Origin of the sequence: Streptomyces longisporoflavus, assembly GCF_014649775.1 — a bacterium.
Classification (GTDB): domain Bacteria; phylum Actinomycetota; class Actinomycetes; order Streptomycetales; family Streptomycetaceae; genus Streptomyces; species Streptomyces longisporoflavus.
In genome coordinates, this window is record NZ_BMTR01000006.1 from 230,687 (window position 1) to 288,357 (window position 57,671).

The following is a 57,671-nucleotide window of genomic DNA, read 5'->3' on the forward strand; positions in this document are numbered from 1 at the left end:
ACGGTTACGCGCCTCCGAGCTGGCCCCGGCCGGAGGACTCGCAGCAGGCGCACCTGAGGATCCTGGTGGCCCGCGGCGACATGGACGAGGCGGAGCGCGAGGCCGTCGGCCTCGGCGCCCGGCCCGTGGACACCAAGGACAACTCGGGCCCCCGTGACACCCGGACCTACAGCGATCCGGCCGGCCATTCGTTCATCCTGGCCGTTACCGCCGACTGACCGAGGCCCCTGCCCGCCCCGCGGGTCCCGCTCAGTCGGCGGGCTCGTCCGGCACCGGCTGGTCCGGGTGCACGCCGCCCGTGTGCGGCGCGCCGCGCCGGCCGGTGCCCGCCTCGTCCGTGTCCGGCACGTCGTCGTCGGCGTCCGGGGCGTTGCCGGTGGTGGCCGACTCGTCCTGCGGCTCCCAGTGGTCCTCTCCGTCCGACGCCTGCTGATCGGGCAGGTCCCTCGGCACGGGCTTGTCTTCCTCGTCCCGCGTTCCGGGCAGCTCCTCGCTCACGGTGTTCCTCCAGTGCTTCGTCACTTCGTTCCGCGCGGTCCCACGGCGGCTTCCGGTGCGGTGCCCCGGCTACCCGTCGTCGCGGCGGCGACACCTCGTACGGGTTCACGGTGGACCGCGGACGCCGGGCGGGCCACACGGGCGGGGCCGGATGCGGTAGCCCCGGGCACCGTGCGCCGCCCCGCACACGGGCGTCACGGGCGCCAGTACAGCGCCGGGTCCGGGTGGTCGGTGAAGCCGAGGTCGCGGTAGAGCGGCTCGCCCTCGGGGGAGGCGTACAGATCCACGCGGGCCACCTCGCGTTCCCGGAACCAGCCGAGCAGGCCCCGCATGAGCGAACGGCTGTAGCCGCGCCGCCGGTGAGCCGGGTCGGTGACCACGCCGATCACGAGCCCGACCCGGCCGTTGCGCAGATGCGGGCCCGGAAGCCGCTGCTCGACCGAGCCGACGGCGCACGCGGCGAGGCCCCGCTCCCCGTCCACGACGAGAATCCGCATGCCGCCCGTGGCCGTCTGCTCCTTCAGGACCACGGACAGGGCATGGCGCCATCCGTCGTCCCCCGACGACGGGTCGAAGTACTCGCCGCCGAGATTCCCGAACAGCAGCGCCCGCAGGCGTACGAGCTCCGGAATGTCGTCCTGCGTCGCCTGCCGTACGCGGGCACGGTCTGCGTGGTTGCCGTGGTTGCCGTGGTCGAGGCGGTCTCCGTGGTCTTCGGTGCGTCGAGTCATGCCGGTCAGCCTGCTGTAATGGCCTTGTGCACCTCAACCCTTACGGCGAGGAGGTCGTGGACCTTAGCGGCATGGCCGCGGGCGACGACGCGCTGCTCGGTGTCAACGCGGGCTTCTTCGTCATGGAGGGCAAGGACGGTGTGCCGGGCGCGGCGGCGACCGGCGGCCGGATCGCGGCGGTGCTGCGCGGCGACGGCCTGCACCCCGAGTTCAGGAAGCTCACCACGCGGCTCCGGGTCCGCGCGGGCGCGGCGTCCGCGGTCGTGGACGGCGTCAACCGCGTGCCCGGCCTGGTGCGCAATTGCGGCGGTGTCGGCGGCGACGCCCCCACCCAGCGTCCGCAGCACGACGTGACCTGCACCGACCCGGACGAGATCGTGAAGTTCACCGACGAGCTCGGCGCGGACACCCCGGCGGGCGACGGCGTGGAGGCGGTCATCGACGCGGCCGGACGCGTCCGGGAGCTGCGTCCGCGCGGCGGCGTCGTGCCCGCAGGCGGCAGTGTCCTCGCGGGCATCGGCACCGGCGCCTCCTGGCTGCGTACGCATGCGAAGCCGGGCGGCGGAGTGAAGGTGCGGGAGCGGATCCTGGACGAGCGGGGCCGCGAGCTGGAGCTCGGGCCCGGGGACGACATCGTCAACGGCGGCCCCGAGCTGGTGCGCGACGGCAAGGTCGCGGTGAACTACGCGGGCGACGGCATCGAGCGCGCCGGCGACCGTTCCTTCGCCTACACCTGGGGCATCAAGCGCAATCCGCTCGGCCTCAATGAAGGGGCGGAGCTGATGAAGTCGCTCGGCGCGGTGCGTGCCATGGCCCTGGACGGCGGCGGCTCCGTGACGATGGCGGTGAACGGCAAGGTGATCAACTCGCCGTCGGACGGTTCCGAGCGCCCGGTGGGCGACGCGCTCCTGCTGTCGCGCTGACGCACCGACGCCGGTACTCGCACGATCCGCCACGGAGCGTCATGGACGCTACGGTCTGTGACGTACGGAATCGGGGCCGCTTCGTGACGGGAGGCGATCACGAGATATCTTGATGTCGAGCAATGTTGCAGACGTGGAGCGGAGCACCCGGTGACTGACTCGACCATCATCTACACCCAGACCGACGAGGCCCCTGCCCTCGCGACCTATTCGTTCTTGCCGGTGGTCAGGGCCTACGCCTCGACGGCCGGGGTCGGCGTGGAGAGCCGTGACATCTCCCTGGCGGGGCGCATCATCGCTCTCTTCCCCGAGTTCCTCGAGGAGAGCCAGCGCATCGACGACGCCCTCGCCGAGCTCGGCGAGCTGGCCAAGACGCCCGGCGCGAACATCATCAAGCTGCCGAACATCTCGGCCTCGATCCCGCAGCTGAAGGCGGCCGTCGCCGAGCTCCAGTCGCAGGGCTACGCGCTGCCGAACTACCCGGACGACCCGAAGACCGACGCGGAGAAGGACATCCGCGCCCGTTACGACAAGGTCAAGGGCAGCGCCGTCAACCCGGTCCTGCGCGAGGGCAACTCCGACCGCCGCGCCCCCGCCTCGGTGAAGAACTACGCCAAGGCGCACCCGCACCGCATGGGCGCCTGGACGGCCGACTCGAAGACGAACGTCGCCACCATGGGCGTCGACGACTTCCGCTCCACGGAGAAGTCCGCCGTCCTCGCCGAGGCCGACACGCTGCGCATCGAGTTCACCGGCGAGGACGGCAGCACCACCGTGCTGCGCGAGTCCGTACCGGTCCTCGCGGGCGAGGTCGTCGACGCCTCCGTGCTGCGCGTGGCCAAGCTGCGCGAGTTCCTCACCGCGCAGATCGCCAAGGCCAAGGCCGACGGCGTGCTGTTCTCCGTGCACCTCAAGGCCACGATGATGAAGGTCTCCGACCCGATCATCTTCGGTCACGTCGTGCGCGCCTTCTTCCCGAAGACCTTCGCCGCGTACGGCGAGACCCTGGCCGGCGCGGGCCTGACCCCGAACGACGGCCTCGGCGGGATCCTCAACGGCCTCGGCGCGCTGCCCGAGGGCGAGCAGATCAAGGCGTCCTTCGAGGCCGAGCTGGCCGAGGGCCCCGAGCTCGCGATGGTCGACTCGGACAAGGGCATCACGAACCTGCACGTGCCGTCGGACGTCATCGTCGACGCCTCGATGCCCGCGATGATCCGCACCTCCGGCCACATGTGGGGCCCGGACGGCGGCGAGCACGACACCCTCGCGGTGCTTCCCGACTCCAGCTACTCCGGCGTGTACCAGGTCGTCATCGACGACTGCCGCGCCAACGGCGCCTTCGACCCGGCGACGATGGGCTCCGTGCCCAACGTCGGCCTCATGGCGCAGAAGGCCGAGGAGTACGGCAGCCACGACAAGACCTTCGAGCTCGCCGCGCCCGGCACGGTGCGCGTGCTGAACCAGGCCGGCGACGTCGTCCTGGAGCAGGCCGTCTCCACCGGCGACATCTTCCGGATGTGCCAGACCAAGGACGCCCCGATCCGCGACTGGGTCAAGCTGGCCGTCAACCGCGCCCGCGCGACCGGCTCGCCCGCCGTGTTCTGGCTCGACGAGACCCGCGCGCACGACGCGCAGCTCATCGAGAAGGTCAAGGCGTACCTGCCCGAGCACGACACCGAGGGCCTGCAGATCGAGATCATGTCGCCGGTGGACGCGACCGCGTTCTCCCTGGAGCGCATCCGTCGCGGCGAGGACACCATCTCGGTCACCGGCAACGTGCTGCGTGACTACCTGACGGACCTGTTCCCGATCCTGGAGCTCGGCACCAGCGCCAAGATGCTCTCCATCGTTCCGCTCATGAACGGCGGCGGCCTCTTCGAGACGGGCGCGGGCGGCTCCGCCCCCAAGCACGTCCAGCAGCTGGTCCGCGAGGACTACCTGCGCTGGGACAGCCTGGGCGAGTTCCTGGCCCTGGCCTCCAGCTTCGAGCACCTCGCGCAGACCACGGACAACGCGAGCGCCCAGGTCCTCGCGGACACCCTCGACCGCGCCACGGCGACCTTCCTGGAGAACGACAAGTCGCCGACGCGTCGCCTCGGCGGCATCGACAACCGCGGCAGCCACTTCTACCTGGCCATGTACTGGGCCCAGGAGCTGGCCAAGCAGACCGCAGACGCCGAGCTCGCCAAGGAGTTCGCGCCGCTGGCCAAGACGCTGGTCGAGCAGGAGCAGACCATCGTCGACGAGCTGAACGCCGTCCAGGGCTCGCCCGCCGACATCGGCGGCTACTACCAGCCCGACCCGGCCAAGGCCGCCGCGGTGATGCGCCCGTCGCGGACGCTGAACAAGGCACTCGCCCTCCTCGGCTGAGCCCGAACGCGCCCGACACAGGCCCGCCCCGGCAGCGACACCGCTGCCGGGGCGGACCCGTATCCACCCCCGGGAACGGCGTCGGGCAGGATCACCTTCCATGGCACCGCCCCCGATCACATTCCCCTGGCCCACCACCCTGACCACGGACCGCCTCGTCCTGCGCCCGATCGAACCCGGTGACGTCCCCGCGATGACGCGCCTCTGGACGGACACGGAGGTCCGCCGCCATCTCGGCGGCCCGGTCGACGAAGAGACACTTCGCCTGCGCGAGCAGCACTGCGTCGGCGCCCGCGGCGCTTTCTGCGTGACGCTGCGTGCGGACGGGCCGGTCGTCGGCGGCGTCCAGCTGGAACCCGACCCGCGCCGGGCGGGACGCGCCGAGGTGTCGTATCAACTGCTGCCCGAGCACTGGGGGTTCGGGTACGGGCGTGAGGCGGTGGCCGCCGTGGTCGGCTGGGCGTGCGAGGCGACGGCCCTCGAAGGCTCGCAGGTGGTCGCGGTCACGCAGGAGGCCAACGGCCGGTCGCGTCGGCTGCTCGAGTCGATCGGGATGGAGCGGGCGGAGACGTTCGTCGAATGGGGCGCGGCGCAGGTCCTGTACGTCGCCGGTCCGCGGCGGCCGGATCGCCGGTGACGCGTGCGGCAATGCCCATTCCCTATTTCTGGAACGCGTTCTACTGTGTGCGCCGTCAAGCCCGAGCCGGGAGAGCCAGCGAACGCAGGAGGGGCCGTGCACCTCGAATACACGCCTGAGCAGCGGCAGTTGCGCACCGAGCTGCGCGCGTACTTCGCCGAGCTGGTGCCCGACAACCCCTACGCGCGATACGACGACCCCGCAGCGCAGAAGCAGTTCTACCGGGAGACCATCCGCAGGCTCGGCGCCGACGGCTGGCTCGGGGTCGGCTGGCCCGAGGAGTACGGCGGGCGCGGGCTCTCGCCGATGGAGCAGTTCATCTTCTTCGACGAGGCAGCCCAGGCAGGCGTCCCGCTGCCGCTGATGGCCCTGAACACCGTCGGACCGACCCTGATGCGGTACGGCACCGACGAACAGAAGGCGTACTTCCTGCCCAAGATCCTCTCGGGTGAGCTGGACTTCGCCATCGGCTACAGCGAGCCGGACGCGGGCACCGACCTCGCGGCCCTGAAGACGAGGGCGGTCAGGGAGGGCGACGAGGACACGGGCCACTACACGGTCAACGGGCAGAAGATCTGGACGACCAACGGCGACACCGCCGACTGGGTCTGGCTCGCCGTGCGCACCGACCCCGACGCCCCCGCCCACAAGGGCATCACCATGCTCCTCGTGCCGACCTCGGACCCCGGATACTCCTGCACCATCATCAACACCCTCGCCTCGCACGACACCACGGCCAGCTACTACGAGAACATCCGCGTCCCGGTCTCGCGCCGCGTGGGCGAGGAGAACAAGGGCTGGCGGCTCATCACCAACCAGCTCAACCACGAACGCGTCACCCTCGCCGCGCACGGCACCATGGCCATCCGCGCCTTCCACGACGTGCAGCGCTGGGCCGCCGACACCAAGCTCGCCGACGGGCGCCGCGTCATCGACCTCGGCTGGGTGCGCGGGCGGCTGGCCCGGACGCACGCCAAGCTGGACGCGATGAAACTCCTCAACTGGCAGATGGTGAACGCCGTCCAGGAAGGCACCCTCACCCCCCAGGACGCCTCTGCCGTGAAGGTCTACGGCTCCGAGGCGCGCAGGGAGGCGTACGCCTGGCTCATGGAGGTGGTCGGCTCGGCGGGCGCCCTCAAGGAAGGCTCCGCGGGCGCCGTGCTCCACGGCGAACTGGAACGCGGCTACCGCAGCGCCGTCATCTTCACCTTCGGCGGCGGCAACAACGAGATCCAGCGCGAGATCATCTCCTGGATCGGCCTGGGGATGCCGCGAGTACGCCGCTGACCCGGGGCCCTTTCCTCCGCTGCTCCCTGACCGGTCCTCACCGGTCGTCGTGCAGGGCGATGCTGACCGTGACGCTCTTGCCGACATTCTCGTGCCGCACCTCGAAGCGCTGGGCCACGGCCAGCACGATCTCCAGTCCGTGCTGGCCCACCCGGCCCGTGTCGGCGGCACGGGCCTGCGGCAGGACCGCCCCGGAGTCCCATACCGCCACCTCGACCGTTCCGTCGACGATACGCAGGTCCACCAGGACGGGGCCGGGAGCGTACTTGAGGGCGTTGGTCACCAGCTCGCTCACGACCAACTGCGTCAGATCCGTGGCGCGCCGCGAGACCCGCAGGCCGTGATCGGCCTGTATCCGGGCCAGGAAGCCGGCGGCCAGATGCCGTGCCCTGCCGATGCATTCGCTGGTCCCGTCCAGCTCGAAGGCGAACTCCGCGAACTCCGCAGTCCCAGCGATCTCACCGGTCTCTGCGGTCCCAGCGGTCCCAGCGGTCTCCGTGGCCGGTTCGTCCGGCGCTCTGCCGTCGTCACGCACGGCCCGGCCCGCAGATCATTCGCCCCATCTACCCGTTCCCGATCGTGCCGGCGATTCATGCCCGCGATGTTGGCCCGGTGCCCCTTGCGTACGTCCTCCCCGAACTGCCGGGCATCGTGTGTACGTTACCGCCGCGAGGACACACAGGGCCCGAAATGTGCAAGCATCGTCAGCATGTCTGAGGAACGAATGGCAAGCAGCGAACGAGCCCGGCAGGTCGAACAGTTCTCCATCGTGTCCACGCCGCTCGACGACGTCACCGTTCTCACGCTCGCCGGCGAGATCGACCTGGACACCAGCGTCCACGTACGCCAGGCGCTCGAAGCAGTCGGCGCGCCCGGTGCCCGCGTCGTCATCGATCTGCGCCGGGTCACCTTCATAGACTCCAGCGGCATCAACGTCTTCATCGCAGGTCACCGGGCTCTCACCGAGGTGGGCGGCAGGCTGCGGCTCGCCGGCCCCGCGGAGCCCGTGGCCCGAACACTGGAGATCGTCGGCATCGACACCCTCGTCGACATCTTTCCCACGCTCGGCGAGGCCCTCGACAGCTGACCCCTCCCGCGCCCCCTCCTCGGCCCGGCCGTTCATGATCCGTGCAAGTCGGCGGCGAGCAACGCGATGTCGTCGTCCTTGCCCCTGCCGAACGTGTCCAGGAGATGGTCGCTGAGGTCCTGCAGCCCGGCAGGACCGGTCGTGACCGCTTCCATGAAGGCGTCGAGCGTGGTGTTCAGCGACGTGTTGCGCACCTCCACCAGGCCGTCGGTGACGAGCAGCAGCCGGGTGCCCGGCGGTGTGGCCAGGGTCGTCGGGGCCGGGTGGGGCGCACGCAGCCCGAGTATCGGTCCGTGCGGAGTGTGGAAGCGCGCGCTGCCGTCCGGGCCGACGAGGAGCGGGGGGATGTGACCGGCGTTGGCGATCTGCACACGCCGGCCCCCCGTCTCGACGAGGACCAGGCAGAGGGTGGCCGTCACGGTCGGGTGAGAGTGGGCCAGGAGGGCTTCGAGGCGGTCGAGGACCTGCTGCGGCGGGTGTCCTTCGATGGCGTAGGCGCGCAGCGCGTGGCGCAGCCCGCCCATCACGATGGCCGCGCCGAGCGAGTGGCCCAGTACATCGCCTATCGCCAGCAACAGGCCGTCGTCGGTGGGGATCGCCTCGTAGAAATCGCCGCCGATCTCCGCGTTCTCGGAGGCGGGCAGATAGCGGAAGGCCAGGTCGACGCCGTCGACCGCGGGAAGATCGTTCGGCAGCAGGGAGCGTTGCAGGGCGAGGGCGAGCGTGTGTTCCTCGTTGTAGGTCCGCAGCGCTTCGAGCGCCAGCGCGCAGGCGTGGGCCAGCTGTTGGAGAAGGTGTTCGTCGTCCGTCCCGGTGAGCGCGTCGGCGGGGACGGCGAGGCAGACAGGGGGGCGCCCGCGCTTGGTCCGCGCCACCGCCATGGCGATGTGCCCGCCGAGGTGCCCGGTGCCGAGCAAAGCCTGCCACTGCCCCCGCGCGATCCGGGTGACCGTCGCACCGGTGCCGTCGCCCAGGCTCTGCTGGAGCAGCCGGTCGAGAACATCCGGCCGTGCCGCGTACGTCCGGACCGGGGCGGTCGGCCCGTCGCTCGTGCTGTGCACCGCCTGCCCTTCGGGCGACAGGAAGACCGCGCCGGCCGGGGATGACAGCAGCCGCGCGGCGCCCGAGGTGGCCGCGGAGGCGAAGGAGTGGAAGCCGACGGCGCTGTAGACGGACATGGTCGCCTGGTTGAGGGTGAGGAGCTGCCCCGCGAGTTGCTCCGCCCGGCGCCGCGCTCTCGCGTAGCGCAGCGTGGCGGTGACCGTGGCGAGCAGCTCGCCGGGGTCGAGGGGCTGGTTGAGGTAGGTGTCCGCGCCCCGCCGAAGCCCTTCGGCGTGATCCTCCGCGCTGACGGCCGACGCGGAGATGTGGATGACGGGCAGGGCGGTGGTGCGGGCGTTGCTCTTGATCTGCTCGCTCAGCTCGAAGCCGCTCATGTCCGGCAGGCGCACGTCCACGATGGCGATCTCCGGCAGGGGGGCGTCTGCCGCGGCGAGGTGCTTGAGGCCCTCGCCCGCGTCCTTCGCGCCGATCACGACGTGGCCCGCGCGCTCCAGCCAACTGGTGAGGAGGTAGAGGTTGGTCTCGCTGTCCTCGACGACCAGGATGGTGGCGGGATCGGTGTCCCGGGAGCTGTCGGTCACTGGGTGCCTCCGCCGGTCTCGTCGCCGTGGTCGCCTTGTCCGTGCACCGGGAGGAGCACCTCCACGCGTGTGCCGACCCCCGGAGTGCTGGTGAGCTTGATTGTGCCCCCCAGGAGTTCGGTGAGGGTGCGGGCGTAGGGGAGGCCGAGGCCGGTTCCCGCGTGCCCGCTCTGATGGGGGCCCCGGACCTGGTAGAACTCCTCGAAGACACGGCCGATTTCCGCTGCCGGGATCCCGACTCCCGTGTCGGTGATCGTGACGTGCAGCGACGGCGAAGGCCCGTCCTCGGTCACCGCGACGTCCAGCCGCACTTCACCCTCATCGGTGAACTTGCAGGCGTTGGACATCAGATTGCGCAGGACGTGCGTGAGGAGTTTCTCGTCCGTGATCACCGTGGGGAGATCCCGCAGGTCCGGGGTGACGAGACAGACCCCCTTGCCTCCGTAGGTGCCCTCGAAAGTGGCGCTCAGCTGGGTCACGAGCAGCCGCAGATCGACCGGGCCGCGCTCGACGTCGAGCAGGCCCGATTCGGCTTTGACGACGTCCAGCAGATCGCTGACGAGGGACAGGACCGTCTGCCCCGACGCCTCGATCAGTTTGATCTGCTGTCGTTGTTCGGCCGAGACCGGCTCCGAACCGGCGTCCAGCAACAGGCGGGCCAGGGCGACGACGGAGTTGATCGGTGCGCGCAGTTCATGGCTGATGTTGGTCCAGAACCGCGTCTTCGCCTCGCTGGCCTCCCGGATCTGCCGGGACTTCTCGTCCAGTTCCGAATGCAGGGCGAGCACACCGATGTTGGTGGTCTCGAGCTCCTTGGCGAGCTCGGAGTAGAGGGCGAGCACTCCCTGGTTGGTCTCCTCGAGCTCCCTGTTGAGCCGGCGCAGGTCCTCACGCTGGGCCCGGGTCTCCTCCAGCGTCGCGACCAGATCCCGGGTCTGGGCCCTGAGGAAGTCGGCCTCCGTGGTCGCGTCGGGCTGGACCAGACACCGGACCAGGCGGTCGTCCATGTCGTCGGCCATGAGGCCGTTCGCGGGCAGCGGCTGGCGGATGCTGACGCGGCCGCGCGCCCCGTCGGACGTGTGCTCGATCGCCACGATACGGGAGACCAGTTCAAGGACCTCGGGCGTCGGCTGCCCGCGGTCCCATTCGAGCGTCACGACGAGAGTGGGCTGCTCGCCGGACTCCGAACGGAAGGAGACGGTGCCCGGGCCGCGGCCTAGCCGGTCCCGGCCCAGCTCGCTCAGTGCCGTGGCGAGGCGGACCTGGTCCTGCTGCTCCAGGCCGAGCGCCGCGGCAGCCCGCTGCGCGCCGCGCCTGAGCCGGAACACGTCCTGCGCCGAGGCAAGGGCGAGGGAAGCCGCCGTGGGCAGCGGGGGGCCCGCGACGGCGACCAGAGCCCCGGGGCCCTGTCGGGGAGAGTCAGCCGGCATGGCCGTCCAGCCCTTCGCTGATCACCAAACCCCCTTTGCCACCACCACACTGGCATCGTCCCGGCGTACCCCGGCTTCGCGCAACAGCTGCCCGGCCACGACGAGCGGCGAGTGGTGCAGGAGTCCGGGGAGCGCCGTGTGATCCCATCGTTCGGTGAGTCCGTCGGAATGCATGGCCAAGGCACCGCCCTCGGGCAGCGGTTCCTCGTAGGTCCGCAGTCGACGCATGTTCACGCCGACGATGCCCGGCACCGACAGCAGAGTCTTGCGTCCGTCGTGACCGAGGAGGAAGCCGCTGATGTTGCCGATGCCGCAGTACTGCACCCGTCGTGCCGCCGGGTCGATCCTGGCAACTGCCGCCGCGCCGCCCCGCGTTCCGCGCAGAGCATCGTGGATCGCTCTCATGATCCCTTCCGGGTCGGTGACGGGAGTGTCACCGAATGCCGCTACGGCAGCCGCGCTTGCCCGGGCCGCCAACGGGCCGTGTCCGAGCCCGTCGCACATCATGACCAGAACGGCGGGGCGGCCGGAGCCGGTTGTGGTGGTGTCGAGTCGCGCACTCCAGGCGTCACCACAGGTCGTCTCACCGCTGATGGGCCGTGTCATGCCGGAGACGCACTGCTGCCCGGCCGCCATGGCCGCCGTCACTCCCCGGTCGTCCGCGCGGCGGGACCAGAACTGCGCCGCCATGACCGTCCCCTTGCCGGGCACGGAATGGACGTCGAAGTGGTCGGCGAGCCTGGCCACGGCGCCGAGTCCGATGCCGAGCGACCCGGCGCTGGAGGCCCCGTCGGTCAGCGAGGCGGCCACGTCGGCCATGCCGGGCCCCGAGTCGACGGTGACGAACTCGACCGCGGCTTCGTCATCGGTGTGCAAGGTCCGCAGCAGCAGCGCGCCGTCCGTGGCATGTCGCTGGATGTTGGTGGCGGCCTCCGTGACGGCCAGGGCGACCTCGGCGGCACGATGTGTGTCGAGGCCGATTCTCCGGGCCAGCGCGGCCGCCGCTCCGCGAGCCGACGCCGACAGGGACGGACCGTCGCGGAACCAGCTCATGTCCCTGCCGGCCAGAATGGTCCGGGTATTCACCGGGCCCACTTGATGACGGTGACCGTGGTGCCCACGCCGACCTCCGTGACGAGGTCGAACTCGTCGACGAGGCGGCGGGCGCCGCTGAGTCCCAGGCCCAGGCCGGAGCCCGAGGTCCAGCCGTCCGTCATCGCGAGATTCACGTCCGCGATGCCGGGACCGCTGTCCTCGAAGAGCGCCGCGATGCCCCGGCGGCCGTCCTTCTCGACGAGCCCCGCCTTGACGGCTCCGCCACCCCCGTAGACGAGGGTGTTGCGCGCCAGCTCGCTGGCTGCCGTGATCATTTTCGTCTGGTCGACGAGGGAGAGCCGGCACCGCTGCGCCAGGACGCGGATGGTCTGCCTGATGCTCACCACGTCCCTGTTGTGCGTGATGGCATAGATCTGCGGCGCCTCGTCAGGCAGCCAGGGCGCTGTCACGCCTCGTCCGAAATGGTGGAGCGCCGCAGCCGCGCCAGTCCCTTTTCGAGGTCGAGAGCCGTGCTCACGCCGCCCAGCGAGAGTCCGAGTTCGACGAGGGTGATGGCGACGGCGGGCCGCATCCCGACCACCACGGTCTCGGCGTCGAGCATGCGGGAGATCTCCGCGATCGTCGCCAGCATGCGCCCGACGAAGGAGTCGACGATCTCCAGCGCCGTGATGTCGATGATGACGCCGCGGGCGGCGCGGCGCACGATCTGCTCGGCCAGGTCCTCCTGCAACCGCAGGACGGTCTGGTCCTCCAGGTCGAACTGGATGGAGACCACGAGCACCTCGCCGATCCGCAGGATCGGTACCCGCTCGGTCACAGCTGCCCGGCCTTGCGGGCGACCATCTCGACGCCCGACTTCCTCAGGGCCAGCTTGAGCGCGTCCGCGAGGCTCGCCTTGGTGACGATGCCGTCGAACTCGATGCCGAGCGCCACGATCGTCTGCGCGATCTGCGGGCGGATGCCGGAGACGGTGCACTCGGCACCCATGAGGCGGGCCGCGACGATGGTCTTCAGGAGATGCTGGGCCACCTGGGTGTCCACCGCCGGTACGCCGGTGATGTCGATGATGGCCTGCTCGGAACCGGTCTCCACCAGCGCCTGCAGCAGCTTCTCCATGACGACCTGGGTCCGCGCGGAGTCCAGCGTGCCCACCAGGGGAACGGCGATGACGCCGTCCCACAGCCGCACCACGGGCGTGGACAGTTCCATCAGCTGTTCGGCCTGCGCGGAGATGAGCTCCTCACGGGTCTGTGTGTACGTCTCGATCGTGAACAGGCCGAGCCCGTCCAGTACGCGGCTGAGGCGTCCGAAGGCACGGATCTCCTCGGAGGTCCCGTCCTGGAGCACGGGTTCGAGGACCTGCTTCAGCGCGAATACGCCCACCGCCGTCTCCGTGGGCGAGAACCCCTGCCGTGCGCGGTTTCTCGACAGCTCCGTCAGCAGGGCCCGCACTTCCGACATCTGCTCGTCGTGCACGTCGGCGGCGCCCTGGCCCAGCGCCTGCACCAGCGCTTCGTGCAACTCGCCCAGCTCACGGCTCAGTTCGGCGACACTCACCCGGCCTTTCAGCGTGCCCGCGACCTGCTTAACCCATTCACCGGCCACGTCCCGCCCCTCGACCGACAGCAACCCCACCAGCTCGACCGCAGTGCCCTGTTCAGCCACGTGACTACCCCCCACATCTGTCATATTCGACCTCGCGCCGCAGCGTACGGCACGGGCAGGTGACGAAAGAGCTGATCCGGTGAAGCTCACCGATCCGGGTTTCCCATGCCGGTCATTCCGTGCGGCGCGATGTATTGACACGGTCCGGGGGGCGGGGCCAGCATCACTCCCACGTTAATTAACTACCTAGTGCGTTAACTGAAAGCACGTGCCGGGTGCGCACCGCTCGCCACCCGTACCGGCGTCCCACGGCGCCGACCCCCGTCCCCCGCGCCCCGCCCGAACCCCGACGGCCGGGCCGCTCTCCACCGAGGAGTTCACGTGTCCGCTCACCCACAGGCCGACCAGGACCCGGCCGTCCCGCCCCGGGGCAGGCCGCGCAAGGCAGCCTTCGCCGCCTGGATCGGCAGCGCGCTGGAGTACTACGACTTCTTCATCTACGGCAGCGCCGCCGCCCTGGTCTTCCCCAAGGTCTTCTTCGACCCGGACGATCCGGCCACCGCCACCCTGATCTCCCTGGCGACCTTCGGCGTCGCCTACGCGGCCCGCCCGCTCGGAGCCCTCGTGCTCGGCCACTTCGGCGACCGGCTCGGCCGCCGCAAGATCATGGTCTGGACGCTGATCCTGATGGGGCTCTCCACCTTCCTCATCGGCTGTCTGCCCACGTACGCGCAGGTCGGCACCATCGCTCCGGTGCTGCTCGTGCTGATGCGGGTCTTCCAGGGCCTGTCCGCGGCCGGCGAGCAGGCCAGCGCCAACGCGATGACGCTGGAGCACGCGCCCGAACACCGGCGCGGCTACTACACGAGCTTCACCCTCAACGGGACCCAGGCCGGCCAGCTGCTCGCGACCCTCGTCTTCGTGCCGGTCGCCGCACTGCCGGACGAGCAGCTCTACAGCTGGGGCTGGCGCATTCCGTTCCTGCTCAGCGCCTTGGTCGCCGTCGCCGGGTACGTCATCCGGCGCACCCTGGAGGAGACCCCCGTCTTCCAGCAGGTCTCGGCCGAGCAGAAGGTGGCCAAGATGCCGCTGGCGGAGCTGCTCAGGAACCACTGGGCGGACGTGCTGCGGGTCGTCGCGGCAGCACTGATCGCGACGGTCAGCACGATCTTCTCCGTCTGGGCCCTCTCGTACGCCACGAGTGACGCGGTCGGCCTCGACAAGACGGGCATGCTCTGGGTCGCGGGCAGCGCCAACGCGGTCGCCCTGCTCGCCATCCCCCTCTGGGCCAGGCTCTCGGACCGGATCGGCCGCAAGCCCGTCTTCCTCGGCGGCGCGATCGGCAGCGGGGTGATGATCTTCGTCTACCTGTGGGCGATCTCGACCGGCAGCTACCCGCTGGTCTTCGTCACCGGAGTGCTCCTGTTCGGCGTCGTCTACAGCGCGGCCAACGGCATCTGGCCCTCCTTCTACGGCGAGATGTTCCCCGCAAGCGTCCGCCTTTCCGGCATGGCCGTCGGCACTCAGATCGGGTTCGCCGTCGCCGGGTTCGCGGTGACCTTCGCGGCACAGATCGCGGGTCCGGACGGCGACAACTGGCTCGGCGTCGCGATCTTCACCGCCGCCTTCTGCGTGATCTGCGCGATCGCGGTGGCCACCGGGCGCGAGACGTACCGCGTGCCCACGGCCGAACTCGGCCTGCGCGGCGGGGAGTCGAAGGCGCGGGCGACGGCGCCCGAGACCGCCGCCCTCTGAAGCCTCCGCATCCCGCCGAGGCCCTTCGAACCGGGCGCTCCGACCGCGACAGCGTGACCGGCAGCGCCACGCCGACCCCACAGGAACACTTGATGACCTCGTACCTCACCGGCCTGATCGGCTCCGGTATCGGCCCTTCCCTGAGCCCCGCCCTGCACGAACGAGAGGCGGACCGGCACGGTGTGCGCCTCGTCTACCGCACCCTCGACATCGACGAGCTGGGCGTGGCGCCCGAGGCCGTCGGCGAACTGGTACGTGCCGCCCGCCGTCTTGGGTTCGACGGGCTGAACATCACGCACCCCTGCAAGCAGCTGGTCATCGAGCACCTGGACGAACTGGCACCCGAGGCGGCCCGGCTCGGCGCGGTGAACACCGTCGTCTTCAGGGGCGGACGTGCCGTGGGGCACAACACCGACGCCACCGGCTTCGCCCAGTCCTTCGCCCGCGGCCTCGCCGACGCGCCGACCGGCGATGTCGTGCAGCTCGGCGCGGGCGGGGCGGGCGCCGCCGTGGCGCACGCCCTGCTCAACCTCGGCGTCGACCGGATCACCCTGGTCGACACCGATCCGGCCCGTGCCGCCGTCCTCGCCGCCGCGCTGACCGCGCGCTTCGGGGCCGGCCGTGCGGTGTCCGCGCCGAGCGGCGCCGTGGCGGAGTGCCTCGCCGGCGCGGATGGCCTGGTGCATGCCACGCCGACCGGTATGGCGGCCCACCCCGGCCTGCCTCTGCCGGTCGGCCTGCTCAGGCCCGGGCTCTGGGTGGCCGAGGTCGTCTACCGGCCACTGGAGACCGAGCTGTTGCGGGAGGCGCGCGCCATCGGCTGCCGCACCCTCGACGGCGGCGGCATGGCCGTCTTCCAGGCAGCCGACGCCTTCCGACTCTTCACCGGCCTCGAACCGCACACCGGCCCGATGCTCGCCGACTTCGGCGAGCTGGCCACTTCCCCGGCTTGAGCGCGTCCGGCTCGGCCGTCGTCGGCAGGGGGCATCGGCTCGCCCGTTGTCGACCGGGCGCATCAGGCTCGGCCGTTGCCGGCCCGGCGGTTCCTGGTCCGGCTGCTGTCGGTCCGGTGGCTTACGGTCCGGCGGCTCTTGGCCCGATGGCTGCGGGTCCGGCCGTTGTCGGCCTGGCGGCCCCGGCCCCCGTGGCTTCTGGCCTGGCGGCTTCTGGCCCGTCGGCTTCCGGCGGCTTTCGGTCTGGCCGTTGTCGGTCCGGGGGCTCCCGACTCCGTGGCTTCCGGCCCCGTGGTTTCCGGCCCGGCGGATTCTGGTCCGGCGGCTCTTGGTCCGGTCGTTGCCGGTCCGGCGGCTTCCGGCCGCGTGGCTTCTGGCCCCGTGGCTTCCGGTCGGGCGGTTTCTGGTCCGGCTGCTGTCGGTCCGGTGGCTTCGGGGTCGACCGTTGTTGGCCCGGAGGCTCCCGACCCGGCGGCTTCTGGACCGGCCGTTCCCGGGCCGGGGGCTCCAGACCCCGCAGCTTCCGGACCGGCGGTTTCCGGCCCGGGGGCAGCTGGGCCGGCGGCTCTTGGGCCGGTGGTTCCTGGGCCGCCGCTGTCGGCCCAAGGGCTTTCGGTCCCGCCGTTCACGGCTCGGCGGGTCCGGCGGCGGCCATGGCCCGACCGTATCCGCGCAACCGCTCATCCGCCCCTACCTTCCTCACCCATCAACCCGGCCCGACAGAAGGACACCATGCGTAAATCCATCGCCACTGTCTCGCTCAGCGGTCCGCTCTCCGAGAAGCTCACCGCCGTTGCCACCGCCGGATTCGACGGCGTGGAGATCTTCGAGAACGATCTTCTCGGCGGGCCGCTCAGTCCCGAGGAAGTGCGGCTGCGCTGTGCCGATCTGGGGCTTGGCATCGACCTCTATCAGCCGTTCCGTGACTTCGAGGCCGTCCCCGCCGATGTGCTTGCCCGCAATCTGCGGCGCGCGGAACGCAAGTTCGCCGTGATGGAGCGCCTCGGCGCCGACCTGCTCCTCGTCTGCTCCAGCGTCGCCCCCGACGCGGTCGACGACGACGCGCTCGCCGCCGAGCAGCTGCGGCAGCTCGCCGACCGGGCGGCCGACCACGGCATCCGTATCGCCTACGAGGCGCTGGCCTGGGGCCGGCATGTCAGCACGTACGACCACGCCTGGCGCATCGTCGAGCAGGCGGACCACCCCGCCCTCGGCACCTGCCTCGACAGCTTCCACATCCTCTCCCGCGGCTCCGACCCCAAGGGCATCGCGGACATCCCCGGCGAGAAGATCTTCTTCCTGCAACTCGCGGACGCGCCGCTGATGGCGATGGACGTACTGCAGTGGAGCAGGCACTACCGCTGCTTCCCCGGCCAGGGCGGGTTCGACCTCGCCCCGCTGGTGGCCGCCACGGTGCGGGCCGGATACCGGGGGCCCCTGTCGCTCGAAGTGTTCAACGACGTCTTCCGGCAGGCGGCGGCAGCCTCCACCGCCGTCGACGCGCTCCGCTCGCTGCTCCTCCTGGAGGAGTCGGCCGGTCTCTCCGCACTGCCCGCCGCGCCCGTGCCCTCCGGCATCGCCTTCGCCGAGCTGACCGCGGCCGACACCGAACCGCTGCGCGGAGTGCTCGGCGCCCTGGGCTTCGCCCACACCGCACGGCACACCTGGAAGCCGGTCGAGCTGTGGGAACAGGGCGAGGCCCGGATCCTGCTCAACACCGGTGTCAGCGGCCGCAGGCAGGGCCCGGCGCTGACCGCGCTCGGCGTGGAGACCTCCGCCCCGGACCTGGCCGCGCGGCGCGCCGAGGCGGTGCTCGCACCCGTCGTGCCGCGCCGCCGGGCCCCGCTCGACGCCCCGCTGGACGCGGTCGCCGCACCGGACGGCACCGAGGTCTTCTTCTGCCGTACCGGGCAGCCCGACCACCCCAGCTGGACCGGTGACTTCACCGACGTACCGCCGAGCGCCCTGCCCGGCGGACCGGGCGAACCGGCCCCCGCCCTCGCCTCCATCCGGCACATCGACCACATCGCGCTCACCCAGCCCTGGCACCAGTTCGACGAGGCGGCGCTGTTCCACCGGGGCGTACTGGGCCTGGCGGCGGCCGACAGCCTCGACCTCGCCGACCCCTACGGACTCGTGCGCAGCCGTGCCGTCGCGTCGCCCGACGGCGGTGTGCGCATCGTCCTCAACGTCGCGCCCGCGCCGGACGCCGACGACACCCGCCTCCAGCACATCGCCCTGGCGACGGACGACATCGTCGGCGCCGCCCGGCGCCTGAAGGAACAGGGCGCGGGTCTGCTGCCGATCTCCGCCAACTACTACGACGACCTCGACGCCCGTCACGAGTTCGAGCCGGGGCGGCTGGCCACCATGGCGGAGCTCGGCATCCTCTACGACCGGGACGGGGACGGCGAGTTCTTCCACTGCTACACGGCCACCGTCGGGCGGGTCTTCTTCGAGCTGGTGCAGCGGACCGGCGGCTACCGGGGTTACGGCGCCCAGAACGCGGCCGTACGGCTCGCCGCCCAGCATCTTCGGCAGCAGTAGCAGCGATCTTCACCGGCATTAGACTGACCGGCGCCCGAGAGTCCGCCCTGAGGAGCTGCATGGCCGCCGCCGTACCCCAGCCGTCCCCGCCCGCCAAGCGAACCCGGGACGCGGCCCGTACGCAGGGGGAGATCCTCGACGTGGCCACCGAGGAGTTCGCCCGCATGGGGTACGCGGGGGCCAGGGTGGACGAGATCGCCGCCCGTATGCGGACCACGAAGCGGATGATCTACTACTACTTCGGCAGCAAGGACCGGCTGTTCACCGCGGTCCTGGAGCGGGCGTACAAGGTCATCCGGGACGAGGAGCAGCAGCTCGACGTCGGGCATCTGGACCCGGTGTCCGCCATCCGCCGCCTCGCCGAGCTCACCTTCGACCACCACGAGGCACACCCGGACTTCATCCGCCTCGTCAGCATCGAGAACATCCACGAGGCACAGCACATCGCCGCCTCGCCGAGCCTGGGCTCCCTGAGCTCCCCGGCGATCGACGTCATCGCCTCCATCCTCGAGGCCGGGCGCGAGCAGGGTGTGTTCACGGCCGACGTGGACGCCGTCGACCTGCACGCGATGATCAGCTCGTTCTGTTTCTTCCGGGTCTCCAACCGGCAGACGTTCCGCGCGCTCTTCGGCCGTGACCTCACCGAGGCGTCCCGCCGCGAGCACTACCGGACGATGCTGGGGGACATGGTCATCTCCTACCTGACCTCGACCGCCTGACCTCGGCAGTTTGATCGCGCGTCGGCACCGGCCGGGGAGCCGCTGCCCGCGCTTGGCGCGCCAACCCCGTGGTGCGTGCGGCGTGTTGAGGCCGGCACCGCGCGGCGTAGCCTGCGCTCAGGAGGTGGTTGTATGTGCGAGGCATCCTCATCGGGGCACCCGGCACCGGCAGACCCGGGCCTCTTCGGCCCCTCGTCCGTGACCTGGCAGCTGCACGGCGACCCGATGATGTGGGTCGCCGGGATACGCGCCCTGTATCTGCAGGCCCTGCACCCCCGAGCGGTGCGCGGCGTCATGCAGAACTCGGATTTCCGCAGGGACGCCTGGGGCCGCCTCATGCGTACCGCGAACTTCGTGGGCACCACCACGTACGGCACCCGCGAGGTCGCCGAGCACGCGGGGGCGCGCGTGCGGAAGATACATACGATGCTGACGGCCACCGACCCGGACACGGGGGAGCGGTACGGCATAGACGAGCCGGAGCTGCTGCTCTGGGTGCACTGCGCCGAGATCGACTCCTATCTGCACGTCGCGCGCCGGTCCGGCTTCCGCCTGACCGGCGAGCTCGCCGACCGGTATGTCGCCGAACACCGGGAGAGCGCCCGGCTCGTCGGCCTCGACCCGGCGGGCGTACCGGCGTCGACCGCGGAACTCGCCGTGTACTTCGAGCGGGTACGGCCCGAACTGGCCGCGGGCCCCGAGGCGCGCGACGTCGACGACTTCCTCCGGCGGCCGCCGACCCACCCGCTCCTCGTTCCGGCGCGCGCCCTGCTGTGGCGCCGCGTGGCGAACCTGGCGTACGCCTCGCTGCCGCCCTACGCCCACGCGCTGTACGGCAGGGCCGCCCCGCCGCCCGCCACAGTGACCCGCCGGCTCGTCACCACCGGCACCATCCTGCGCACCGTCCCCGCGCGTATACGCTGGCAACTTCCCCCGAAGCACATACTGCGCGCCATGGCCAGACTCGGGCCCGGCGCCCGGCCCGCCCCGTACAAACTCGACAGAAGGCCAGCCATACTGGACGGGCCGGGGAGGGCGAGGCGAGGCAACGGGGGCGACGGCGGGAGATGGCGGACACCAGGCTGATCCAGGGCCGGTACCGGCTGCTGGACCTGATCGGGCGCGGCGGCATGGGCGAAGTGTGGCGTGCGCGCGACGAGTCCCTCGGGCGCCGGGTCGCCGTGAAGTGCCTCAAGCCGCTCGGGCCCCAGCACGACCAGTCCTTCACGCGCGTGCTGCGCGAGAGGTTCCGGCGCGAGGCACGCGTCGCGGCGGCGCTGCAGCACCGCGGCATCACCGTCGTCCACGACTTCGGGGAGCACGACGGCGTCCTGTACCTGGTCATGGAACTGCTCGAAGGCCGCAACCTCAGCCAGCTCCTTGAGGAGAACCGACAACATCCGCTGCCCGTCGCCGACGTCGTGGAGATCGCCGACCAGGTCGCCGCGGCGCTCGCCTACACCCATGAACAGGGCATCGTGCACCGGGACCTGAAGCCCGCGAACATCATGCGGCTCACGGACGGCACGGTGAAGATCTGCGACTTCGGCATCGCCAGGCTCGGCCACGACATCGGCTTCACCTCGCGCCTGACCGGCACGGGCATCGCGATGGGCACGCCGCACTACATGTCGCCCGAGCAGATCAGCGGCGACCGGGTCGACCAGCGCAGCGACCTCTACTCCTTCGGCTGCGTGCTGTACGAGATCGCCACCGGGGCGCCGCCGTTCGACATGGAGGACGCCTGGGCGGTGCTGGTCGGCCACCGGGACACGCCGCCCGAGCCGCCGCGCAGCCACCGCGACGAGCTGCCCGAGTACTTCGAGAGGATCGTCCTCGACCTGCTCGCCAAGGAACCGGACGAGCGGCCCGGCGACGCCCGCGAGCTGGGGCGCCGCATCGTCTCGGGCCGCACCGTGATTCCCGTGGTGCCCGCCGGGTCGTCGTACGTCCCGACCACCGTCACCCCGCCCCTGCGCCGCCCGGAGCAGCCGCCCTCGCGCGAGCCGCGGCTGCCCTCGTGGACCCGCGGCATGACGACCGGCCACAAGGCGAACGGCGTATCGGAGCTGCGCACGACACCGCCCGACGCGGCGGCGGGCCTGACCGGCGAGTGGATCCCGCGCACCGACGCGCGCCGGGCCGCGACCCCGCGGCAGCCCGAACGGCCCACGCCGGCACCGGAGGTGGTGGCCACCCTCGTCAGCCGGCACAACGCCGGTCTGAGCCTGGGACGCCTGGGCCGCTGGGCCGAAGCGGGCGAGGTGCACCGCGCGGTGGCCGCCGAGCGCGAGCATGCCCTCGGCCCCGACCACCCCGACACGCTCGCGAGCCGTTACGAGGTGGGCTTCACCCTCAGCCGCACAGGGCGGGCGGCCGACGCCCTGCGGGAGTACGGCCGCGTCGCGCAGGGCAGGGAGCGCACCCTGGGTCCCGAACACCCGGACACACTCGCCGCACGCCAGGAAATGGCTTACGTCATGGGGCAGTTGGGGCGACACTTCGAGGCGCACCAGATGTACACCTCGGTGCTCTCCGTACGGGAGCGGACCGCGGGCCCCGATCACCCCGACACCCTGCGCTGCCGGCACAACCTCGCCTACAACCTCAGCAGGCTCGGCCGCCTGGAGGACTCCTACCGCCTGGCCCGCGAGGTCGCCACGGCGCGGGCCCGCGTCCTCGGCGCCACCCACCCCGACACCCTCGTCACCCGGTACGAAGTCGCTTACGCCCTCGGGCAGTTGGGGCGCTGGCCCGAAGCGCTCCAGACCTACCGCGAGGTCGCCGAGGCGCGTGGGCGGGCTCTTGGCGCCGACCACCCCGACACCCTCGCCGCGCGCTACGAGGTGGGCATAAGCCTGGGCCGGCTCGGCCGCAGCGGCGAGGCCCTTGAGCTGTACCGCTCCCTGATCGATGACCGCACCCGGGTGAACGGCCCCTCCGACCCCGAGACCCTGCGCGCCCGGCACGGCCTCGGCGTCAATCTGGGCCGGCAGGGCCGCTGGGAAGAAGCCCTGGCCGAGGCGCGGGACGTCTGCGCGATCCGGGAGCGCGTTCTCGGCGGCGACCACCCCGACACGCTGGTCAGCCGCCGCGAGGTGGCCGTGGGCCTTGGCTGGCTCGGCCGCTGGGCCGACGCCCTCACCGAGTACCGCCGGGTCGCGGCCGCCCGCGAACAGGTCCTGGGCGTTTACCACCCCGACGCCCTGGCCAGCCGCAACGACGAGGCGCACTGCCTGGAGCAGCTGGGCCGCGGCACCGAGGCGGTCGAGCTCTACCGGCGGGTTGCGGCGTTGCGCCAGCGGCGGGCTACGGGCGGGGGTTGACTCGCGGGGGCGCGTTGGCTCGCGGGGCGCGTTAGTTTGCGGGGGGCGTTTCGGTTCGTGGTCCGCCTGCGGGTGGGTCGTGGCTGGTCGCGCAGTTCCTCGCGCCCCTTTGGGGCGCTTCGTCGCCCCGCGTGTTACCAAGAGCTATGCCTCCTCGCGATCGATACGACGCCGTCATCGTCGGCGGTGGTCACAACGGACTTGTCGCCGCCGCCTATCTCGCCCGTGCCGGACGCACCGTCCTGCTTCTGGAGCGGCTCTCCGGCACCGGTGGCGCGGCCGTGTCCAGCCGTCCCTTCGCCGGCGTCGACGCCCGGCTCTCGCGCTACTCGTACCTGGTCAGCCTCCTGCCGCGGAAGATCGTGCGGGATCTCGACCTGGACTTCCGGGTGCGCACCCGCACCATCTCCTCCTACACCCCGACCGTGCGCGACGGGCGTCCCGCCGGCCTGCTGGTCGGCGGCGGCGAGGCGCGTACCAGGGACGCGTTCGAGCGGCTCACCGGCGGGCCGCGGGAGTACGAGGCGTGGCGGGAGTTCTACGCCATGACGGGCCGGGTGGCCGAGCAGGTGTTCCCCACGCTCACCGAGCCCCTGCCCACGCGCGAGACACTGCGCGAGCGGGTCGGCGACGAGGCTGCCTGGCGGGCGCTCTTCGAGGAGCCCATCGGCGCCGCCATCGAGGAGTGGTTCCATGACGACCTGGTGCGCGGCGTGGTGCTCACCGACGCCCTCATCGGGACCTTCGCCGACGCCCACGACCCGTCCCTGCGCCAGAACCGCTGCTTCCTCTACCACGTCATCGGCGGCGGCACCGGCGACTGGAACGTGCCCGTCGGCGGCATGGGCGCGCTCACCGGCGCCCTCGCGAACGCGGCCCGCGCGGCGGGTGCCGAACTCGCCACGGACCACGAGGCCGTCCGGATCGACGCGGACGGACAGAGCGCCGAGGTCACCTACCGCACGCCCGAGCGCGAAGCCACCGTCGCCGCACGGCACGTCCTGGTCAACGCGTCACCGCAGGAGCTCGCCGCCCTCGTCGGCGACGCCCCGCCCGCCCCCGCCGAGGGCGCCCAGATGAAGGTCAACATGCTGCTCGAACGGCTGCCGCGGCTTCGCGACACCTCGGTCGACCCGCACGAGGCGTTCGCCGGGACCTTCCACATCGGGGAGGGATACGGCGAGCTTGCGACCGCGTACGCCGAGGCCGCGGCCGGGAAGCTGCCCGCCGCGCCGCCCTCCGAGATCTACTGCCACTCGCTGACCGATCCCGGCATCCTCGGCCCCGAACTGGTGGAGCGCGGCTGCCAGACCCTCACGCTCTTCGGCCTTCACACGCCCGCCCGCCTCTTCGCCGGGGACAACGACGCCGTACGGGCCGAACTTCTGAAGTCGACCCTGGCGCAGCTGGACGCGCACCTGGCCGAGCCGCTCGCCGACTGCCTGGCCACCGACGCCGAAGGACGCCCCTGTATCGAGGCCAAGACCCCGCTCGACCTGGAACGCGACCTGCGCCTGCCCGGCGGCAACATCTTCCACCGCGACCTGGCCTTCCCGTACGCGCGGGAGGGCACAGGCCGCTGGGGCGTGGAGACGCGGCACGCGAACGTCCTGCTGTGCGGGGCGGGCGCGGTGCGCGGCGGCGGGGTCAGCGGCATCCCCGGGCACAACGCCGCCATGGCCGTGCTGGGGGAGTAGCGGTCCTCAGTCGGCCGAGGGGGCCCAGCCGACCGCCTCGATGCGGGCGGCGTCGGCGGGCCGTGCCTCGTCGAAGGCGGTACGGCCGCCGTCCTCGACCCGCAGCCCGTCGGCGTACGCGCCGCGCCCCACGTAGAGCCGGTCCGTCGCGTAGCGCCAGCGCAGCCGCACCTTCTCGCCTCGCAGCCCCGAGAGGTCCGCGGTCAGGCGGTGCCAGACGCGTCCGGACCAGCCGGACGCGGTGCCGTCCGGGTGGTTGCGGGGGTCCGAGCCCCGGTGCCGCGTCGTGAACGCCACCGGCTGCCAGGTCGCGCCGTCGTCCCGCGAGGATTCCAGGCGCAGCTGGTCCGAGCCCGGCTCGGTGTCCCACCACAGCTCGCAGCGCAGCCTCGCCCGGTCCGTGGCGAGGGTGAGCGGCGGCAGGGTCAGGGTGGCCGACGCCGAGTTCGCCATGCCGGAGAACCAGGCGGTGCGCCCGTGTGCGGGGCGTACCGGAACGGCGCGTGCCAGCTGGTTCGCCGCCGCCACCCTGGGCGCCGAGCCGGAGCGCCAGCTGCGCACGGGGTGCACCGAATTGCCGAGGACGACGAGGAAGGAGTCGGTGGTCGGGTCCAGGACGAGGGAGGTGCCGGTGAAGCCCGTGTGGCCCGCGGTGCGGGGCGTCGCCATCGCGCCCATGTACCAGTGCTGGTAGAGCTCGAAGCCCAGGCCGTGCTCGTCGCCGGGGAAGTCGGTGTTGAAGTCGGTGAACATCAGCTTCACGGAGGCGTCGGAGAGGATGCGGGCGCGGCCGTAGACCCCGCCGTTGAGCAGCGTGCGGCCGAGGATCGCGAGGTCCCAGGCGCAGGAGAAGACACCCGCGTGCCCCGCGACCCCGCCGAGGCCGAACGCGTTCTCGTCGTGCACCTCGCCCCACACCATGCCGCGGTCCAGGCCCGACCAGGGCAGCCGGGCGTCCTCGGTGGCGGCGATCTTCCGCTGCCAGGAGGCGGGCGGGTTGTAGCGCGTGCGGTGCATCCCGAGCGGAGCGGTGATCTCGTCGTGGAGCAGTACGTCGAGACGGCGGCCCGTGATCTCTTCCAGGACCAGCTGGAGCGAGATCAGATTGAGGTCCGAGTAGAGGTACTTGGTGCCCGGCGGGCTGACCGGCGCCTCCTGCCAGATGAGGCGCAGCTGGCCCTCGCGCGTGGGTTCCTTGTAGAGGGGGATCCAGGCGCGGAAACCCGAGGTGTGGGTGAGGAGCTGGCGGATCGTGACGTCCTGCTTGCCCCCGCCCGCGAAGTCGGGGAGATACGAGGCGACCTTCGCCTCGAGGTCCAGCTTGCCGCGCTCGATCTGCTGCACCGCGAGCAGCGAGGTGAACAGCTTCGAGACGGAGGCGAGATCGAAGACCGTGTCCTTGGCCATCGCGATCTGCCGGTCGGCCGGCAGCTCGGTGCCGGTGTCGGTCTTCTCGTCGTACGCCGCGTACCGCACCGCCTTGCCGATGGGCTGGTGCAGGGCGACCGTGCCGCCGCGGCCGGCGAGCAGGACGGCGCCCGCGTACCAGGGGTGTTTGGGGGACGGGCCGAGGAACTGCTCGGCGTCGGCGACCAGTTGCCGCAGGTGCCCGGCGAGCAGTCCGGCGCGCTCGGGGGTGCCGGGCCGCAGTGTCGGATGCCCGGCGGCGGACGCGGACCCGGCCGCCGCCGCGGCGGGACCCGCGGGGAAGGGCACGAGCGCGAGCGCCCCGCCGAGGGCCACGGCCCGCGTTCCCAGTTGGCGCCGGCTGAGACCGCCACCCGTTCTGTCCGCCGCCCCGCTGTCCTCGGCCATGACCGTGCCCCCTCCTGAAACTCGTCCGAGCTGAAATTATCTTTCGGGATCACAAGAGACTGCTGAAACTTTCATGTCAGCGCCGGGCCCTGTCAACCGCGGGCGCCCGACAATGATCTGACACTGCATCAGAAAATCTCTTCCGTCGTCCGGACGGCTGCGGCATCCTGCGCCCATGCAGACAGAGCTGAGCAGGAAACTGGGGATCGAGTACGCCGTCTTCGGCTTCACGCCCTTCCCGGCGGTGGCGGCCGCCATCAGCAGGGCAGGCGGATTCGGTGTGCTCGGCGCGGTCCGCTACACGGCACCCGACGAGCTGGCCCGGGACCTCGACTGGATGCAGGAGCATGTCGACGACCGGCCCTACGGGCTCGACGTGGTGATGCCCGCCAAGAAAGTGGAGGGGGTGAGCGAGGCCGACGTCGAGGCGATGATCCCCGAAGGCCACCGCCGGTTCGTCGACGACACCCTCGCCAAGCACGGCGTACCCGAACTCGCCGAAGGAGAGGCCTCCGGCTGGCGCATCACCGGGTGGATGGAGCAGGTCGCCCGCAACCAGCTCGACGTCGCCTTCGACTATCCGATCAAGCTGCTCGCCAACGCACTCGGCTCACCGCCCGCCGACGTCGTCCAACGGGCGCACGACAACGACGTACTGGTCGCCGCTCTGGCGGGCAGCGCCCGGCACGCGCGGAAGCACGCGGACGCGGGCATCGACGTCGTGGTCGCGCAGGGCTACGAGGCGGGCGGCCACACCGGCGAGATCGCCTCCATGGTCCTGACCCCGGAAGCCGTCGAGGCCGTCGCGCCGCTGCCGGTGCTCGCGGCGGGCGGCATCGGCAGCGGCGACCAGATCGCGGCGGCCTTCGCGCTCGGCGCGCAGGGCGTGTGGCTCGGCTCCCTCTGGCTCACCACGACGGAGGCCGACATGCACTCGCGGGCCCTCACCGAGAAACTCCTGGCGGCGGGCTCGGGCGACACGGTCCGCTCGCGCGCCCTCACCGGCAAGCCCGCGCGCCAGCTGCGCACGGAATGGACCGACGCCTGGGACGACCCCAGCGGGCCCGGCACGCTGCCCATGCCGCTCCAGGGGCTCCTGGTCGCCGAGGCGGTCTCACGCATCCAGAAGTACGAGGTCCAGGCGCTGCTCGGCACGCCCGTCGGGCAGATCGTCGGCCGGATGAACAGCGAACGCAGCGTCCAGGCGGTCTTCGACGACCTGACCCGCGGTTTCGAGCGAGCCATCGACCGCGTGAACCGCGTCGCCGGACGCGACTGACCAGACGACGGAGGAGAGAGGCCCTTATGAGCAGCATGCCGGGCAGTACGCCCCCCAACGGCTTCTGGGCGCAGGCCGAGGCCGACCCGGACCGTGCGGTACTGATCGCGCCCGACGGCGAGGAGTGGACCGCACGGCGCCTGCACGCCTGCGTCAACCAGCTCGTCCACGGGCTGCGCGCCGCCGGCCTGGAGCGCGGCGACGCCTTCGCCGTCGTGCTGCCCAACGGCGTCGAGTTCCTCACCGCGTACCTGGCGGCCTCCCAGGCCGGTTTCTACCTGGTCCCGGTCAACCACCACCTGGTCGGGCCCGAGATCGCCTGGATCGTCGCCGACTCGGGCGCCAAGGTGCTCATCGCGCACGAGCGCTTCGCGCAGGCCGCGACCGACGCCGCCGACGAGGCGGAGCTCCCGGCCACGCACCGCTACTCCGCGGGCGCCGTGCCGGGCTTTCGCCCCTACGCCGAACTCCTGGCCGGGCAGCCGGAGTCCGTGCCGGACGACCGCACGCTCGGCTGGGTCATGAACTACACCTCGGGCACCACGGGCCGCCCGCGCGGCATCCGGCGCCCCCTGTCCGGCAAACTCCCCGAGGAGTCCTACCTCGGCGGCTTCCTCGGCATCTTCGGCATCAAGCCCTTCGACGACAACGTGCACCTCGTCTGCTCGCCGCTCTACCACACCGCGGTCCTCCAATTCGCGGGCGCCGCCCTGCACATCGGCCACCCGCTGGTCCTGATGGACAAGTGGACGCCCGAGGAGATGCTCCGCCTCATCGACACCCACAAGTGCACCCACACACACATGGTGCCCACCCAGTTCCACCGCCTCCTCGCCCTGCCGGACGCGACGAAGGCGGCGTACGACGTGTCCTCGATGCGCCACGCCATCCACGGCGCCGCGCCCTGCCCCGACCACGTCAAACGGGCGATGATCGAGTGGTGGGGCGAGTGCGTCGAGGAGTACTACGCGGCCAGCGAGGGCGGCGGCGCCTTCGCCACCGCGCGGGACTGGCTGAAACGGCCCGGCACCGTCGGCAAGGCCTGGCCCATCAGCGAACTCGCCGTCTTCGACGACGACGGCAACAAGCTGCCGCCCGGTGAACTGGGCACCGTCTACATGAAGATGAGCACCGGCGGATTCTCGTACCACAAGGACGAGTCCAAGACGAAGAAGAACCGCATCGGCGACTTCTTCACGGTCGGCGACCTCGGCTACCTGGACGAGGACGGCTACCTCTACCTCCGCGACCGCAAGATCGACATGATCATCTCCGGCGGGGTCAACATCTACCCCGCCGAGATCGAGTCCGCGCTGCTCACGCACCCGGCCGTGGCGGACGCCGCCGCGTTCGGCATCCCGCACGACGAATGGGGCGAGCAGGTCAAGGCGGTGGTGGAGCCGGCGGAAGGCCACGAGGCGGGCGCCGCGCTCGCCGCCGATATCCTCGATCACTGCGAGCGCCAACTGGCGGGCTACAAACGCCCGAAGAGCGTCGACTTCATCGAGGCCATGCCCCGCGACCCGAACGGCAAGCTGTACAAGCGACGGCTGCGCGAGCCGTACTGGGAGGGACGGCAGCGCGCGCTCTGACCACGCCCCCTCCGCCGGCACCGCGGCACAGTGCCGGCGGAAGGGTCCCCGTCAGAAGGCGTCGAGCGGGCCCAGGAGCCAGGACCCGGCCGAACGCGGGTCGTCGTCGAAGTAGAACTCCCGGATGGATTCGAGGATCTCGTCCCGCCCGACCACGCCGTCCGCATCCGTGTCGAGGCGTCCGAAAACCTCGCGCGCGTCCGCCTCCGGCAGGTTCATCAGGGCCCCGCTCCAGCGCACCTGCTCGTCCCGGGTCAGCTTGCCGTCGCCGTCCGCGTCGGCGATGTCCATGATCGCGTCGAGGAACGGCACATACCCCTCGTCGAAGGACTCGGGCGTCTCCAGGAGCCCCGCCGTGAACGCCGACTTGTACTCCGCCTCGCTGATGCGGCTGTCCTTGTCCAGGTCGGAGACCAGCGCGAGGTGCTCCCACAGCCCGAGGGACAGCTCCCGCAGCCGCGAAAGCGGCTTGGAGTCGGGGCCGTGGCCGAAAGCCTCGCCGAGCCGGTCCACGGACCTCTCGAAGTCCGCGCGCTCGATGAACCCGTCGCCGTCGTCGTCGTATGTCGCGAACCGCCGGGACAGCTTGCGGTCCAGGAACGCGGATGCCTTCACCATGGATCCTCCCCTGAGAGACGTCCCCACCTTTGAGAGACGTCCCCACCTTTCTAACGGAGCCGGCCGGGTCCGCCCGGGGAGCGCGAGGCTCCTTTCAGGACGTTCCCGGCCGGCTTCGGTGCGGGCAGGACGTGCGGCCTCAGCGGCGTTCGCGCACCTTGACCACCTTGAGCTTCGGATCGCGCATGATGTCCTTCTCGCAGAACCGCGACGTCACCCAGCGCTCGTCGGCGTACAGCCGTGTCTGGTCGCTGTAGTGCGGCGAGTTCGGGTTCGACGACTGCGAGTAGGTCAGGAGCGTGCGGGCCTGCGGGCAGCGGCTCTTGTCCCAGCCGACCGCCTGGATGTGACTGGAACCGTGCGCCACCTCGGTGTAGCCGCCGCCCTTCGCGTCCCAGACCGGCTCGATCTTGTTCCACACGCCGACGGACTCCGTGCCGCCGTGTATCGGCAGCCGCTGCGAGCCGCGTACGACGAACTGGTTTCTGCCCAGCGGCGCGTCGAGCGCGATGCCCGCCCCGCCCAGCTCGGACACCGTGTCGGCGAGCGCCGTCGCGAAGCCCGGCGCCCCCGTATCGAGGGTGTTCGGGGTGCGCACCGGGTCGGCGGCGGAGAACGGCACCTTCCACAATCGGGCGTTCGGCACGGCGGCCACCAGCTTGCGCCAGAAGCGGTCGAAGAGCAGCGCGCCCCTGCTGTCCGTGTTCATCTCGCGGTCCCATGACCCGAGGACGTCACAGGCTTTGCGTACGTCGACGCTCTTGCCGTCGCTGCCCGTCGCGCTGCCGCCGGGGAGCGCCGCACACGCACGCGCCGCGTCCTCGGCGGCCAGATCACCCGCAGGCGCCCGGTTCGCGAACTGCTGCTTCTGGAGGTCCTTGACCGTCAGGCCGCCCTCCTTCGCCATCGCGGCGACATCCTCGATCGCGCCGCGCGTGCGCATGGAGCGCTGCGTGCCGATCGTTCCGAAGACCCGCTCGTAGCCCGTGATCGGCTGGTCGGCGTTGGTGAGCCAGGCGCTGTCGTTGGAGTTCTCCGCGTACGGCGCGTTCTTCAGGGTGGGCATCTTCGACGGGCCGAAGACGCCGGGCTGTACGGCGTCCTTGTCCGAGCCGATCGCGCAGTCGCCGCGCGATCCGTCGAGCACGGCCACACCCGATGCCGGATACGTGACCTTGCCCAGGTCGGTGGAGCAGCGCCCGGCGAGGTCGTCGGTGATGCGGGGAAGGACCTGCGACTGGCTGAGCAGCGAGTGGCCCTCGCGGTCGGCGGCGATGGTGTTGACCCAGGGGAGGCCCTGGGTGTCGCGCAGCGCCTTGAGGATGCCGTCGGTGGACCGGGCCTTGCCGAAGCCCAGGTCGGTGTCGCTGCCCCGCATGTTCCTGGCGTTGGGGTCGTTCAGGGCGTACGCCGTCTTCGCCGACCACGGCAGCGGCAGCTGCGCCCCGAGGCCGGTGGTGACCGGGCCGTACCGGGTCCACCACTGCGTGCGGGTCACCGGAGCGCCGCCCTTGACCGGCACCTCGACCGTCCGCTTCGTCATCTTCTCCCGCTTGCCGTCCACCAGATAGGCGGCCGGGTCGGCCGGGTCCAGGGTGAGTTGATGCAGGTTGAGGGTGACGCCGGTGGCGACCGTATGGCTCCACGCCACGTCGCCGTTGAAGCCTATGTTGACCACGCTCGTGCCGAGCAGCGATCCGCCCGAGACGTTCAGCTCGCCGGGGATGGTCTGCTGCGACTGCCAGAAGCGGCGGCCGCCCTGCCAGGGATAGTGCGGATTGCCGAGCAGCAGGCCCTTGCCGTTCGCGGTGGTCTTCCCGCTGAACGCGACCGCGTTGGAACCCATCACGGCCTCATCGGCCGAGAAGAGCTTGCGAGCCTCCTCGGCGGTGCGCTCCGGGTCGGGCGTACGGTCCGGCGCCGACGGGCCCGGCGGCTGCGCGGCGGTGATGCCGTCGATGCCGCGCCCCTGCCCGCCGAGGACCTGGACGGCGAAGCCCTGCCGCGCCACGTCCAGGGAGGAGATCGGGCGCAGCCACTCGGCGCCCTTGCAGGCCGGGTCGGTGACGCGGTTCTGCTTCAGCCAGGCGTTGTAGCCGGCGGCGAAGCCGCGCATCAGCTTCTTCGACGTGGCGCTCGGCCCCGCAGGCGCGGGCTGCTCCAGGAGCTTCTCCACTGTGCGGGTGTCGCGGACGCCGCCGAAATAGAGGTCGCTGGAGAGGTTGGTGGACGCCGAGGACAGCGAGCCGTCGGGCTTGCCGTCCGCGCCGAAGTAGCGTGACCGCTCCCCGCGCACGGTCACGTAACCCTCGGCGAGGGTGCACACCTGGTCGGCGGCCTGCGCCCAGCCGGTGCCGAAACCGAGGTTCTCGTAGTCCTTCGCGAGAATGTGCGGAATGCCGTACTGGGTGTAGCGGACGGTCGCGGACAGACCGCCGCCCGAGGGGCGGGCGTCAGGGTCCTGTGCCGCGCCGGCCGATGACGGCAGCAGGGCTCCGGCGGTCAACAGGCTGATGCCCAGGGCCGTGAGGCGTCTGGTGCGGCTGCGCATAAAGCCTCCCAACGGAGGTGAGGGAAGGGGCGGTTGAGCGTACCAACCGGTATGTCAATGATCGAGTGCCGGAACCGGACCGCTTCGTGCCCCGTCCGGAGCCTTGACCGCCGTGACGCGTGCGGCACAGGATCACGCCATGACGGGTCTGCGCAGCAATACGGTCGACGATGTCCTCCACCGGAGTGCCCGGCGCGTGCCGGGGCGAGTGGCACTGCGCTACGGCCGGCGGGCCTGGACCTACGCGGAGCTTGACGCGGCCGTCTCGCGCGCGGCCCGGGTGCTGCGCGACGCGGGCCTCGGCGCGGGCGACCGGGTCGGCGCCTACGCGCACAACTCCGACGCCTATCTGATCGGCTTCCTGGCCTGCTCGCGGGCCGGCCTCGTCCACGTGCCGATCAACCAGAACCTCGTCGGCGACGATTTGGCGTACATCGTGCGTCAGTCCGGCAGCTCCCTGGTCCTCGCCGACCCGGATCTCGCCGCGCGCGTACCCGGTGACGTACGCGTGCTCGTCCTGCGGGATTCGGACGACTCGCTGCTCGCGCGGCTCGCCGCGGCACCGGCCCTCGACGGCGACGAGCCCGCGGAAGGCGACCTCGCCCAGCTGCTCTACACCTCCGGCACCACCGCGCTCCCCAAGGGCGCGATGATGACGCACCGCGCGCTCGTGCACGAGTACGTCAGCGCCATCACCGCCCTCGACCTCAAGGAGACGGACAAACCCGTCCACTCGCTGCCGCTCTACCACTCCGCGCAGATGCACGTCTTCCTGCTGCCGTACCTCGCGGTGGGCGCCGAGAACACGATCATCGACGCCCCGGACGCCGAGCGGATCTTCGAGCTCGTGGAGGAGGGCCGTGCCGACAGCCTCTTCGCGCCGCCCACCGTGTGGATCGGCCTCTCCAACCACCCCGGTTTCGCCACCCGCGACCTCAGCGGGCTGCGCAAGGCCTACTACGGCGCGTCGATCATGCCCGTCCCGGTCCTGGAGCGGCTGCGCGAACGGCTGCCGTCGCTCGGCTTCTACAACTGCTTCGGGCAGAGCGAGATCGGCCCCCTCGCCACGGTCCTCGGGCCCGACGAGCACGAGGGCCGGATGGACTCCTGCGGACGGCCCGTCCTCTTCGTCGAGGCGCGGGTCGTCGACGAGCGCGGCCGGGAGGTGCCGGACGGCACACCCGGCGAAGTCGTCTACCACTCACCGCAGTTGTGCGAGGGCTACTGGGACAAGCCCGAGGAGACCAAGGAGGCGTTCCGCGACGGATGGTTCCACTCCGGGGACCTCGCCGTGCGGGACGAGGACGGCTACTTCACGATCGTCGACCGGGTGAAGGACGTCATCAACTCCGGCGGAGTCCTCGTCGCCTCGCGCCAGGTCGAGGACGCGCTCTACACCCACGACCGGGTCGCGGAGGCAGCGGTGATCGGCCTCCCTGACGAGCGCTGGATCGAGGCGGTCACCGCGGTCGTCGTACGCGACGGAGCCGTCACCGAGGCCGAACTCATCGAGCACGCACGCGAGAAGCTCGCCCACTTCAAGGCCCCCAAGCGGGTCCTGTTCGTGAACGAGCTGCCGCGCAACGCGAGCGGGAAGATCCTCAAGCGCGAGCTGCGGGACCGCTTCAGCGATTCGTGAGCCCTATCGGCTCACGGCTGCTTGTCGCGCAGATCCACGAGCCGCCTGAACTTGCCCACCGACCGCTCGATCGTCTCCGGATCGACGATCTCGACCGCCACCGAGACGCCGATCCCGTCCTTCACCGCCCTCGCGATCTCCCGTGCCGCCGCCTCGCGCCGTCCGGGAGTCGTGTCCGCGCGGGCCTCGGCCCGGACCGTCAGCGCGTCCATGCGGCCCTCACGGGTCAGGCGCAGCTGGAAGTACGGGGCGACACCCGGTGTCCGCAGGACGATCTCCTCGACCTGCGTGGGAAAGAGGTTCACGCCGCGCAGGATCACCATGTCGTCCGAGCGGCCCGTGATCTTCTCCATCCGGCGGAAGGCCGCCCGCGCGGTGCCGGGCAGGAGGCGGGTCAGGTCGCGGGTGCGGTAGCGGATGACCGGCATGGCCTCCTTGGTGAGGGACGTGAAGACCAGCTCGCCCCGCTCGCCGTCGGGCAGCACCTCGCCGGTGATCGGGTCCACCACCTCGGGATAGAAGTGGTCTTCCCAGATGTGCAGGCCGTCCTTGGTCTCCACGCACTCCTGGGCGACTCCGGGGCCGATGACCTCGGAGAGCCCGTATATGTCGACCGCGTCGATCGCGAACCGCTCCTCGATCTCGCGGCGCATCTCCTCCGTCCACGGCTCGGCGCCGAAGATGCCGACCTTGAGGGATGTCGTGCGCGGGTCGATTCCCTGGCGCTCGAACTCCTCCAGGAGCGTCAGCATGTACGACGGGGTCACCATGATGATCTCGGGGCGGAAGTCCTGGATCAGCTGGACCTGGCGCGCCGTCATGCCGCCGGACGCGGGAATCACCGTACAGCCGAGCCGCTCGGCGCCGTAGTGCGCGCCGAGGCCGCCGGTGAACAGGCCGTAGCCGTACGCCACATGGACCTTGTGGCCGGGACGGCCGCCGGCGGCGCGGATCGAGCGGGCGACGACGTCCGCCCACATCGACAGGTCCTGCTCGGTGTAGCCGACGACCGTGGGAAGCCCCGTGGTGCCGCTGGACGCGTGCAGGCGCCGCACCTCGGACTGCTCGACCGCGAACATCCCGAAGGGGTAGTTGTCCCGCAGATCGGTCTTGGCCGTGAACGGGAAACGGGCCAGGTCGCCGAGCGCGCGGCAGTCGTCGGGACGCAGGCCCGCCTTGTCGAACGCCGACCGGTAGAAGGGCACGTTCTCGTACGCGTGCAGCAACGTGTCCTGGAGGCGCTCCAGTTGCAGTGCCTCGAGCTCTTCGCGCCCCAGGCGCTCCGCCGCGTCCAGCATGGGCGTCATGTGCGGTTTCTCCCGTCCCAAACGGGCGACCGATCATTCGGTCGTCGATCTTCTGTCGAGGTCAGTAATCCAGCCCCGGGGTCGGTCGTCAAGAGATCGCGCAGCACCGCCTTGAGCTGCGGCGCTGCGGCCGAGCGACGTTGTCCGGGTGTGGCGCGAGATGTGATGATCACCCCCATGCCGACCTTCAGCGCATACGACGGGACCGAGCTGGCCTACCACGAGAAGGGAGAGGGCGAGCCGCTGCTCTGCGTGCCGGGCGGCCCCATGCGGGCCTCCGCCTACCTCGGGGATCTCGGCGGCCTGACGGCGCACCGCCGGCTGATCATGCTCGACCTGCGCGGCACGGGCGACTCCGCGCCGCCGGCCGACCCGGCGACGTACCGCTGCGACCGGCACATGGACGACGTCGAGGCGCTGCGCGAGCACCTGGGGCTCGACGGGATCGACCTGCTCGGTCATTCGGCGGCGGGCAACATCGCCACGCTGTACGCGGCACGTCACCCGAAGCGCGTCCGCCGCCTCGTCCTGATCACTCCGGCCACGCAGTCGCTCGGCCTCACCCCGGGCGCCCGCGACCACCGTGACGCCGCCCTGGTGCACCGGGGCGAGCCCTGGTACCCGGCCGCGGAGGCCGCGCTGCGGGAGATCGAGGCCGGCCGCAGCCCCGCCGAGGTGTGGGACGCCCTCGCGCCCCTGGGCTACGGGCGCTGGGACGCGGCGGCGCAGGCGCACCAAGCGGCGAGCGCCCGGGAGAAGAACGCCGAGGCGGCCGCCGTCTTCTACGGCGAGGGCGCCTTCGACCCGCCCGCCACGCGCGCCGCCCTGACCGGCCTCACGGCGCCGGTGCTCGTCCTCGCGGGGGAGTACGACGGTGTCCCGAACCCCGCGCACGCGCAGGAGTTCGCCGGGTTCTTCCCGGGTGGCGTACGGCAAGTGCAGCCGGGCGCGGGGCATTTCCCGTGGCTGGACGACCCGGAGTGGTTCGCGCGGCGGGTGGCAGGATTCCTCGCGCAGGATCAGGACTAGGGCTACCGGAGGAGTCATCGTGCGTCTCAGTTCGTCCGCGGGGCGTCTGTTCACTGCCGGGGCCGTGTGTGCGGCTCTGCTGGCCGGGAGCGGGGGTGCCGTTGCCGTCGCGGCACCGGCCCCGGCGCAGCGGTCCGCTGCCGCTCCGGTCGCGCCTGCCGGGTCGTACGCCCGGCTCCATACGCTGGCCGATCTCGCCGCTCGGCGCCTGGCCACCGCCGATCTCGTCGCCGCCGCGAAGTACGGCACGGGCAGCCCCATCGACGACCCCGCCCGTGAGCAGCAGGTCCTCGACGACGTCGCGCGGCAGGCGCGGGAGCTCGGCGCCGACCCGGCGGCGACCGTGCGGATCTTCCGGGACCAGATCGAGGCCAACAAGGTGGTGCAGCGTGCGCTGCACCGGCGGTGGGACGCGGACCCTTCGCAGGCGCCGACGCCGGAGGAGCGGCCTGATCTCGCTGAGGTCCGTGCGGAGATCAACCGGGTGAACGGGGAGTTGGTGCGGGGCATCGCCGACTCTCCGTCGGCTCGCGCCGCGGTGTCTTGCCGAGGGCTGGTGACCCTCGGCGCCCTGCATGTACGGCATGAGCGGCAGCTTGACCCGCTGCACACGGTGGCCCTGGAGCGGGCGCTCCGGTCCGTCTGTGCGGGCTGAGCCCTCCTGGCCCGCCGCTTCGCGGCGGATCTTTCCCGCCCACCCGCCCGATTACCCCGCAGCCACAGCCTTCGCCCACCTGTAGTCCGCCTTGCCGCTCGGGGAGCGCTGGATCCGGGAGGTGAAGACCGCGGCGCGGGGGATCTTGTAGCCGGCGAGGTGGGTGCGGCAGTGGGCCTGGATGGCTTCGAGGTCCAACGGGCCTGCGCCGTCACGGAGTTGGACGACCGCGGCGACCCGGTTGCCCCAGCGTTCGTCGGGAACTCCGGTGACCAGCGCGTCGTACACGTCCGGATGTGACTTCAGCGCCTGCTCCACCTCCTCGGGATACACCTTCTCGCCGCCGGTGTTGATGCACTGCGAACCCCGGCCGAGGACAGTGACGATGCCGTCCTCGTCGACGGTGGCCATGTCGCCGAGCAGCACCCAGCGCTCCTCGCCCTTCCGGAAGAACGTCTCGGCGGTCTTCGCCGGGTCGTTGTAGTAGCCGAGCGGCACATGGCCGCGCTGGGCCAGGCGGCCCGGCTCGCCCACCGCCACCGGCTCGTGCGTGACCGGATCCACCACCTGCGTACGCTCGTTGACCTCCAGGCGGAAGCCCTTCTCCGGGCCGGAGTCGTCCGTCGCCTTGCCGTTGGAGCCGGACTCGGAGGAGCCGAAGTTGTTCAGGAGCAGGACATCGGGCGCGAGCTCCTGGAACTGCGCGCGCACCGTCTCCGACATGATCGCCCCGGAGGACGAGACGCTGAAGAGCGAGGACAGGTCGGTGCCCTTGAGCGGGCCGCGCAGGGCGTCGATGAGCGGCCTGAGCATGGCGTCGCCGACGAGGGACACGCTGGAGACCTTCTCCCGCTCGATGGTGCGGAGCACCTCTTCGGGGACGTACTTGCGGTGAATGGCCACCCGCTGGCCGTAGTTGAAGGCGATGAACGAGGTCAGCGTCGAGGTGCCGTGCATCAGCGGGGGAGCGGGGAAGAACGTGATGCCGGGGCCGCCCGCCGCGACGCGCTCCGCGAGTTCCTCGGGCCGCTTCACCGGCTCGCCCGCGGGCTCGCCGCCGAAGAGACCGGCGAAGAACAGGTCCTCCTGGCGCCACATGACGCCCTTGGGCATGCCGGTGGTGCCGCCGGTGTAGATGATGAACAGGTCGTCGGCCGAGCGGGCCCCGAATCCGCGCTCCGGCGAGCCGGCCGCCTCCGCGTCGGCGAAGGCCACCGCGTCGAGCGCGGGCGCGCCGGCCGGCGGGGTCCCCACCCGCACCAGGTGCCGCAGCTTCTCCGTGCGCGGCAGCGCCGCCGCGACCCGCTCGGTGAACTCCGCGTCGAAGACGAGCGCGGCGAGGTCCGCGTCACGGTAGAGGTAGACCAACTCCTCCTCTACGTAGCGGTAGTTGACGTTCACGGGTACGAGCCGTGCCTTGAGGCAGGCCAGCACCGCCTGGAGATACTCGACGCCGTTGTAGAGGTGCAGCCCCAGATGTTCGCCGGGCTCGAGCCCGCTGTCGATCAGGTGGTGCGCGAGGCGGTTGGCGGCCCGGTCGAGCTCGGCGTACGTCAGCCTGCGTTCCGCCCCGGTGCCGGGGTGATCGATGTACACGAGCGCCTCGCGGTCGGGAACCACGTCGACGACCGACTCGAACAGGTCGGCAAGGTTGTACTCCACCGCTCCTCCTGACCCCGGCGTCATGTCCTGTGGCGGTCATCAGAGCAGAGGCACCCATAAGTGGGAAGGGTCCTCGTGGAAGAAATCTGACTGCCTGTCAGAAAACTCTTGAACTGACTCCCCGCCTACTGCAACCTGTTCCAGGTCCGAAGCCGACGGCAAGAAGGAGCTCGGCCATGGGTGGGACGGAACATCTCGCTGTGCGGCGCGCAGGCGCCACACTGATACTCACGCTCAACCGGCCGGAGGCGAAGAACGCGCTCTCGCTGCCGATGCTGGTGGGCCTCTACGACGGATGGCTGGCCGCGGACGAGGACGACGCGATCCGCTCCGTCGTGCTCACCGGCGCGGGCGGCGCGTTCTGCGCGGGCATGGACCTCAAGGCCCTCGCGGGCAAGGGGATGGACGGCGAGCAGTACCGGGACCGGATGAAGGCCGACCCCGATCTGCACTGGAAGGCGATGCTGCGCCACCACCGCCCGCGCAAACCCGTCATCGCCGCGGTCGAGGGGTACTGCGTCGCCGGCGGTACCGAGATCCTCCAGGGCACGGACATCCGCGTCGCGGGCGAGTCCGCGACGTTCGGCCTCTTCGAGGTCAAGCGCGGTTTGTTCCCGATCGGCGGGTCGACCGTGCGCCTCCCGCGCCAGATTCCCCGTACGCACGCCCTGGAGATGCTGCTCACCGGGCGGCCCTACTCGGCGGCCGAGGCCGCGTCGATCGGCCTGGTCGGTCATGTCGTCCCGGACGGCACCGCCCTGGACAAGGCCCTCGCCATCGCCGAGCAGGTCAACGCGTGCGGGCCGCTCGCCGTGGAGGCGGTCAAGGCGTCCGTGTACGAGGCCGCGGAGATGTCCGAGACGGACGGTCTCGCCGCGGAGCTGAAGCGGGGGTGGCCGGTCTTTGACACCGCCGACGCGAAAGAGGGCTCCAGAGCCTTTGCGGAGAAGCGGGACCCCGTGTTTCGGCGGGCCTAGGTCGCATTTCGGCTGCGTCGCCGTTGTGGCTGGTCGCGCCCACGCGGCGGAGCCGCAAATCGATGCAGCCCCGCGCCCCTTGCGGGGCGCTCCCCCCTCCCGTCGTCGCCCAGAAACGGAGTTCTGCTCATGGCATCCGCTCCCTCACCCGAAGTGCTGCGTGCGCCTCTCGTCCTTGAGTTTCCCTTCACCCGGTCCCTCGGGCCCGTGCAGAGTGCGTTTCTGACCGGGCTGCGCGAGCGGACCGTGCTCGGCGTGAAGACCGAGGACGGCAGGACGCTCGTACCGCCCGTCGAGTACGACCCCGTGTCCGCCGAAGAGATACGTGACCTGGTCGAGGTCGGCGCCGCCGGCACCGTCACCACCTGGGCCTGGAACCACGAACCCCGCAGGGGACAGCCCCTGGACACCCCCTTCGCCTGGGTCCTCGTGAAGCTCGACGGCGCCGACACCTCCCTGCTGCACGCCCTGGACGTGCCGGGCCCCGACGCGGTCAGGACCGGCATGCGGGTCCGCATCCGCTGGGCGGCCGAACGCATCGGCGCCATCACCGACATCGCCTGCTTCGAGGCGGACGACGGCCCGGCGGGAGGCGGCGCCCGGCCGCACAGCGGGGAGTTCGGCGACCCCGTCACCGGCATCGTCGCCCTCGCGCGTCTCGACTACACGTACGCGCCCGGCCGCGCCCAGACCGCCTACATCAAGGCACTCTCCGAGCAGAAGACCGTCGGCGAGCGCTGCCCCTCCTGCCGCAAGGTCTACGTGCCGCCCCGCGGCGCCTGCCCCACCTGCGGCGTCGCCACGGCCGAGCGGGTCGAGGTCGGGCCGCGCGGCACCGTCACCACGTACTGCATCGTCAACATCAAGGCGAAGAATCTCGACATCGAAGTGCCCTACGTCTACGCGCACATCGCTCTGGACGGTGCCGATCTCGCCCTGCACGCCCGTATCGCGGGCATCCCCTACGACCAGGTGCGGATGGGGTTGCGCGTCGAGCCGGTGTGGACCGAGGGCGCCCGCTTCCCCGATCACTACCGGCCCACGGGCGAGCCTGACGCCGACTACGACACGTACAAGGAGCTGGTGTAGATGCCGTCCGCCAAGCCGTCGGTGATGCGTCCCGTCCGGGACATCGCCGTCGTGGCCTTCGGGCAGACCGATCACCGGCGCTCCACCGACGAGCTCTCCGAGGTGGAGATGCTCATGCCGGTCCTGCACCAGGTCCTCGCCGCCACCGGCCTGAAGACCAGCGACATCGGGTTCACCTGCTCGGGCTCGTCGGACTATCTCGCGGGCCGCGCCTTCTCCTTCACGATGGCGCTCGACGGGGTGGGCGCCTGGCCGCCGATCTCCGAGTCGCACGTCGAGATGGACGGGGCGTGGGCACTGTACGAGGCATGGACCAAGCTGCTCACCGGCGACGCCGACACCGCGCTCGTGTACTCCTACGGCAAGTCATCGCCCGGCTCGGTGCGCGACGTGCTGACCCGGCAGCTCGACCCGTACTACGTGGCGCCCCTGTGGCCGGACTCGGTGGCCCTCGCGGCCCTCCAGGCGCAGGCCCTGATCGACGCGGGGGACGCCGACGAGCCCGCGCTCGCCGGGGTGGCCGCACGCAGCCGTCAGGACGCCTCCGCCAACTCCCATGCACAGCTGAGCGGTTCGGTGGCGCAAGGGGTTTACGTCGTACGTCCGCTGCGCACCGGCGACTGCCCGCCCGTCGGCGACGGGGCCGCCGCCGTGATCCTCGCGGCGGGGGAGCGGGCCCGTGAACTGTGCGAGCGGCCCGCGTGGATCCGCGGGATCGATCACCGCATCGAGGCGCACGGACTCGGCGTGCGCGACCTCACCGACTCGCCCTCCAGCCGTCTTGCCGCCCAGCGGGCCGGTGCCTTCGAACGGCCCGTGGACACCGCGGAGCTGCACGCGCCGTTCACCTCCCAGGAGGTCGTCCTGCGCAAGGCGCTGAAGCTGGGCGCCGACGTCGTGGTGAACCCGTCCGGGGGCGCGCTCGCCGCCAACCCCGTCATGGCCGCCGGTCTGATCCGGCTAGGCGAGGCCGCCGCACGCATCCACCGGGGCGAGTCGGACCGGGCACTCGCACACGCCACGTCCGGCCCCTGCCTGCAGCAGAACCTGATCGCCGTCCTCGAAGGAGATGCGTGATGAGTGGGGTGAGGAGCGGGACGGGCAAGGAGCCCGTGGCCGTCGTCGGGATCGGCCAGACCAGGCACGTCGCCGCCCGGCGGGACGTCTCGATCGCGGGCCTCGTCCGTGAAGCCGCCCAAAGGGCTCTGGAGGACGCCGAGTTGAGGTGGGCGGACGTCGACGCCGTGGTCATCGGCAAGGCGCCGGACTTCTTCGAGGGCGTCATGATGCCCGAGCTGTACCTCGCCGACGCGCTCGGCGCGGTGGGCAAACCCATGCTGCGCGTGCACACGGCGGGCTCCGTCGGCGGCTCCACCGCCCTGGTCGCCGCGAACCTGGTCGCGGGCCGCGTCCACGGCACCGTACTGACCCTCGCCTTCGAAAAGCAGTCGGAATCCAACGCGATGTGGGGGCTCTCGCTGCCCATCCCCTTCCAGCAGCCGCTCCTCGCGGGCGCGGGCGGCTTCTTCGCCCCGCACGTGCGCGCGTACATGCGGCGCACCGGCGCTCCCGACACGGTCGGCTCGCTCGTCGCGTACAAGGACCGCCGCAACGCGTTGAAGAACCCCTACGCCCACCTGCACGAACAGGACATCACGCTGGAGAAGGTCCAGGCGTCGCCGATGCTCTGGGACCCGATCCGCTACTCCGAGACGTGCCCGTCCTCCGACGGGGCCTGCGCGATGGTTCTCACCGACCGCGCGGGCGCGCGCCGTTCGCCCCGGCCGCCGGCCTGGATGCACGGCGGCGCGATGCGCAGCGAACCCACCCTCTTCGCGGGCAAGGACTTCGTGTCCCCGCAGGCGGGCAAGGACTGCGCGGCCGACGTCTACCGGCAGGCGGGCATCACCGACCCGCGGCGCGACATCGACGCCGTCGAGATGTACGTGCCGTTCTCCTGGTACGAGCCGATGTGGCTGGAGAACCTCGGTTTCGCCGCGGAGGGCGAGGGCTGGAAGCTGACCGAGTCGGGCGTCACCGAGCTGGACGGCGATCTGCCCGTCAACATGTCGGGCGGCGTCCTGTCCACCAATCCCATCGGCGCATCGGGCATGATCCGCTTCGCCGAAGCGGCACTTCAGGTGCGCGGCCAGGCGGGCGAGCACCAGATCGACGGGGCCCGCAGAGCACTCGGACATGCGTACGGAGGGGGCTCGCAGTTCTTCTCCATGTGGCTGGTCGGAGCGGAGCCGCCCACCACGTGACGGGAGCGGCGGGCCGGGCGGGCGGCCATCCTCGCTCCGCGGCCTGTCCGGCACCGGAACCGAAAGCTAGGCTGGCGGGCGGACGACGCATCGGGAGGAGCACGGACGTGGCCGAAGGCACCATTCAGCAGCATCCGCTCGCAGGTCAGCAGGGCCCGCTCGCGGGCTGGGACAAGCCGGAGCTCGACCTCAGCACAGCGGACTGGCAATCGGGCAGCGAGGGGCGGGGTGACGTGGAGATCGCCTTTGTCGAAGGTTTCATCGCGATGCGCAACGGCGGCCGGCCCGAGAGCCCGTCCCTCATCTTCACTCCGGCGGAGTGGGGAGCGTTCGTGCACGGTGCGCGGTCGGGGGAGTTCGATCTGACGTAGGCCGTGCGGGGCGTTGTGGGCCCTCGTCTCCGGCTGTCGCGGCCGTTCACGGCGCCCGCCGTGCTGACCTGGTCATCCCGGACTCCGAGGCGGAGCCGGTCGACCTTGGCACTGCGCCGGAGACGAGGAAGCCATGAGCGATGACGCGCCCGCCGGACCCGTGGTGGTGGCCGTCGACGGGTCGTCGGGCGGCGACCACGCCCTGGAATGGGCGCTGACCGAGGCGCGGCTGCGGCAGGCGCCGCTGCGGATCGTGCACGTGCGGCAGTACGCGATGCCGCTCGCCGACGGCCCGTACATGCCGACCATCGACCACCGCCCCGACGCGGACCCGGTCGTCGACCGCGTGCGCCGACGCCTGGAAGGGCGCACGGACCTCCCCTCCCTGACGGTCGAGATCGTGGAGGGCGCACCGGGGCACGAGATTCCGCGGCTGGGCGATCAGGCGCGGCTCCTGGTCCTCGGGTCGCGCGGCCGGGGCGGCTTCACCAGTCTGCTGCTCGGCTCGAACGGGCTCGCCAGTGCGCGGGACGCGGCGTGCCCCGTCGTCGTGGTGCGGCCGGGCGAGGAGGTCATGGCCGGGGCCGGGCCGTGCGTGGTGCTCGGGCTCGACGCGCTCGACCCGCACGACGAGACCAACGGCTTCGCCTTCGCGGAGGCGGCGCTGCGGGGCGCGGTGCTCCGGGTCGTCTGCGCCTACCCGGGGCCCGTACTCGTCTACACCGCCACAGGCGACTTCGTGACCTCGGCGGAAGCGGACGAGGCGAGCGCGAAGGAGTACACACGCCTCGCGGCCGGGCAGCTCGCGCCTTTCCAGGAGCGGTATCCCGACGTACGGATCGAGCAGGAGATCCTGCCGGGCGACGCGGCGGGCATCCTGGTGGACGCGTCGCGGGAGGCGGAACTCGTGGTGGTGGGCCGCCACCGGCGCGGGAGGGCGCTGGGGAGGCTGATGGGTTCGGTGACCAACGCGGTGCTGCTGCACGCGAAGGGCGCGGTGGCGGTGGTCCCGCCGGAGCCACGTTAGCCACGGCTGCTTTCCGCGCGGGCGGGGCGGGTCTCCGCGGACTGGCTTGCCCATACTCCGCCTCGCGTACCGCGCCGGGGCCTGTGCCTCACGTATCGCGCAGCTGCCCAGTGCTTCGGGTGCCGGGCCGGTGCACGGTGCTTTGCGTACCGCGCCGGGGCCTGTGCCTCGCGTACCGCGCCGGGGCACAGCGCTTCGGGTGCCGCGCCGGTGCCCAGTGCCTCACGTATCGCGGCAGGGCCCAGTGCCTCACGTACCGCGCCCGGTCGCAAGTCTCACCGCAGTACCACGCATCCCCGCCCCTCCAGCCTCCGCAGCGGCTGCTCCGGTGCCGTGAGTTCGGCGTTCCAGCGCAGGTCCAGCTTTTCCAGGGCCGGCAGGTCGGCTATCCAGGGCGGGAGTTCTCGCAGCCGGTTCGAGCGGAGGTCGAGTTTTCGCAGCAGGGGCAGGCCGCGCAGGGCCGCCGGGACTGTCGTGAAGCGGTTCTCGCGCAGCTCCAGTTCGCGCAGGGCCGTGAGGCGCTTGAGCGAGGCGGGGAGCGTCGTGAGGCGGTTGCCGCGCAGCCATAGTTCGCGCAGGGCCGTCAGGCGGCCGAGCGAGGCAGGGATCGCGGTGAGGCGGTTGTGCTGGGCGCGCAGTTCCACCAGGGCCGCCATCGAGCCCAGCGTGCCGGGCAGCGCCGTCAGCCGGTTCTCGCCCACGTTCAGGTACGCCAGCCGCGTCAAGTTGCCCAGCGTGTCCGGCAGTGACGTGAGGCGGTTGTCGTGGACGTAGAGGAAACGGCTCAGGGCTCTCAGGTCGCCAAGCTCGGGCGGCAGCTCGGTCAGCCGGTTGTGGCCCACGTCCAGTGTGCGCAGCGAGGTCAGGGTCCCGATTCGGGCGGGGAGCCGCGTGAGCGCGTTGTCGGGGAGGAGCAGGGACTCCGGGGACGGATGGTGCCAGACCTCGTCGGGGACCTCGCTCAGGCCGCCGTGCCAGTAGTTGAGTACGTTCTCGGTGCCGACCGTCACGTCAGGGTCCCTTCGTCCGAAGTGCATGCACGAGCCAACCGCTCCGCCGTGGCCGAATCGGCTCCCGGCGGCCCCCGCGGGCGTAACCTGAAGTGGCTGAAGGCCAAGGCACGCGCCGCAGGAAGTGCCCGGCGCATCACCGTGTCGGGGGGGGTGTCCCATGGTGCATCACGGCACCAACGGCAAGCGGACCCTCTTCGAGCGCGAAAGCGAACTCGCCGCCGTGGACGATGCGTTGAGCGAGCTGTGCGCTCTGTCGCGGGACGGCTCTGAACCCCCGGGCAGGCCCCGCGGCGCGCTCATCGCCTTCGCCGGGCGCGCGGGCCTCGGCAAGACCTCCCTCCTGGCGGAGACACGGCACCGCGCCGCGGCCAAGGGCTGCACCGTGGCCCTCGCCCGCGGCTCGGACCAGGAGCAGCGGGTCGCCTTCCACGTGGCGCGGCAACTGGTCCAGCCGCTGCTCGCCCCCGTCCCCGACGCGGACTGCGCGAAGTCCTCGGCAGTTGGTACGCCATCGTCGGCCCCGCCCTCGGCCTCTGCGCCCCTCCGGACGGCGCCCCGCCCGACCCGCAGGGCCTGCGCGACGGGCTGGACTGGATGCTCACCCATCTCGCGGTGCAGCGCGCCCCGTTGGTGGTCGTGATCGACGACGCGCACTGGGCCGACGCCGAGTCCCTGAGCTGGCTCTCCGCCTTCGCGCCCCGCGCGGAATCCCTGCCGCTGCTGCTCGTCGTCGCCTACCGGCCCGATGAACTGCCCGCCCACGCCGCGGAGTTCAGGCGCCTTCCCGGACGCGCGGGGCAGCGCCCCATCGGGCTCGAACCACTCAGCGCGGGCGCCGTCGCCCGCCTCGTGCGCGACGCGCTCGGCACCCGCGCCGACGACGCGTTCTGCCGCGAATGCTGGGCCGTCACCGCGGGCAACCCGTTCGAGGCTGTGGAACTGACCGCGAAGGTGCACGACCGCGGCCTCACCCCCGACGAATCCGCCGCGCACCTGCTGCGCGACCTCGCCGCCGCCGTCAAGGGCAGCGGCCTCGTCGCCCGTATGGAACGCCTGGGCGCCACCACGGTCCGGTTCGCCTGGGCCTGCGCCGTCCTCGGCACCTCCATCTCCCCGTCCCTCGCCGCGGCGGTCGCCGGCATCGGCGAGCGGGAGACCGCCGACTGCGCCGACCGGCTGCGCCGCGCCCGCGTCCTGACCGGCGTCCACGCCCTGGAGTTCGTGCACCCGCTGATCGCCACCGCCGTCTACCGCGCCATCCCCGGCGGCGTCCGCGTCGCCCTGCACGGCCAGGCCGCCTGGGCCGTGATCAACGCCGGGCTCGGGGCGTCCGCCGCCGCACGCCACCTCCTCGAAGTCCACCCCGACGGCGACACCTGGGTCGTACAGCAACTGCGCGCCGCGGCCCGCGAGACCGTCCGCGCGGGCGCCCCCGACGCCGCCCGCCGCTATCTCGCCCGCGCCCTGCGCGAACCCCCGCCCTGGCAGGACCGCGCCGCCGTCCTGTACGAACTCGGCTGCGCCTCCCTCCTGACCGAACCGGCGACGACCGTCAACCATCTGCGCGCCGCGCTCGAAGAGCCCATCACCGACCCCGCCCTGCGGCACGGCATCGTCTACCGCCTCTCCCAGGTCCTCGCCCACTCCGACCGCCTGGGCGAGGCCTCCGACACCCTCGCCCGCGAGATCCGCGTGACCACCGAGCCGCGGGTGCGGATCCGGATGCAGGCCGAGCAGTTCATGTGGGACGCCTTCCGGGCCGACGAGGCGGACTCGCCCGCCCGCTCACGGCGCCTGGCCCGGCTCGCCGACCGGCTGCCCGGCCGCGACCTCACCGAGCGGTACATCATCGGGCTGCGCGCCTGGGACGCGACGCTGCGCGCCGAACCCGCTGCCACCGCCGTCCGGCACGCCGAGCGCGCCCTGGTCGGCGGGCTCGGCTGGGCCGAGGAGGACCGGGGCTTCGAGGTCCCCGTCCTGGTCGCGCTCACCTTCCTGTACGCCGACCGGCCGGGGCGGGCCGAGCAGCTGTTCGCCGCCGGGATCGCCGACTTCGAGAGCCGGGGCTGGCGCGGCGCCCACCTGTCGTTCGCGTACACCCTGCTCGCCTACATCCGCTTCCGCCGCGGACGCCTCGCCGAAGCCGAGGACTTCGTGCGCGCCGGACTGCGGATCGCCGAGCGGGTGGGCCCCAAAACGCCCGCGCACTGGTACGCCGTCGGCATCCTCATCGAGATCCTGCTGGCCAGGGGCCGAGTCGACGAGGCCACACGCACCGCGCAGGAGTACGGCTTCGGGGCACCGTTCCCCGCGGCCGTCGTCTTCCCCGACGCCCAGGCCGTGCACGGTGAACTGCTGCTGGCCCGCGGCCTCACCAAGGACGCGGCGGCCGAACTCGCCGCCGCAGGACGCCGCCTCGATCCGCGGGGCATGCGCAACCCCGCCTGGTGCCCCTGGCAGCTGCACCTCGCGCTCGCCGAGGCCGACGACGCTCCCGACCGCGCGCTCGCCACCGCGTACGACGCGGTCCGGCGGGCCCGCAGATTCGCCACCGCGTCGGCGGTCGGGCAGGCCCTGCGGATCACCGCCGAGGTCGCGTCGGGCTCCGTGCGCGTCAAGCTGCTCGAAGAGTCCGTCAGCCACCTGGAGCGCTCGCCCGCGGGGTACGAACTCGCCCGCGCGCTGGTCTGTCTCGGCGCCGAACTACGCCGCGCGGGCCGCCCCAAGGACGCCGCCGACCCCCTCTACCGTGGGCTCGAAGCCGCCGTCCAGTGCGGTGCGGACGGCCTTGTCGAGCAGGCCCGCGACGAGCTGGCGGTGGCCGGCCTGCGCCCCCGCCTGCTGCACAGCACCGAGACGGACCAGCTCACCACGCGCGAACGCGCCGCCGCGGCGCTCACCGTCCGCGGCGAGCCGGCCGCCCGCATCGCCGAGGAGCTGCACACCGACGAGCCGGCCGTCGTCCGGCTGCTCTCGGCCGTGTACCGGAAAGTGGGAACGGACCACTCCGGTCTCGCCGCCGCACTGGAGCCCCGCCACCCCCGCTGACCTCGCGCGGAACACCTGCCCGCGGGCCGGCCGCGGCGCACGGACCGGCGCCGCCCCCGCGCCGGGAACCACCGCGGGCCACGTACCATTGGCGCATGTCCTTCCTCCGCCGCCGCAGCTCCGCCACTCCCGCCGGGCCGGACTTCGACGTCCTCGCCATGGACCCGGGTGACTGGCCCGGCAACCTCGGCGCGGGCCTGCTGCCCGCCCCCGACGGCAGCTGCCAGGGCGTCTTCCTGCGCTATGACCTGTTCGGCGGGCGCGGCCCCGCGATGATCATCGGCAATCTGCCCGAGGGCTCCCCGGCGCGCGAGACCGCCGACGACGAGGTGCCCTTCGAGGTGGCCCAGCTGCTCCTCGCCCTCGAGAACGACGAGGAGATCACCGTCGTCTCCACCGAGGACATGCCGGTGATGCAGGGCGACAACCTCCTCATCGTGCGCCGCCTCAAGCTCTCGGAGAGCCGCATCTCCTGCGTGCAGTTCGACCGCAGCGACGGCGTCCTGGTCACCATCGCCGCCTGGGACCGGCCGATCACCGACGATCTGTACGCCCTCCTGAAGCCGCTGCCGGCCGAGCTCTTCCAGCAGGGCTGACGGCCCCCTCCGGCACGGGCCGCCTACCCACCCCTTCTTCCGGAGGGGTGGGTTTTGTCATGCGCCTTGCCAGGCCAGTCATCGGACTTTTAACGTGACGGCCCATGACTCCTGGGATCTCCCGAAGAACCACGATGAAGTCCGCCGTCGGCGGAGCAGCCGCACTGGCATCGGGTGGAGGCGTGCTCTCCGGTGTCGCGGCCGCAGCCGAGGGGTCACGCGACACCTCCGATGAATTGCAGCTCTGGTACGCGGCGCCCGCCGCCGACTGGGAGCGGGAGGCCCTCCCCGTCGGCAATGGCGCACTCGGCGCCATGGTCTTCGGCACCCTGGCCTCCGAGCGGCTCCAGTTCAACGAGAAGACCCTGTGGACCGGCGGCCCCGGCTCCCGCGAGGGCTACGACCACGGAGACTGGCGCGAGCCAAGACCCGACGCCCTCGACGCGGTGCGCCGGGAACTGGACGAGCAGGGCAGTCTCGCCCCCGGCGCCGTCGCGGCCGCGCTCGGTCAGCCCCGCCGCGGCTACGGCGCCCACCAGACCTTCGGCGACCTGCACCTCGACATGGCTGACATGGCCGACATGGCTGACGCACCGGACGCCCCCGACGCCACGTACCGCCGTGCCCTCGACCTCGGCAAGGGCCTCGCGACCGTCACGTACACCCACCGCAAGGTGCGCCACGAGCGGGAGTTCTTCGCCTCCTGCCCCGACGGCGTGCTCGTCGGGCGCCTCACCGCCGACCGCCCCGCGAGCGTGACCTGCACCCTGCGCCACACCTCGCCCCGTACCGACTTCACCGCGAAGGCGGACGGCGACCGGATCACCGTACGCGGCGAACTCGCCGACAACGGGCTGCGGTTCGAGGCCCAGCTGCGCGTCGTGCACCAGGGCGGCACCCTGGCGGCGAACGCGGACGGCAGCATCACCGTCAGCGGCGCCGACCACGTCTGGTTCGCGCTCGCGGCCGGAACCGACTACGCCGACACCTGTCCCGGCTACCGCGGCGACGACCCGCACCCCGACGTCACCCGCACCGTGGACCGGGCCGTCGCCCGCGGCCACGGCTCGCTGCGCGCCCGCCACCTGCGCGACCACGGCGACCTGTTCGGCCGGGTCGCCCTCGACATCGGCCAGGCGGCACCCGCCGACGTCCCGACCGACCGGCTGCTCGCTGAGTACGGGGGAGGAGCGAGCGCGGCCGACCGCGCCCTCGAAGCCCTCTTCTTCCAGTACGGGCGCTACCTCCTCATCGCCTCGTCCCGCGCCGGCTCGCTGCCCGCCAACCTCCAGGGCGTGTGGAACAACAGCACCACCCCGCCCTGGTCGGCCGACTACCACACCAACATCAACCTCCAGATGAACTACTGGCTCGCCGAGGCCGCCAACCTCCCCGAGACCACCGCGCCCTACGACCGCTTCGTGGAAGCGCTGCGTGCTCCGGGACGGCGGACGGCGAAGGAGATGTTCGGCTCGCGGGGCTGGGTGGTGCACAACGAGACCAACCCCTACGGCTTCACCGGCGTCCACGACTGGTCGACCGCCTTCTGGTTCCCCGAGGCCGCCGCCTGGCTCACCGCGCAGCTCTACGAGCACTACCGCTTCGGCGGCTCCACCGAGTACCTGCGCACCACCGCCTATCCGGCGATGAAGGAGGCAGCGGAGTTCTGGCTCGACAACCTGCGCACCGACCCGCGCGACGGCACCCTCGTCGTCACGCCCAGCTACTCGCCCGAGCACGGAGACTTCACCGCGGGCGGCTCCATGGCCCAGCAGATCGTCCACGACCTGTTCACCAACACCCTGGAGGCCGCCCGCGTGCTCGGCGACTCGGCCGCCTTCCGCGCCGAGCTCGACCGGGCCCTCGGCAAGCTCGACCCCGGCCTGCGCGTCGGCTCCTGGGGCCAGCTCCAGGAGTGGAAGGCCGACCTCGACGACAAGACCGACGACCACCGGCACGTCTCCCACCTCTACGCCCTGCACCCCGGACGGCAGATCGAACCCGGCAGCAAGTGGGCCGACGCCGCGAAGGTCTCCCTCACCGCGCGCGGTGACGGCGGCACCGGCTGGTCCAAGGCGTGGAAGGTCAACTTCTGGGCGCGCCTTCGCGACGGCGACCACGCGCACAAGATGCTCGCCGAGCAGCTCAAGTCCTCGACGCTCCCCAACCTCTGGGACACCCATCCGCCGTTCCAGATCGACGGCAACTTCGGCGCGACGTCGGGCATCGTGGAAATGCTCCTGCAGAGCCAGTTCGACATCATCGAGGTGCTGCCCGCGCTGCCCGCGAGCTGGCCCGAGGGATCGGTGCGCGGACTGCGGGCGCGCGGCGGCGCACGCCTGGACATCGCGTGGTCGGGCGGACGGGCCACGCGCGTCGTGCTCACCGCGTCACGCACCCGCGAACTCACCCTGCGCAGCAGCCTGTTGAAGGGCGGGGAGAAGACGTTCAGGGCGCGGGCCGGACAGCGGTACGTCTTCGACTGAGGCCGTCCGCTGAGGTCGTCCGCCCGTACGTCGGGGCCGGGCCCGCCCACGCGGACCCGGCCCCTGAGGACACTCGGCGGCTCTAGGAACCCGAGCGCACCACCTTCACGTCGGCCGCACGGACGTATGCCATGCGGTGCCCGAACTGGACCTGGTAGTACATGTCCTTGCCGCGCACCACCTTGTGCGGCGCCGTGTCGAACGTCGGCGCGTAGAAGTACTCGCCCGGCACCTTGTCGCCGATCGCGTACTTCTGTCCCGCGAGGAGCTTGTACGGCAGCGGTGTGACCGCCTGTACGGGGACGCCCGCCGGGTAGGCCTCCTTCTCCGGGTAGGCGCGTCCGTACACCGGCACCTCCGTGGCGCCGCCCTTCGGCGTCACCACGAGGCCCTTCGCGTCGACGGCGGTCGGCTGCTTCTCCGGGTTCTTGAACCAGGCCTTCTGGCCCAGATACCAGACGGCGGTCCAGTCGCCCTTGCGGCCGGCGACCGCGTACTGCTGGCCGGTGGACAGGCGCGCGCCGGTGTCGTTCACGCCGATCGTCGATTCGCCGCCGCCGGGGCGCAGACCGATGTCCTTGACCAGCGGGGCGTCGTCACGCGGCTCGGTGTGCACGCGCACCGCGGCCGAACCGTGCGGCACGCACTTCTCGCCCGGCTTGACGCAGCCCGTGTACTCCGGCCTGTTCTTCGCGTACTCCGGCGCCACCGTCACCAGGCCGCCGTTCGGGCCCGCGGTCCGCTTGAAGGGCTTGCCCATCAGCGTGAAGTAGTGCTGCCAGTCCCAGTAGGGGCCGGGGTCGGTGTGCATGCCCGCGATGGTCGAGGGCAGCGTGCCGGGGACGTTGTCGTGGCCGATGATGTGCCGGCGGTCCAGCGGGATGTCGTACTTCTTCGACAGGTACTTCACCAGGCGGGCCGACGAGCGGTACATCGCCTCCGTGTACCAGGTGTCGGGCGCCGTCAGGAAGCCCTCGTGCTCCAGGCCGATCGACTTGGAGTTCACGTACCAGTTGCCCGCGTGCCAGGCCACGTCCTTGGCCTTGACGTGCTGGGCGATGTGGCCGTCGGTGGAGCGCAGGGTGTACTGCCACGACACGTAGGTCGGGTCCTGCACCATGTTCAGGACGCCTTCCCAGCGCCCCTCGGTGTCGTGGACGACGATGGTGTCGATGCTCTGGCTCGCGGGCCGGTTCCCCAGGTCGTGGTTGCCGTAGTCGTCGTTGCCGTTCGGGTCCTTGAACTCCTCGTACGGCGCCGGGATCCACTCGCACGACACGGTCGACGGACACTCGGTCTCACCCTCGGGCGCCTTCCGCAGCCCCATGCCCCGCACCTGCGCGGCATCCGGCTCCAGACCGCCGACCGCCGCCAGCGTCACGTGCTGCCCGGCGTCCGTGGTGCGCTCCTGGCCGTCGCGGATGACGGCGAAGACATCATTGGCGTAGGTCGCCGCGGTGGCCTGGTCGTCGGCGCCCGAGAAGCGGGCGATCGCGCCGTACCAGTCGGCCGGGTCGTCGCTCAGCGGCTTGCCGAGCTTCTTCTGCGCGGCGGCGAGCAGGGCGGCGCCGCCGCGTACGTTGGCCGCGGGGTCGGTGCGCAGCCGCTCGGCGGACTGCCCGCTGAGCTCGGCGGCGCGGGGCAATGTCTTGAGCCGCGCGGGCAGTTGGGCGTTCGCCGGCACCTTGGCCGTGAACTCCTCCGGCTTGAGAACACGGCGCGAGGAGTCGCCGCGCGGGTCCTCGTCGCCCTCGCTGTGGTGCGGGGCGGCGGCGATGGCGGTACGCGCGTCGGTGAGGTGCATCGGCCCGTACCCGCCGGTCACGCTGGGCGCACCACCGTGCGCGTCCCACCGGGACTGGAGATAGGACACGCCGAGCAGCACGCTCTGCGGTACGCGATATTCGGCGGCGGCGGCCGCGAAGGCGCCTTGCAGCCCCCGCGGGGCCGGGGAGGAGGGTGCGGACGGGGCGGCCCCGAGCAACGGAAGCAGCAGGCCGGCGGAGACAAGAGCGCCCGCGGCCCTGACGGCGCGTCTGCGCGCGGCAGGGGTGCGGGCGGTGACGGATCCTCGCAATGCAGCCTCCTGGGACGGTGAAGCGTGATGGGGCGTGCGGGGCCGGGCGTGCGTCAGTGGTATCGGCTCGCCGACGATCCGTCAATCATGCCCGGGAGAGGGAATTGCCCATGTCAGCACCGGTCCCCGGCGGGTTTCGCCCCGGGAGGGCGCACGGCCTGCGACGCGTCAGTGGAGTGGACCAATGAGGTCCGGACCACCTGTTCGGGGGATCGTCCGGCGGTGCTCAATGGTCACGCGGTACTCGATCGTCCGGCGGTGCTCGATCGTCCGGCGGTGCTCAGACGAAGCGCCGTACGAACGTCAGGGCCGTGTCCGCGACTTCCTGCCAGCGGCCGTCGATCGTCAGGGCGTGGTCGCGGCCCGCCATTTCCGTGATCTCGGTGATGCCGGAGTTCTCGCGCTGCTTCTTGTACGCGCCGTTGGCCAGGGACCAGGGCACGGCGTGGTCCTTCTCGCCGGAGATGATCAGGAGGGGGCCGCGGCGGGGGTTGCGGTAGTCGACCTTCATTTCCGTGCGGGGATTGAGGTTGGCCATGGCCGCCTGGAAGGGCGGCGCGCAGGGGGCCGGGACCGCGTACTTCTCGTAGAGTTCCCTGGCCTCGCGCTCGCTGACCGCGTTGGCGTACGCGTAGCGGAACTGTTCGAAGGTCAGGGGCAGGGCACGCTTGCGGTTGGCCGGGTTGCCGATGACCGGGCGCAGGGAGCGCAGCGTCGACAGGGGGAGCGCCAGGACGCCGCGGAACGGGACGGGGTCGATCGCCACCGAGGCGGCGGAGAGGCCGCGGCCCGCGAGGATCTGCGTGAGGAGCCCTCCCACGGAGTGCCCGATGATGGCCGGTTTGCGCTCCAGGCCGTCGATCCGGGCGGCGAGATGATCGGCGATCCGCCCCACGGTCATGCCCGCGAGGGACTCGGGGTGCTGCCTCGCCTCGGTGACCGTCTCCGGATCGCCGGGCCACGACAGGGCGACGGGCACATACCCGGCGGCCTCGAAATGGGCCGTCCACAGGTCCCAGCTGCCCGGCAGCATCCACAGACCATGCACGAACACGACCGGAACGCGCTCGGTGGCGGCGTTGGCGCGGTCGATCTGCTGTGCGTCATTGAGGGACATAGCCTGAAGTTACGGGCGCGCGTGACGGTGCGATAGCGGGTACTTGACGGTATGGCCGGTGTTGTACGGAGCCTGTCCGGTCTCGGTGGACCGGGGTGGGGGCGCTGTGTACGCCGTGGCTGGTGCGGCGCGGGGTGACGTGTCCGCCCCGGCGATTCAGCGTGCCGCGCCCGCCAGCGCCCGGTCCACCTGCCGCGGGGACAGCGCGTGCTCGACCGCCAGAATGCCCGCACCGATCGCCGCCGCGTTCTCGCCGGTGCGGCTCGGCTCAATCCGCAGGACGTGGGTGGCCAGCGGGTGCGAGCGGCGGTACACCGCTTCCCGCACACCCGCCAGGAGCTGGTCGTGGACCGCGGCGAGCGCCCCGCCGACCACCACCGTGTCCGGGTTGAAGAAGTTCACCAGGCCCGCGAGCACCTCGCCCACCGCACGGCCCGCCTCGCGCACCATCCGTACGGCATCGCGGTTGCCGGACTTCACCAGGCGTACGACATCGCTGCCCGAGGTCGCCTCCAGGCCGAGCCCGGACAGCTTCCGGGCGATCGCCGCGCCGCCCGCCACCGCTTCCAGGCAGCCGGAGTTGCCGCACCGGCAGGGATCCTCGGTGTCGCCGACCCGGATGTGCCCGATGTCGCCCGCGCTGCCCTGCGCGCCCCGGTGCAGCCTGCCGTCGGCCACGATGCCGCAGCCGATGCCCGTGCCCACCTTGATGTAGAGCAGATAGCGCGTGTCGGGGAAGGCGCGGCGCTGCTCGGCGAGCGCCATCACGTTCACGTCGTTGTCGACGAGGGCCCGCGGGCCGAACCGCTCGGCGAAGAACTCCGGGATGGGGAACTGGTGCCAGCCCGGCATGATCGGCGGGTCCACCGGTCGGCCCGTCGAGAACTCCACGGGTCCCGGCACCCCGACCCCGATCGACTGAAGGGACGCCGGATCGCGCCCGGCCTCCTTCAGCAGCGTGTGCAGGGTCCGTTCGACGTGACCGAGCACCTCCCGCGGGCCGTCCGCGATGGAGATCGGGTCCTCGCGCAGGGCGAGCACCTCGCCGCCGATGTCGAGCAGGGCGACCCGGCAGTGCGAGGCCCCCAAGTCGACGCCCGCGACGGCGTGTTCGCGCGTGCGCAGGCGCAGGCGGCGTGGTGGCCGGCCACCCGTCGAACCGCCGTCCGCCTCCTCGGTGAGGAAGCCGTGTGCGATGAGCGCGTCCACCCGCTGCGACACCGTCGACCGCGCGAGACCCGTCACGCGGGCTATGTCCGCGCGGGTCTCCACCGCCCCCGTGCGCAGGAGGGCGAGTACTTCGCCGGGCGACGACGGCGATGAAACGGGGTGATCCGGCGCTCCAGACATGGCAGTCACCTTAGGGACGAGTTTCGCTGCTCACAAGGCCGATGGTGTTCGACGACCGACCTAAGTGGCCGTCAACTTGCTTGCACAGAAAGCTGCTTGAGCCCTTGACAGGTCAAAGCTCCCTCATCACATTGCTCTGCAGACCGCTGCCGAAGGAGCCGAGGGTGCAGGCGATGCAGGCGACGCAAACGATGTTGGCGATGCGCGGGGTGTCCAAGAGCTTTCTCGGAGTGCGTGTGCTGCACGGCGTATCGCTCGATCTCGCCGCGGGCGAGGTACACGCGCTCGTCGGCGAGAACGGCGCCGGCAAATCCACCCTGATGAAGGTCCTCGCGGGCGAACACGTCCCGGACGAGGGCAGCATCGTGCTCGACGGAACAGAGCATGCCTTCAGCCACCCCGCGCAGGCCCAGACCGCCGGGATCGGCATCATCCACCAGGAGTTCGCGCTGCTCGCGCACCGCACGGTCGCCGAGAACGTCTTCCTCGGCCGCGAGCCCACCCGCCACGGCCTCGTCGACCGCCGCGCCATGGAGGCCCGCACCGCCGAACTCCTCGCCGACGCCGGCGTATCGGGCATCACGCCGCGCACCTACGTCCGCGATCTGTCCGTGGCCCGGCAGCAGACCGTCGAGATCGTCAAGGCGCTAGCGTCGGACGTCCGCGTCCTGGTCATGGACGAGCCGACCGCGCCGCTCGCCGACCACGAGGCGGGCCTCCTGCACGACCTCGTACGGCGCCTCGCGGCCCGCGGCCTCGGCATCCTGTACATCTCCCACCGCCTGCGCGAAGTCTTCGAGCTCTCACAGCGGATCACGGTCCTGAAGGACGGCCGCCACGTCACGACGGCGCACACCGCCGACACCGACACCGACCAGGTCGTCCGCGCCATGGTCGGCCGGGAGCTGAGCGCCTACTACCCGCCGCGCGCCCACCCCGACGACATCGGCGAGGTACGCCTCACGGTCACCGGCGGCGGCAACGACCGGCTCCGCGGCATCGACCTCGCCTTGCGAGCCGGCGAGATCACCGGCATCGCGGGCCTGGAGGGCTCCGGCCGTACGTCCCTGGCGCGGGCCCTGTTCGGAGCGGCACCGTTCACCGGCGGGACCATGACGGTGGGCGGCAACGCCCTGCGGCCCCGCACCCCGCGGCAGGCCATCCGCGCCGGGATCGCCCTGGTCACCGAGGACCGCAAGGCCGAGGGACTCGCCCTGCGCCAGTCCGTGCGCGACAACGCCCTGCTCGTCACCCGCGCCGTCCCGGCCCGCGGCGGGCCGCCCGCCGCCCGCGAACTCACCGCACTCCTCGAACGCGTACGGCTCCAGGCGCGCGGCGAGGACCAGGAGACCCGCTACCTCTCCGGCGGCAACCAGCAGAAGGTCGTCATCGCCAAGTGGCTGGCCGCCCGCCCCCGCGTCCTGCTCTTCGACGAACCGACCCGGGGCGTGGACGTCGGCGCCAAGGCCGCCATCCACACCCTCGTCCGCGAACTGGCCCGCGAGGGCATCGCCGTCCTGATCGTCTCCTCCGAACTGCCCGAACTCATCGGCATGAGCGACCGGATCCTCGTCATGTCCGAAGGCCGCATCGCCGGTGAGCTGTCGGCGGGGGCGGCCGAGGAGGACGTGATGCGGCTCGCCACGACCGCCCCGTCAGGTGACCCGAGCGCCCTGTCCGGAAAGGATTCCCTCGCGTGAGCGGTACCACCGTCGCCCCACCGCCCGCCTCCCCGAAGACCCGCGCCCCGAGCCGCAGCAGGCTCACCGACCCGGCCGTCGGCGTCTGGCTCGCGGCAGCGGCCGTCACCGCGCTCGGCTGGATCACGGTCGCCGCACGCGGCGG

At 71.7% G+C, this 57,671-nt stretch carries 46 protein-coding genes and 1 pseudogene (2 of these 47 running past the window's edge); 29 read left to right on the top strand and 18 right to left on the bottom strand.

The features are described from left to right. Positions 1–218 carry the 3' portion of a VOC family protein gene (locus IE226_RS14725; RefSeq protein ID WP_190081646.1) on the top strand. 166 nt of this gene lie to the left of the window's left edge, so only the last 218 of its 384 coding nucleotides appear in the window; the start codon falls outside the window, past its left edge; the stop codon is at positions 216–218. Positions 219–249: 31 nt separating this feature from the next. On the opposite strand, the gene IE226_RS14730 is transcribed toward IE226_RS14725, so the two are convergent. Together IE226_RS14730 and IE226_RS14735 are read right to left on the bottom strand one after the other, a co-directional pair. Continuing rightward, entirely contained in the window at positions 250–498 is a 249-nt protein-coding gene (locus IE226_RS14730; RefSeq protein WP_190081647.1) for a hypothetical protein, read from the bottom strand. Between the two features lie 194 nt (positions 499–692). Beyond that, entirely contained in the window at positions 693–1,229 is a 537-nt protein-coding gene (locus tag IE226_RS14735) for a GNAT family N-acetyltransferase (protein ID WP_190081648.1), read from the bottom strand. A gap of 26 nt (positions 1,230–1,255) precedes the next feature. On the opposite strand from IE226_RS14735, the gene IE226_RS14740 reads away from it, so the two are divergent. The 4 genes from IE226_RS14740 to IE226_RS14755 all read left to right on the top strand — a co-directional run bounded on the left by IE226_RS14740 (position 1,256) and on the right by IE226_RS14755 (position 6,446). Continuing rightward, positions 1,256–2,152 (top strand): phosphodiester glycosidase family protein, encoded by an 897-nt coding sequence (locus tag IE226_RS14740; protein ID WP_229870930.1) that lies wholly within the window; start codon positions 1,256–1,258, stop codon positions 2,150–2,152. A gap of 150 nt (positions 2,153–2,302) precedes the next feature. After that, positions 2,303–4,522 carry an NADP-dependent isocitrate dehydrogenase gene (locus tag IE226_RS14745; RefSeq protein WP_190081649.1) on the top strand — a complete coding sequence of 740 codons (2,220 nt, stop codon included), beginning with the start codon at positions 2,303–2,305 and terminating at the stop codon, positions 4,520–4,522. Positions 4,523–4,622: 100 nt separating this feature from the next. Next, the gene (locus tag IE226_RS14750) at positions 4,623–5,159 is read left to right on the top strand and encodes a GNAT family N-acetyltransferase (protein ID WP_190081650.1); all 537 of its coding nucleotides are present in this window, start codon (positions 4,623–4,625) and stop codon (positions 5,157–5,159) included. Between the two features lie 96 nt (positions 5,160–5,255). Then, positions 5,256–6,446: an acyl-CoA dehydrogenase family protein gene (locus IE226_RS14755; protein WP_190081651.1), complete on the top strand. Its 1,191-nt coding sequence runs from the start codon at positions 5,256–5,258 to the stop codon at positions 6,444–6,446. A gap of 37 nt (positions 6,447–6,483) precedes the next feature. On the opposite strand, the gene IE226_RS14760 is transcribed toward IE226_RS14755, so the two are convergent. Further along, entirely contained in the window at positions 6,484–6,981 is a 498-nt protein-coding gene (locus IE226_RS14760; RefSeq protein WP_373306955.1) for an ATP-binding protein, read from the bottom strand. A gap of 174 nt (positions 6,982–7,155) precedes the next feature. Here IE226_RS14760 and IE226_RS14765 point away from each other — a divergent pair, with 174 nt between their 5' ends. Further along, positions 7,156–7,533 carry an STAS domain-containing protein gene (locus IE226_RS14765; protein ID WP_190081652.1) on the top strand — a complete coding sequence of 126 codons (378 nt, stop codon included), beginning with the start codon at positions 7,156–7,158 and terminating at the stop codon, positions 7,531–7,533. Between the two features lie 32 nt (positions 7,534–7,565). Here the strand turns inward: IE226_RS14765 and IE226_RS14770 are convergent, their stop codons facing one another. From IE226_RS14770 to IE226_RS14795, 6 genes are read right to left on the bottom strand one after another with little or no spacing between them, the layout of a single operon-like run. After that, a complete protein-coding gene (locus IE226_RS14770) occupies positions 7,566–9,176 on the bottom strand; it encodes a SpoIIE family protein phosphatase (protein WP_190081653.1) in 1,611 nt (536 codons plus the stop codon). Further along, positions 9,173–10,606 carry a sensor histidine kinase gene (locus IE226_RS14775; RefSeq protein WP_190081654.1) on the bottom strand — a complete coding sequence of 478 codons (1,434 nt, stop codon included), beginning with the start codon at positions 10,604–10,606 and terminating at the stop codon, positions 9,173–9,175. The genes IE226_RS14770 and IE226_RS14775 overlap by 4 nt, the downstream gene beginning before the upstream one ends. Before the next feature lie 21 nt (positions 10,607–10,627). Beyond that, complete coding sequence (locus tag IE226_RS14780) at positions 10,628–11,701, bottom strand: ATP-binding SpoIIE family protein phosphatase (protein ID WP_229870933.1); 1,074 nt, start codon at positions 11,699–11,701, stop codon at positions 10,628–10,630. Continuing rightward, a complete protein-coding gene (locus IE226_RS14785; protein WP_373306956.1) occupies positions 11,689–12,111 on the bottom strand; it encodes an ATP-binding protein in 423 nt (140 codons plus the stop codon). The genes IE226_RS14780 and IE226_RS14785 overlap by 13 nt, the downstream gene beginning before the upstream one ends. Beyond that, positions 12,108–12,479 carry an STAS domain-containing protein gene (locus IE226_RS14790; RefSeq protein WP_190081655.1) on the bottom strand — a complete coding sequence of 124 codons (372 nt, stop codon included), beginning with the start codon at positions 12,477–12,479 and terminating at the stop codon, positions 12,108–12,110. Before IE226_RS14790 ends, IE226_RS14785 begins: the two co-directional genes overlap by 4 nt. After that, on the bottom strand, positions 12,476–13,327 hold the full coding sequence (locus IE226_RS14795) for an STAS domain-containing protein (protein ID WP_229870936.1): 852 nt from the start codon (positions 13,325–13,327) through the stop codon (positions 12,476–12,478). The genes IE226_RS14790 and IE226_RS14795 overlap by 4 nt, the downstream gene beginning before the upstream one ends. A gap of 321 nt (positions 13,328–13,648) precedes the next feature. Here IE226_RS14795 and IE226_RS14800 point away from each other — a divergent pair, with 321 nt between their 5' ends. The 7 genes from IE226_RS14800 to IE226_RS14830 all read left to right on the top strand — a co-directional run bounded on the left by IE226_RS14800 (position 13,649) and on the right by IE226_RS14830 (position 24,264). Further along, positions 13,649–15,022: an MFS transporter gene (locus IE226_RS14800; protein ID WP_190081657.1), complete on the top strand. Its 1,374-nt coding sequence runs from the start codon at positions 13,649–13,651 to the stop codon at positions 15,020–15,022. A gap of 92 nt (positions 15,023–15,114) precedes the next feature. Then, positions 15,115–15,975, top strand: a complete 861-nt coding sequence (locus tag IE226_RS14805; RefSeq protein ID WP_190081658.1) for a shikimate dehydrogenase — start codon at positions 15,115–15,117, stop codon at positions 15,973–15,975. 732 nt (positions 15,976–16,707) lie between these two features. Beyond that, positions 16,708–18,522 carry a bifunctional sugar phosphate isomerase/epimerase/4-hydroxyphenylpyruvate dioxygenase family protein gene (locus IE226_RS14810; protein ID WP_190081659.1) on the top strand — a complete coding sequence of 605 codons (1,815 nt, stop codon included), beginning with the start codon at positions 16,708–16,710 and terminating at the stop codon, positions 18,520–18,522. A gap of 59 nt (positions 18,523–18,581) precedes the next feature. Beyond that, on the top strand, positions 18,582–19,241 hold the full coding sequence (locus tag IE226_RS14815) for a TetR/AcrR family transcriptional regulator (protein WP_190081660.1): 660 nt from the start codon (positions 18,582–18,584) through the stop codon (positions 19,239–19,241). 132 nt (positions 19,242–19,373) lie between these two features. Then, positions 19,374–20,327, top strand: coding sequence for an oxygenase MpaB family protein (locus IE226_RS14820; protein ID WP_190081661.1), 954 nt, complete (start codon positions 19,374–19,376; stop codon positions 20,325–20,327). Beyond that, positions 20,309–22,567 carry a serine/threonine-protein kinase gene (locus IE226_RS14825; protein ID WP_190081662.1) on the top strand — a complete coding sequence of 753 codons (2,259 nt, stop codon included), beginning with the start codon at positions 20,309–20,311 and terminating at the stop codon, positions 22,565–22,567. Before IE226_RS14820 ends, IE226_RS14825 begins: the two co-directional genes overlap by 19 nt. 146 nt (positions 22,568–22,713) lie before the next feature. Next, positions 22,714–24,264, top strand: a complete 1,551-nt coding sequence (locus tag IE226_RS14830) for a phytoene desaturase family protein (protein WP_190081663.1) — start codon at positions 22,714–22,716, stop codon at positions 24,262–24,264. A gap of 6 nt (positions 24,265–24,270) precedes the next feature. Here IE226_RS14830 and IE226_RS14835 read toward each other — a convergent pair whose 3' ends face one another. Next, the gene (locus IE226_RS14835; RefSeq protein WP_190081664.1) at positions 24,271–26,079 is read right to left on the bottom strand and encodes a serine hydrolase domain-containing protein; all 1,809 of its coding nucleotides are present in this window, start codon (positions 26,077–26,079) and stop codon (positions 24,271–24,273) included. Positions 26,080–26,254: 175 nt separating this feature from the next. Here IE226_RS14835 and IE226_RS14840 point away from each other — a divergent pair, with 175 nt between their 5' ends. Beyond that, the gene (locus IE226_RS14840; protein ID WP_190081665.1) at positions 26,255–27,358 is read left to right on the top strand and encodes an NAD(P)H-dependent flavin oxidoreductase; all 1,104 of its coding nucleotides are present in this window, start codon (positions 26,255–26,257) and stop codon (positions 27,356–27,358) included. Between the two features lie 35 nt (positions 27,359–27,393). Beyond that, complete coding sequence (locus IE226_RS14845) at positions 27,394–28,950, top strand: acyl-CoA synthetase (protein WP_190081836.1); 1,557 nt, start codon at positions 27,394–27,396, stop codon at positions 28,948–28,950. A gap of 51 nt (positions 28,951–29,001) precedes the next feature. Here the strand turns inward: IE226_RS14845 and IE226_RS14850 are convergent, their stop codons facing one another. Together IE226_RS14850 and IE226_RS14855 are read right to left on the bottom strand one after the other, a co-directional pair. Beyond that, positions 29,002–29,568 carry an EF-hand domain-containing protein gene (locus IE226_RS14850; RefSeq protein WP_190081666.1) on the bottom strand — a complete coding sequence of 189 codons (567 nt, stop codon included), beginning with the start codon at positions 29,566–29,568 and terminating at the stop codon, positions 29,002–29,004. A 139-nt stretch (positions 29,569–29,707) separates the two neighbouring features. Continuing rightward, positions 29,708–32,119, bottom strand: coding sequence for a penicillin acylase family protein (locus IE226_RS14855; RefSeq protein WP_190081667.1), 2,412 nt, complete (start codon positions 32,117–32,119; stop codon positions 29,708–29,710). 139 nt (positions 32,120–32,258) lie between these two features. On the opposite strand from IE226_RS14855, the gene IE226_RS14860 reads away from it, so the two are divergent. Continuing rightward, a complete protein-coding gene (locus tag IE226_RS14860; protein ID WP_190081668.1) occupies positions 32,259–33,758 on the top strand; it encodes an acyl-CoA synthetase in 1,500 nt (499 codons plus the stop codon). Between the two features lie 11 nt (positions 33,759–33,769). Here the strand turns inward: IE226_RS14860 and paaK are convergent, their stop codons facing one another. Continuing rightward, complete coding sequence (gene paaK / locus IE226_RS14865; protein WP_190081669.1) at positions 33,770–35,065, bottom strand: phenylacetate--CoA ligase PaaK; 1,296 nt, start codon at positions 35,063–35,065, stop codon at positions 33,770–33,772. 177 nt (positions 35,066–35,242) lie between these two features. Here paaK and IE226_RS14870 point away from each other — a divergent pair, with 177 nt between their 5' ends. Beyond that, complete coding sequence (locus IE226_RS14870; protein ID WP_190081670.1) at positions 35,243–36,094, top strand: alpha/beta fold hydrolase; 852 nt, start codon at positions 35,243–35,245, stop codon at positions 36,092–36,094. Between the two features lie 19 nt (positions 36,095–36,113). Beyond that, complete coding sequence (gene aroQ, locus IE226_RS14875; RefSeq protein WP_190081671.1) at positions 36,114–36,749, top strand: gamma subclass chorismate mutase AroQ; 636 nt, start codon at positions 36,114–36,116, stop codon at positions 36,747–36,749. Between the two features lie 51 nt (positions 36,750–36,800). Here the strand turns inward: aroQ and IE226_RS14880 are convergent, their stop codons facing one another. Beyond that, a complete protein-coding gene (locus IE226_RS14880; protein ID WP_190081672.1) occupies positions 36,801–38,411 on the bottom strand; it encodes an acyl-CoA synthetase in 1,611 nt (536 codons plus the stop codon). A 176-nt stretch (positions 38,412–38,587) separates the two neighbouring features. Between IE226_RS14880 and IE226_RS14885 the strand changes: the two genes are divergently transcribed. The 6 genes from IE226_RS14885 (at position 38,588) to IE226_RS14910 (ending at position 44,139) form a co-directional block, all read left to right on the top strand. After that, complete coding sequence (locus IE226_RS14885; RefSeq protein ID WP_190081673.1) at positions 38,588–39,388, top strand: crotonase/enoyl-CoA hydratase family protein; 801 nt, start codon at positions 38,588–38,590, stop codon at positions 39,386–39,388. 129 nt (positions 39,389–39,517) lie between these two features. Next, positions 39,518–40,477 (top strand): Zn-ribbon domain-containing OB-fold protein, encoded by a 960-nt coding sequence (locus tag IE226_RS14890; RefSeq protein WP_190081674.1) that lies wholly within the window; start codon positions 39,518–39,520, stop codon positions 40,475–40,477. Beyond that, positions 40,478–41,554, top strand: a complete 1,077-nt coding sequence (locus IE226_RS14895; RefSeq protein ID WP_229870939.1) for a thiolase family protein — start codon at positions 40,478–40,480, stop codon at positions 41,552–41,554. After that, complete coding sequence (locus IE226_RS14900; RefSeq protein ID WP_190081675.1) at positions 41,554–42,741, top strand: thiolase family protein; 1,188 nt, start codon at positions 41,554–41,556, stop codon at positions 42,739–42,741. The genes IE226_RS14895 and IE226_RS14900 overlap by 1 nt, the downstream gene beginning before the upstream one ends. A gap of 107 nt (positions 42,742–42,848) precedes the next feature. After that, positions 42,849–43,112: a DUF397 domain-containing protein gene (locus tag IE226_RS14905; protein WP_229870952.1), complete on the top strand. Its 264-nt coding sequence runs from the start codon at positions 42,849–42,851 to the stop codon at positions 43,110–43,112. A 133-nt stretch (positions 43,113–43,245) separates the two neighbouring features. Beyond that, entirely contained in the window at positions 43,246–44,139 is an 894-nt protein-coding gene (locus tag IE226_RS14910; RefSeq protein WP_190081676.1) for a universal stress protein, read from the top strand. Positions 44,140–44,414: 275 nt separating this feature from the next. On the opposite strand, the gene IE226_RS14915 is transcribed toward IE226_RS14910, so the two are convergent. Next, on the bottom strand, positions 44,415–45,149 hold the full coding sequence (locus tag IE226_RS14915; protein ID WP_229870953.1) for a leucine-rich repeat domain-containing protein: 735 nt from the start codon (positions 45,147–45,149) through the stop codon (positions 44,415–44,417). A 160-nt stretch (positions 45,150–45,309) separates the two neighbouring features. Here IE226_RS14915 and IE226_RS14920 point away from each other — a divergent pair. The 3 genes and pseudogenes from IE226_RS14920 (at position 45,310) to IE226_RS14930 (ending at position 51,282) form a co-directional block, all read left to right on the top strand. Then, positions 45,310–48,200 (top strand): annotated as a pseudogene (locus IE226_RS14920) (ATP-binding protein). A 95-nt stretch (positions 48,201–48,295) separates the two neighbouring features. Then, the gene (locus IE226_RS14925; protein ID WP_190081678.1) at positions 48,296–48,796 is read left to right on the top strand and encodes a hypothetical protein; all 501 of its coding nucleotides are present in this window, start codon (positions 48,296–48,298) and stop codon (positions 48,794–48,796) included. Between the two features lie 134 nt (positions 48,797–48,930). Then, on the top strand, positions 48,931–51,282 hold the full coding sequence (locus tag IE226_RS14930; RefSeq protein ID WP_190081839.1) for a glycoside hydrolase family 95 protein: 2,352 nt from the start codon (positions 48,931–48,933) through the stop codon (positions 51,280–51,282). An 82-nt stretch (positions 51,283–51,364) separates the two neighbouring features. Here the strand turns inward: IE226_RS14930 and IE226_RS14935 are convergent, their stop codons facing one another. The 3 genes from IE226_RS14935 to IE226_RS14945 all read right to left on the bottom strand — a co-directional run bounded on the left by IE226_RS14935 (position 51,365) and on the right by IE226_RS14945 (position 55,826). Then, positions 51,365–53,359 carry an N-acetylmuramoyl-L-alanine amidase gene (locus IE226_RS14935; protein WP_190081679.1) on the bottom strand — a complete coding sequence of 665 codons (1,995 nt, stop codon included), beginning with the start codon at positions 53,357–53,359 and terminating at the stop codon, positions 51,365–51,367. Positions 53,360–53,639: 280 nt separating this feature from the next. Then, on the bottom strand, positions 53,640–54,476 hold the full coding sequence (locus IE226_RS14940; RefSeq protein ID WP_190081680.1) for an alpha/beta hydrolase: 837 nt from the start codon (positions 54,474–54,476) through the stop codon (positions 53,640–53,642). Between the two features lie 156 nt (positions 54,477–54,632). Further along, positions 54,633–55,826 (bottom strand): ROK family transcriptional regulator, encoded by a 1,194-nt coding sequence (locus IE226_RS14945; protein ID WP_190081681.1) that lies wholly within the window; start codon positions 55,824–55,826, stop codon positions 54,633–54,635. A 191-nt stretch (positions 55,827–56,017) separates the two neighbouring features. On the opposite strand from IE226_RS14945, the gene IE226_RS14950 reads away from it, so the two are divergent. After that, positions 56,018–57,526 carry a sugar ABC transporter ATP-binding protein gene (locus IE226_RS14950; protein WP_190081840.1) on the top strand — a complete coding sequence of 503 codons (1,509 nt, stop codon included), beginning with the start codon at positions 56,018–56,020 and terminating at the stop codon, positions 57,524–57,526. Continuing rightward, on the top strand, positions 57,523–57,671 hold the start of the coding sequence (locus IE226_RS14955; RefSeq protein WP_190081682.1) for an ABC transporter permease. 856 nt of this gene lie beyond the right edge of the window; 149 of the gene's 1,005 nt are visible here — the first part of the coding sequence; its start codon is at positions 57,523–57,525; its stop codon lies off the right edge, out of view. Before IE226_RS14950 ends, IE226_RS14955 begins: the two co-directional genes overlap by 4 nt.

Excerpts from the sequence above, each read along its gene's own strand:
- IE226_RS14735 (WP_190081648.1), bottom strand. The coding sequence starts at position 1,229 with ATGACTCGACGCACCGAAGACCACGGAGACCGCCTCGACCACGGCAAC.
- IE226_RS14750 (WP_190081650.1), top strand. The coding sequence starts at position 4,623 with ATGGCACCGCCCCCGATCACATTCCCCTGGCCCACCACCCTGACCACG.
- IE226_RS14765 (WP_190081652.1), top strand. The coding sequence starts at position 7,156 with ATGTCTGAGGAACGAATGGCAAGCAGCGAACGAGCCCGGCAGGTCGAA.
- IE226_RS14775 (WP_190081654.1), bottom strand. The coding sequence starts at position 10,606 with ATGCCGGCTGACTCTCCCCGACAGGGCCCCGGGGCTCTGGTCGCCGTC.
- IE226_RS14805 (WP_190081658.1), top strand. The coding sequence starts at position 15,115 with ATGACCTCGTACCTCACCGGCCTGATCGGCTCCGGTATCGGCCCTTCC.
- IE226_RS14810 (WP_190081659.1), top strand. The coding sequence starts at position 16,708 with ATGCGTAAATCCATCGCCACTGTCTCGCTCAGCGGTCCGCTCTCCGAG.
- IE226_RS14815 (WP_190081660.1), top strand. The coding sequence starts at position 18,582 with ATGGCCGCCGCCGTACCCCAGCCGTCCCCGCCCGCCAAGCGAACCCGG.
- IE226_RS14820 (WP_190081661.1), top strand. The coding sequence starts at position 19,374 with ATGTGCGAGGCATCCTCATCGGGGCACCCGGCACCGGCAGACCCGGGC.
- IE226_RS14825 (WP_190081662.1), top strand. The coding sequence starts at position 20,309 with ATGGCGGACACCAGGCTGATCCAGGGCCGGTACCGGCTGCTGGACCTG.
- IE226_RS14830 (WP_190081663.1), top strand. The coding sequence starts at position 22,714 with ATGCCTCCTCGCGATCGATACGACGCCGTCATCGTCGGCGGTGGTCAC.
- IE226_RS14835 (WP_190081664.1), bottom strand. The coding sequence starts at position 26,079 with ATGGCCGAGGACAGCGGGGCGGCGGACAGAACGGGTGGCGGTCTCAGC.
- IE226_RS14840 (WP_190081665.1), top strand. The coding sequence starts at position 26,255 with ATGCAGACAGAGCTGAGCAGGAAACTGGGGATCGAGTACGCCGTCTTC.
- IE226_RS14845 (WP_190081836.1), top strand. The coding sequence starts at position 27,394 with ATGCCGGGCAGTACGCCCCCCAACGGCTTCTGGGCGCAGGCCGAGGCC.
- IE226_RS14850 (WP_190081666.1), bottom strand. The coding sequence starts at position 29,568 with ATGGTGAAGGCATCCGCGTTCCTGGACCGCAAGCTGTCCCGGCGGTTC.
- IE226_RS14855 (WP_190081667.1), bottom strand. The coding sequence starts at position 32,119 with ATGCGCAGCCGCACCAGACGCCTCACGGCCCTGGGCATCAGCCTGTTG.
- IE226_RS14860 (WP_190081668.1), top strand. The coding sequence starts at position 32,259 with ATGACGGGTCTGCGCAGCAATACGGTCGACGATGTCCTCCACCGGAGT.
- paaK (WP_190081669.1), bottom strand. The coding sequence starts at position 35,065 with ATGACGCCCATGCTGGACGCGGCGGAGCGCCTGGGGCGCGAAGAGCTC.
- IE226_RS14870 (WP_190081670.1), top strand. The coding sequence starts at position 35,243 with ATGCCGACCTTCAGCGCATACGACGGGACCGAGCTGGCCTACCACGAG.
- IE226_RS14885 (WP_190081673.1), top strand. The coding sequence starts at position 38,588 with ATGGGTGGGACGGAACATCTCGCTGTGCGGCGCGCAGGCGCCACACTG.
- IE226_RS14890 (WP_190081674.1), top strand. The coding sequence starts at position 39,518 with ATGGCATCCGCTCCCTCACCCGAAGTGCTGCGTGCGCCTCTCGTCCTT.
- IE226_RS14895 (WP_229870939.1), top strand. The coding sequence starts at position 40,478 with ATGCCGTCCGCCAAGCCGTCGGTGATGCGTCCCGTCCGGGACATCGCC.
- IE226_RS14900 (WP_190081675.1), top strand. The coding sequence starts at position 41,554 with ATGAGTGGGGTGAGGAGCGGGACGGGCAAGGAGCCCGTGGCCGTCGTC.
- IE226_RS14910 (WP_190081676.1), top strand. The coding sequence starts at position 43,246 with ATGAGCGATGACGCGCCCGCCGGACCCGTGGTGGTGGCCGTCGACGGG.
- IE226_RS14925 (WP_190081678.1), top strand. The coding sequence starts at position 48,296 with ATGTCCTTCCTCCGCCGCCGCAGCTCCGCCACTCCCGCCGGGCCGGAC.
- IE226_RS14930 (WP_190081839.1), top strand. The coding sequence starts at position 48,931 with ATGAAGTCCGCCGTCGGCGGAGCAGCCGCACTGGCATCGGGTGGAGGC.
- IE226_RS14940 (WP_190081680.1), bottom strand. The coding sequence starts at position 54,476 with ATGTCCCTCAATGACGCACAGCAGATCGACCGCGCCAACGCCGCCACC.
- IE226_RS14945 (WP_190081681.1), bottom strand. The coding sequence starts at position 55,826 with ATGTCTGGAGCGCCGGATCACCCCGTTTCATCGCCGTCGTCGCCCGGC.
- IE226_RS14950 (WP_190081840.1), top strand. The coding sequence starts at position 56,018 with ATGTTGGCGATGCGCGGGGTGTCCAAGAGCTTTCTCGGAGTGCGTGTG.